61 protein-coding genes and 1 pseudogene are annotated in these 55347 nt (G+C 71.6%); 46 read left to right on the top strand and 16 right to left on the bottom strand.

Going from position 1 to position 55347, the window contains the following annotated elements:
* Window positions 1–981: 981 nt before the first annotated feature.
* Entirely contained in the window at window positions 982–1629 is a 648-nt protein-coding gene (locus tag ACODT5_RS00240) for a helix-turn-helix domain-containing protein (RefSeq protein WP_422517087.1), read from the top strand.
* On the top strand, window positions 1626–2114 hold the full coding sequence (locus ACODT5_RS00245; RefSeq protein WP_422517088.1) for a hypothetical protein: 489 nt from the start codon (window positions 1626–1628) through the stop codon (window positions 2112–2114). The genes ACODT5_RS00240 and ACODT5_RS00245 overlap by 4 nt, the downstream gene beginning before the upstream one ends.
* A gap of 745 nt (window positions 2115–2859) precedes the next feature.
* Here the strand turns inward: ACODT5_RS00245 and ACODT5_RS00250 are convergent.
* Window positions 2860–3645, bottom strand: a complete 786-nt coding sequence (locus ACODT5_RS00250; protein ID WP_422517089.1) for a hypothetical protein — start codon at window positions 3643–3645, stop codon at window positions 2860–2862.
* 256 nt (window positions 3646–3901) lie between these two features.
* On the opposite strand from ACODT5_RS00250, the gene ACODT5_RS00255 reads away from it, so the two are divergent.
* Both ACODT5_RS00255 and ACODT5_RS00260 read left to right on the top strand, forming a co-directional pair.
* Window positions 3902–4198: a hypothetical protein gene (locus tag ACODT5_RS00255; protein WP_422517090.1), complete on the top strand. Its 297-nt coding sequence runs from the start codon at window positions 3902–3904 to the stop codon at window positions 4196–4198.
* A gap of 142 nt (window positions 4199–4340) precedes the next feature.
* A complete protein-coding gene (locus tag ACODT5_RS00260) occupies window positions 4341–4844 on the top strand; it encodes a hypothetical protein (protein ID WP_422517091.1) in 504 nt (167 codons plus the stop codon).
* Window positions 4845–4966: 122 nt separating this feature from the next.
* Here the strand turns inward: ACODT5_RS00260 and ACODT5_RS00265 are convergent, their stop codons facing one another.
* The 4 genes from ACODT5_RS00265 to tap all read right to left on the bottom strand — a co-directional run bounded on the left by ACODT5_RS00265 (window position 4967) and on the right by tap (window position 8486).
* Window positions 4967–5227 (bottom strand): hypothetical protein, encoded by a 261-nt coding sequence (locus ACODT5_RS00265; RefSeq protein WP_422517092.1) that lies wholly within the window; start codon window positions 5225–5227, stop codon window positions 4967–4969.
* Window positions 5224–5529: a DUF6247 family protein gene (locus ACODT5_RS00270; RefSeq protein ID WP_422517155.1), complete on the bottom strand. Its 306-nt coding sequence runs from the start codon at window positions 5527–5529 to the stop codon at window positions 5224–5226. The genes ACODT5_RS00265 and ACODT5_RS00270 overlap by 4 nt, the downstream gene beginning before the upstream one ends.
* A 290-nt stretch (window positions 5530–5819) precedes the next feature.
* Window positions 5820–6374, bottom strand: coding sequence for a telomere-protecting terminal protein Tpg (gene tpg, locus ACODT5_RS00275; RefSeq protein ID WP_422517093.1), 555 nt, complete (start codon window positions 6372–6374; stop codon window positions 5820–5822).
* A gap of 3 nt (window positions 6375–6377) precedes the next feature.
* Window positions 6378–8486, bottom strand: a complete 2109-nt coding sequence (gene tap, locus ACODT5_RS00280) for a telomere-associated protein Tap (RefSeq protein ID WP_422517094.1) — start codon at window positions 8484–8486, stop codon at window positions 6378–6380.
* 252 nt (window positions 8487–8738) lie between these two features.
* Between tap and ACODT5_RS00285 the strand changes: the two genes are divergently transcribed.
* The 3 genes from ACODT5_RS00285 to ACODT5_RS00295 all read left to right on the top strand — a co-directional run bounded on the left by ACODT5_RS00285 (window position 8739) and on the right by ACODT5_RS00295 (window position 11601).
* Window positions 8739–9041, top strand: coding sequence for a hypothetical protein (locus tag ACODT5_RS00285; RefSeq protein WP_422517095.1), 303 nt, complete (start codon window positions 8739–8741; stop codon window positions 9039–9041).
* A gap of 96 nt (window positions 9042–9137) precedes the next feature.
* The gene (locus tag ACODT5_RS00290) at window positions 9138–9593 is read left to right on the top strand and encodes a hypothetical protein (protein ID WP_422517096.1); all 456 of its coding nucleotides are present in this window, start codon (window positions 9138–9140) and stop codon (window positions 9591–9593) included.
* Between the two features lie 199 nt (window positions 9594–9792).
* Window positions 9793–11601, top strand: coding sequence for a hypothetical protein (locus ACODT5_RS00295; protein ID WP_422517097.1), 1809 nt, complete (start codon window positions 9793–9795; stop codon window positions 11599–11601).
* Between the two features lie 128 nt (window positions 11602–11729).
* Here the strand turns inward: ACODT5_RS00295 and ACODT5_RS00300 are convergent, their stop codons facing one another.
* From ACODT5_RS00300 to ACODT5_RS00325, 6 genes are all read right to left on the bottom strand, one after another.
* The gene (locus ACODT5_RS00300; RefSeq protein ID WP_422517098.1) at window positions 11730–12545 is read right to left on the bottom strand and encodes a DUF721 domain-containing protein; all 816 of its coding nucleotides are present in this window, start codon (window positions 12543–12545) and stop codon (window positions 11730–11732) included.
* On the bottom strand, window positions 12542–15172 hold the full coding sequence (locus ACODT5_RS00305) for a hypothetical protein (RefSeq protein WP_422517099.1): 2631 nt from the start codon (window positions 15170–15172) through the stop codon (window positions 12542–12544). The genes ACODT5_RS00300 and ACODT5_RS00305 overlap by 4 nt, the downstream gene beginning before the upstream one ends.
* Before the next feature lie 1349 nt (window positions 15173–16521).
* Window positions 16522–17754 (bottom strand): NsdA family TPR-like regulatory protein, encoded by a 1233-nt coding sequence (locus ACODT5_RS00310; protein ID WP_422517100.1) that lies wholly within the window; start codon window positions 17752–17754, stop codon window positions 16522–16524.
* A gap of 359 nt (window positions 17755–18113) precedes the next feature.
* On the bottom strand, window positions 18114–18440 hold the full coding sequence (locus tag ACODT5_RS00315) for a hypothetical protein (RefSeq protein WP_422517101.1): 327 nt from the start codon (window positions 18438–18440) through the stop codon (window positions 18114–18116).
* Between the two features lie 79 nt (window positions 18441–18519).
* Window positions 18520–19080, bottom strand: a complete 561-nt coding sequence (locus ACODT5_RS00320) for a UTRA domain-containing protein (RefSeq protein ID WP_422517102.1) — start codon at window positions 19078–19080, stop codon at window positions 18520–18522.
* 54 nt (window positions 19081–19134) lie between these two features.
* Window positions 19135–19944: a GntR family transcriptional regulator gene (locus ACODT5_RS00325; RefSeq protein ID WP_422517103.1), complete on the bottom strand. Its 810-nt coding sequence runs from the start codon at window positions 19942–19944 to the stop codon at window positions 19135–19137.
* A 478-nt stretch (window positions 19945–20422) separates the two neighbouring features.
* On the opposite strand from ACODT5_RS00325, the gene ACODT5_RS00330 reads away from it, so the two are divergent.
* The 12 genes and pseudogenes from ACODT5_RS00330 to ACODT5_RS00385 all read left to right on the top strand — a co-directional run bounded on the left by ACODT5_RS00330 (window position 20423) and on the right by ACODT5_RS00385 (window position 32185).
* On the top strand, window positions 20423–21190 hold the full coding sequence (locus ACODT5_RS00330; RefSeq protein ID WP_422517104.1) for a hypothetical protein: 768 nt from the start codon (window positions 20423–20425) through the stop codon (window positions 21188–21190).
* A gap of 176 nt (window positions 21191–21366) precedes the next feature.
* Window positions 21367–21645 (top strand): hypothetical protein, encoded by a 279-nt coding sequence (locus ACODT5_RS00335; protein WP_389710780.1) that lies wholly within the window; start codon window positions 21367–21369, stop codon window positions 21643–21645.
* A gap of 5 nt (window positions 21646–21650) precedes the next feature.
* The gene (locus ACODT5_RS00340; RefSeq protein WP_422517105.1) at window positions 21651–21923 is read left to right on the top strand and encodes a WhiB family transcriptional regulator; all 273 of its coding nucleotides are present in this window, start codon (window positions 21651–21653) and stop codon (window positions 21921–21923) included.
* A gap of 285 nt (window positions 21924–22208) precedes the next feature.
* Window positions 22209–22391 (top strand): annotated as a pseudogene (locus tag ACODT5_RS00345) (DUF5999 family protein); the annotation flags it as partial.
* A 244-nt stretch (window positions 22392–22635) separates the two neighbouring features.
* Window positions 22636–23214, top strand: a complete 579-nt coding sequence (locus ACODT5_RS00350; protein WP_422517106.1) for a DUF6197 family protein — start codon at window positions 22636–22638, stop codon at window positions 23212–23214.
* A 158-nt stretch (window positions 23215–23372) separates the two neighbouring features.
* Complete coding sequence (locus tag ACODT5_RS00355) at window positions 23373–25943, top strand: hypothetical protein (protein ID WP_422517107.1); 2571 nt, start codon at window positions 23373–23375, stop codon at window positions 25941–25943.
* Window positions 25944–26159: 216 nt separating this feature from the next.
* On the top strand, window positions 26160–26636 hold the full coding sequence (locus ACODT5_RS00360) for a hypothetical protein (RefSeq protein ID WP_362910318.1): 477 nt from the start codon (window positions 26160–26162) through the stop codon (window positions 26634–26636).
* Window positions 26633–26941: a hypothetical protein gene (locus ACODT5_RS00365; protein ID WP_138894301.1), complete on the top strand. Its 309-nt coding sequence runs from the start codon at window positions 26633–26635 to the stop codon at window positions 26939–26941. The genes ACODT5_RS00360 and ACODT5_RS00365 overlap by 4 nt, the downstream gene beginning before the upstream one ends.
* A 130-nt stretch (window positions 26942–27071) precedes the next feature.
* Window positions 27072–29261: an ATP/GTP-binding protein gene (locus ACODT5_RS00370; protein ID WP_422517108.1), complete on the top strand. Its 2190-nt coding sequence runs from the start codon at window positions 27072–27074 to the stop codon at window positions 29259–29261.
* Window positions 29262–29282: 21 nt separating this feature from the next.
* Entirely contained in the window at window positions 29283–29702 is a 420-nt protein-coding gene (locus tag ACODT5_RS00375) for a conjugal transfer protein TraB (protein ID WP_138894302.1), read from the top strand.
* 81 nt (window positions 29703–29783) lie between these two features.
* A complete protein-coding gene (locus tag ACODT5_RS00380) occupies window positions 29784–31916 on the top strand; it encodes a chromosome segregation protein ParM (protein WP_422517109.1) in 2133 nt (710 codons plus the stop codon).
* Between the two features lie 80 nt (window positions 31917–31996).
* On the top strand, window positions 31997–32185 hold the full coding sequence (locus ACODT5_RS00385) for a hypothetical protein (RefSeq protein ID WP_138899411.1): 189 nt from the start codon (window positions 31997–31999) through the stop codon (window positions 32183–32185).
* Here ACODT5_RS00385 and ACODT5_RS00390 read toward each other — a convergent pair whose 3' ends face one another.
* Window positions 32186–32347 (bottom strand): hypothetical protein, encoded by a 162-nt coding sequence (locus tag ACODT5_RS00390; protein ID WP_327379000.1) that lies wholly within the window; start codon window positions 32345–32347, stop codon window positions 32186–32188.
* Between the two features lie 220 nt (window positions 32348–32567).
* Here ACODT5_RS00390 and ACODT5_RS00395 point away from each other — a divergent pair, with 220 nt between their 5' ends.
* From ACODT5_RS00395 to ACODT5_RS00495, 21 genes are all read left to right on the top strand, one after another.
* Window positions 32568–33059 carry a hypothetical protein gene (locus tag ACODT5_RS00395; protein ID WP_138899410.1) on the top strand — a complete coding sequence of 164 codons (492 nt, stop codon included), beginning with the start codon at window positions 32568–32570 and terminating at the stop codon, window positions 33057–33059.
* A 58-nt stretch (window positions 33060–33117) separates the two neighbouring features.
* Window positions 33118–33903, top strand: a complete 786-nt coding sequence (locus ACODT5_RS00400) for a hypothetical protein (RefSeq protein WP_422517110.1) — start codon at window positions 33118–33120, stop codon at window positions 33901–33903.
* A 45-nt stretch (window positions 33904–33948) separates the two neighbouring features.
* Window positions 33949–34209 carry a hypothetical protein gene (locus tag ACODT5_RS00405; protein WP_422517111.1) on the top strand — a complete coding sequence of 87 codons (261 nt, stop codon included), beginning with the start codon at window positions 33949–33951 and terminating at the stop codon, window positions 34207–34209.
* A gap of 114 nt (window positions 34210–34323) precedes the next feature.
* Entirely contained in the window at window positions 34324–34527 is a 204-nt protein-coding gene (locus tag ACODT5_RS00410) for a hypothetical protein (protein ID WP_422517112.1), read from the top strand.
* A gap of 234 nt (window positions 34528–34761) precedes the next feature.
* Window positions 34762–35226 carry an RRQRL motif-containing zinc-binding protein gene (locus tag ACODT5_RS00415; RefSeq protein WP_422517113.1) on the top strand — a complete coding sequence of 155 codons (465 nt, stop codon included), beginning with the start codon at window positions 34762–34764 and terminating at the stop codon, window positions 35224–35226.
* Window positions 35227–35341: 115 nt separating this feature from the next.
* Window positions 35342–35851 (top strand): hypothetical protein, encoded by a 510-nt coding sequence (locus ACODT5_RS00420; RefSeq protein WP_422517114.1) that lies wholly within the window; start codon window positions 35342–35344, stop codon window positions 35849–35851.
* Complete coding sequence (locus ACODT5_RS00425; protein ID WP_422517115.1) at window positions 35848–36195, top strand: hypothetical protein; 348 nt, start codon at window positions 35848–35850, stop codon at window positions 36193–36195. Before ACODT5_RS00420 ends, ACODT5_RS00425 begins: the two co-directional genes overlap by 4 nt.
* The gene (locus ACODT5_RS00430; protein ID WP_422517116.1) at window positions 36192–37196 is read left to right on the top strand and encodes an AAA family ATPase; all 1005 of its coding nucleotides are present in this window, start codon (window positions 36192–36194) and stop codon (window positions 37194–37196) included. Before ACODT5_RS00425 ends, ACODT5_RS00430 begins: the two co-directional genes overlap by 4 nt.
* Before the next feature lie 92 nt (window positions 37197–37288).
* Window positions 37289–38134, top strand: coding sequence for a hypothetical protein (locus tag ACODT5_RS00435; RefSeq protein ID WP_422517117.1), 846 nt, complete (start codon window positions 37289–37291; stop codon window positions 38132–38134).
* Between the two features lie 86 nt (window positions 38135–38220).
* Window positions 38221–38496, top strand: a complete 276-nt coding sequence (locus tag ACODT5_RS00440; protein WP_422517118.1) for a hypothetical protein — start codon at window positions 38221–38223, stop codon at window positions 38494–38496.
* 91 nt (window positions 38497–38587) lie between these two features.
* The gene (locus ACODT5_RS00445; RefSeq protein WP_422517119.1) at window positions 38588–39265 is read left to right on the top strand and encodes a GGDEF domain-containing protein; all 678 of its coding nucleotides are present in this window, start codon (window positions 38588–38590) and stop codon (window positions 39263–39265) included.
* Window positions 39262–39702 (top strand): ASCH domain-containing protein, encoded by a 441-nt coding sequence (locus ACODT5_RS00450; protein WP_422517120.1) that lies wholly within the window; start codon window positions 39262–39264, stop codon window positions 39700–39702. The genes ACODT5_RS00445 and ACODT5_RS00450 overlap by 4 nt, the downstream gene beginning before the upstream one ends.
* The gene (locus ACODT5_RS00455) at window positions 39699–39980 is read left to right on the top strand and encodes a hypothetical protein (RefSeq protein ID WP_385322500.1); all 282 of its coding nucleotides are present in this window, start codon (window positions 39699–39701) and stop codon (window positions 39978–39980) included. Before ACODT5_RS00450 ends, ACODT5_RS00455 begins: the two co-directional genes overlap by 4 nt.
* A gap of 22 nt (window positions 39981–40002) precedes the next feature.
* Window positions 40003–40209, top strand: a complete 207-nt coding sequence (locus ACODT5_RS00460) for a hypothetical protein (RefSeq protein ID WP_073920992.1) — start codon at window positions 40003–40005, stop codon at window positions 40207–40209.
* Entirely contained in the window at window positions 40209–40694 is a 486-nt protein-coding gene (locus tag ACODT5_RS00465) for a hypothetical protein (protein WP_422517121.1), read from the top strand. Before ACODT5_RS00460 ends, ACODT5_RS00465 begins: the two co-directional genes overlap by 1 nt.
* Window positions 40691–40864 (top strand): hypothetical protein, encoded by a 174-nt coding sequence (locus ACODT5_RS00470; RefSeq protein ID WP_422517122.1) that lies wholly within the window; start codon window positions 40691–40693, stop codon window positions 40862–40864. The genes ACODT5_RS00465 and ACODT5_RS00470 overlap by 4 nt, the downstream gene beginning before the upstream one ends.
* A gap of 137 nt (window positions 40865–41001) precedes the next feature.
* Window positions 41002–41604, top strand: coding sequence for a hypothetical protein (locus ACODT5_RS00475; RefSeq protein WP_422517123.1), 603 nt, complete (start codon window positions 41002–41004; stop codon window positions 41602–41604).
* A complete protein-coding gene (locus ACODT5_RS00480; RefSeq protein WP_422517124.1) occupies window positions 41586–42005 on the top strand; it encodes a RapZ C-terminal domain-containing protein in 420 nt (139 codons plus the stop codon). Before ACODT5_RS00475 ends, ACODT5_RS00480 begins: the two co-directional genes overlap by 19 nt.
* Window positions 42002–42532: a hypothetical protein gene (locus ACODT5_RS00485; RefSeq protein ID WP_422517125.1), complete on the top strand. Its 531-nt coding sequence runs from the start codon at window positions 42002–42004 to the stop codon at window positions 42530–42532. Before ACODT5_RS00480 ends, ACODT5_RS00485 begins: the two co-directional genes overlap by 4 nt.
* Before the next feature lie 358 nt (window positions 42533–42890).
* Window positions 42891–44075 (top strand): ParB/RepB/Spo0J family partition protein, encoded by a 1185-nt coding sequence (locus ACODT5_RS00490; protein ID WP_422517126.1) that lies wholly within the window; start codon window positions 42891–42893, stop codon window positions 44073–44075.
* A 12-nt stretch (window positions 44076–44087) separates the two neighbouring features.
* Window positions 44088–44939 (top strand): ParA family protein, encoded by an 852-nt coding sequence (locus ACODT5_RS00495; protein WP_422517127.1) that lies wholly within the window; start codon window positions 44088–44090, stop codon window positions 44937–44939.
* A gap of 139 nt (window positions 44940–45078) precedes the next feature.
* Here the strand turns inward: ACODT5_RS00495 and ACODT5_RS00500 are convergent, their stop codons facing one another.
* Together ACODT5_RS00500 and ACODT5_RS00505 are read right to left on the bottom strand one after the other, a co-directional pair.
* The gene (locus ACODT5_RS00500) at window positions 45079–45789 is read right to left on the bottom strand and encodes a hypothetical protein (RefSeq protein ID WP_422517128.1); all 711 of its coding nucleotides are present in this window, start codon (window positions 45787–45789) and stop codon (window positions 45079–45081) included.
* A 103-nt stretch (window positions 45790–45892) separates the two neighbouring features.
* On the bottom strand, window positions 45893–46198 hold the full coding sequence (locus ACODT5_RS00505; protein WP_422517129.1) for a hypothetical protein: 306 nt from the start codon (window positions 46196–46198) through the stop codon (window positions 45893–45895).
* A 336-nt stretch (window positions 46199–46534) separates the two neighbouring features.
* Between ACODT5_RS00505 and mobF the strand changes: the two genes are divergently transcribed.
* From mobF to ACODT5_RS00525, 4 genes are all read left to right on the top strand, one after another.
* Window positions 46535–48439, top strand: a complete 1905-nt coding sequence (gene mobF / locus ACODT5_RS00510) for a MobF family relaxase (protein WP_422517130.1) — start codon at window positions 46535–46537, stop codon at window positions 48437–48439.
* A gap of 103 nt (window positions 48440–48542) precedes the next feature.
* Window positions 48543–49127 (top strand): hypothetical protein, encoded by a 585-nt coding sequence (locus ACODT5_RS00515; RefSeq protein WP_422517131.1) that lies wholly within the window; start codon window positions 48543–48545, stop codon window positions 49125–49127.
* Between the two features lie 33 nt (window positions 49128–49160).
* On the top strand, window positions 49161–49892 hold the full coding sequence (locus ACODT5_RS00520) for a hypothetical protein (RefSeq protein ID WP_422517132.1): 732 nt from the start codon (window positions 49161–49163) through the stop codon (window positions 49890–49892).
* Window positions 49893–50107: 215 nt separating this feature from the next.
* Window positions 50108–50305: a hypothetical protein gene (locus tag ACODT5_RS00525; RefSeq protein ID WP_422517133.1), complete on the top strand. Its 198-nt coding sequence runs from the start codon at window positions 50108–50110 to the stop codon at window positions 50303–50305.
* A gap of 981 nt (window positions 50306–51286) precedes the next feature.
* Here ACODT5_RS00525 and ACODT5_RS00530 read toward each other — a convergent pair.
* Window positions 51287–51712 (bottom strand): hypothetical protein, encoded by a 426-nt coding sequence (locus tag ACODT5_RS00530; RefSeq protein ID WP_422517134.1) that lies wholly within the window; start codon window positions 51710–51712, stop codon window positions 51287–51289.
* A 552-nt stretch (window positions 51713–52264) separates the two neighbouring features.
* Here ACODT5_RS00530 and ACODT5_RS00535 point away from each other — a divergent pair.
* Window positions 52265–53497, top strand: coding sequence for a replication-relaxation family protein (locus ACODT5_RS00535; protein WP_422517135.1), 1233 nt, complete (start codon window positions 52265–52267; stop codon window positions 53495–53497).
* A gap of 69 nt (window positions 53498–53566) precedes the next feature.
* On the opposite strand, the gene ACODT5_RS00540 is transcribed toward ACODT5_RS00535, so the two are convergent.
* Complete coding sequence (locus tag ACODT5_RS00540) at window positions 53567–54085, bottom strand: hypothetical protein (RefSeq protein WP_422517136.1); 519 nt, start codon at window positions 54083–54085, stop codon at window positions 53567–53569.
* A gap of 449 nt (window positions 54086–54534) precedes the next feature.
* Between ACODT5_RS00540 and ACODT5_RS00545 the strand changes: the two genes are divergently transcribed.
* Entirely contained in the window at window positions 54535–55221 is a 687-nt protein-coding gene (locus ACODT5_RS00545) for a ribonuclease FAU-1 family protein (protein WP_422517137.1), read from the top strand.
* The last annotated feature ends 126 nt before the right edge of the window (window positions 55222–55347 follow it).

Here is a 55347-nt window from a genome sequence, read left to right on the forward strand (position 1 = left end):
TGAGGTTACTGCCCACCACCCCAGCAACGGGAGTGACGGACCGTCGGCCCGATCGGGTGCCGGCCCCATTGCAGTGACGGGCTCCGCTGCGCTCCACCCGAACCCCTCCCCCATCCTCAAAACCGGCCGCTCGCGTCCATCAATGCCCCGCCAGCATACACGCAAATCCGCGACCGTGGGGCGGAATAGGTCCACGCATCACCCGAGTGAGCGAACGTGCAGCCAGCATGATGCATCAGGTAGTACGGGTGTGTAGCGTTTGGGTCATCACTGCACCACCCCTAACCCCTTCCTGAAACTCACCCGATGAATTCAGAACCACGTGGCCATGAATAGCTTAGCCACAGAACGGAAGCCCCAGTATGCGAGCGTCGAAATTCGACGTGCGGAGGTACCGGAGCCGAACGGCCCCCCGGGGCCGGGCGGCGGAACCACCCGCCGGCGCCAGCCACGCTTCCGAGTTTTTGATCGTCACAGCTGGCACCACCCGAGACTCAGAGCCGTTGCTGCCGTCCACGACCCGCACCGGGTCGCGGCGCCGCACGCGAAGCCGCGCGCGCCACGACGGGGTCCGTGCGGCGGGTTCTGATACTGCTGCTGAGGGGCGGATCCCACGGCGTGGCGGTACTTGATCACGGTGGGGAGATCCGGTATCACGCGCGCGCACGCTCTAGAGGTAAGAGCTGCACGTTTTCGCAGGTCACGGCGTTGGGCTTGGAGAGATATGTCAGCCCAGGACTGACATATCTCGGTCGGGATGTCAGGCGGTCCTGACCCATCAACATCGTTTCGTGGCAGTACTGCCACGGATCTACGCACGGTGCGTCAGCGGTGCCCTCGGAGTCGCCTCGGACCCGATGGTCAGTCCAGGGCTGACGTACGGGTGACTTTCGTGTTGGCACTGCTGCGTTTTGGTGGCACTACTGCCACGGATCTCCGCTATGGTGCTGACGTCACGACGATCAAGGAGGCAGCAACCCCATGAGCTCAGGGCCCCTGGACGGCAGCGCAGCGCCGAAGCTGCCCGATGCGCCGTCCCGTCGCCGGCGCCGCCCGAAGCCGCCGCCCACCGCGTACAACCGGTCCGTCGGCTCCACCCTTGAGCTGCCCGCCGGACATGCTGCCCAGGTCTTCCCCGTCGGCTCCAGCACGGGGTTCATCGGCGAGGCGTTCTCCATGGACAGCCTGGAGTTCATGCGCTGGGCCGCTGTCCGTTACGACGCCGACCGGTTCGTGCTCGTGGTGCTGTTCCACCTGATGGGCTCCCAGAAGCCCGGCGGGCTGATCGAGGCCACCCACGAGGATGTGTCCGCCGATCTCGGATACAGCCGGCCTCACATCAGCCGCGTCTTCAACGTCCTGGAGGCCGACGGGGCGCTGCGTAAGGTCCAGCGGGGCGTCTACCAGCTCAACCCGGCCGCCTCGCTGCGAGGAGGGCTCAGGGAGCCGCGCAAGGGCGAGAAGAAGCGCGCCAAGGCGGGTATGGGGGACAGGGTGGAGCAGTTGGACCTGCTGCGCGAGATCATGGAGGACCCGGACGCGCCCGACGCGTTCCGGGCGATGGCCGCTCCGGGCGCGAAGCTGGAAGTGCGCAAGGAGTCGGATGGGGAAGGGAAGGCCACGTCATGACGTCCGCTGCCGCAGAGGAATGGATGCCGCGCCGCAACGTGCTGTGGGGCAGCTTCAACGGTCTCGCGTACGTGCCGCGCCTGCCTCCTACCGCCTACACGCTGCTGCTGCACATGATGAGCGAGCAGGAGCCGGGCGGCCTGGTCGTCGCCACCCACGACGAATTGGCCGCCGGCCTCGCGATGGAGCGCGGCGTGATCAGCCGGGCCATGCAGCACCTGGTCGCCGCCCGGCTCGTCACCGTGGTCCGCCGCGGACGCTTCCAGCTCCACCCGATGATCGCCGCCTTCAACGACCCCCGCGAGCAGCAGCGCGCCGTCAAGGCCCTGCCCCGGGACATGCGCCTGGACGTCGGCGACTTCGAGGACGAGTACGAACGCCGCTTCCAGCTCCACCTGGACGAGAAAGCCCGCAAGGCCGAAGCCAGAGCCAAGGGGAACGTCACCCCCATCACCAAGCCGACCCGCCTCAAGCGCGTCCGCTGACCACCGCCGGGCCTCGGCACCACGGCGCTACACCCTCGGGTGTGGCGCCGTACTCATGTCCACGGGCCCGCCCGCGCTTCTTGGGGGCGAGCACGGAGCCGGTGTCGGTATCACCAGGGGAACCGTCTTGTTCTGGTTCTCCAGGACACGCGCTGAGTGGCCCGGCGAGTGCGTACATCGTTCCCCTGGAGGGGAAAGCCCCAGGTGGAAGGGACAGCGAGCAGCACGGACGTCGCGTTGTATGCAGCAGCCGCGCATAGATCTCGCGCATAACATCGCAGATCTGCGATCCACGGTTCCGCCGTCGTGGAGCAGCAGGGCAACCTGCTGCCATCTGGGGCTTGCAGCAAGAGTCTCGGGCAGCGGGCAGCAGCTGGCCGTGCTGCACCGGCCGGGGCCGGTCCTGCTACCCGTGCAGCAGGACCGGAGCAGCAGTCGGCAGCGGGCGGTGCAGCTCCGGTCTGCTGCACCGGCCGGGGCTGGCCTGCTGCCCGAGCAGCAGCCTTGTCCCGCCTGGCCCATGCAAATGCTGCGCTGCACCCAGGAGACCGTGCTGCTGCCCTCCCACCACCACCGTGCTGCACCACCGTGCTGCATCCGATGTCACTGGTGCTGCTGCCCTTCGACAACCACCACCAGGAGCAGCACGTGGACCCTGCTGCAGGCCCTTGCCTCACAGGCTCACACCTTCACAGCACAGTCGCCCACCAGGGGAAACGGGGTGTGTGGCTCATAGGAGCAGCGGTCACAGGACGGTGCCGTGCAGGGCGCGGCGGTCGCCGGACATCGCGTAGCGGCGGGCGGCGAGACCGTGTTCGAGGGGTTTGCCGATCTGCTCGCACAGCAGCGCCAGGACGTCGGCGGCCTCGATGTCGGAGAGGTAGGCCGGCGCGACTTCGAGCATCAGCTCGCCGATCGCGTGGCTGCTGGCTGCGAGGTCGTCGACGACGCGGCGCAGCTCGGCGACGGTCGGGTCCGCCGGCGGTTCGGCGGGCGGCGAGGGTGGCGCGGTGCGGATGTCGCGGACGGCCTGGCGGACCACAGCGCGCACCGTGGCCTGATCAAGGGCGTGGAGGCCGCTGTGGGCGAGCGTGGCGAGGCGGTGGGTGATCAGCTCCGCGACGGCGTCCGTACGGCCGGAGACGGCGATCAGGGCGCGTTGGGACAGGCCGTAGTCGAGCGCGGCTGCGGCGGCCGGGCCGGTGTCTCGCGTGCGAGACGGATCGGCGTGGGCCGCGACGGCGCCGTGGATCGCGTTGAGAGCGCGGGCGACGTCGAGGAGTCGGTACGCCTGGGCGCGGCTGATCCCGAACTCCGCGGCGCAGTACGACTCCCAGCTGCTGTGCCCGAGTGGGAGCCAGATCCGGGCGGCGTGCGCGTCGCGGACCCGGGCGGCGAGGACCGCCACGGAGCGCCGGACGTCGTCCATCGCCTTGCGCAGCCCGGCCGTCATCTCCCGGGCGCGAGCCGCGGTGAGCGGCGGCCGCGCCGGTTCGGCGCCGTGCTCCTGGTCCTCGTTGTGCTCGCCCACGACTCCATCGTCCTCCGCGCCGGCGGGCACCACCAGGGCGCGAGGAAGTGCGGCCGCGAGCCCCCGCCTCACAGACTCACAGGCTCACAGATCACCCCGTCTACCTGGGAAAACGGGGTGTGAGGCATATAGACCTCACAGCTGACACCCGGATTGGCGACAACGGATGTTGTCGCCTTATGGCGGGGTGGGCGGGTCTGGCAGGCTGATCTGCGACGGCGGGCGCGTGTCCTGCCGCACGACGCAGGGGGGCCGGGTGGCTGGGATCGAGCGGGAGCCGGCGGAGGTGCGGATACCCAAGGCCGCGATGGACGCCTTCGCCGCGGCACTGAGCGTGTGCACGGTGGCGATGCGGAAGTGGCCCGACGGCATCGAGTGGATGTACCCGCTGGGCACCTGGGACGACCCGCACCTGGAGGTGGCCCTCATGCCCGGCGGCGAGGAAGTGTGGCTGCGGATGTCCACCGACCGCTCCAGCGCGGCCGTGTGGACCATCGAGCAGTGGTGGGACTTCGCCGGGGAGCTGCCCGGCGCGACGCCGCCGCCAGCCTGAGACGCGAGGCCCACGCGGGTTCGGCCGGCGCACGGACGGCGTAAGTCGGCGTGGCTCCGGCGGGCCCGGGTCGTTGAGCATCAGGCCGCCCTGCGGGCCCTGTGGCGGGTGCTGGCCGCCGGAGCGACGCGAACGAGGACCGATGCCGAAGAAGCCCCACGACCCGACGTACGGCCACGACGCGGAGACGAACACGGTCCGGGTCGATCAGCACGACCTGGCGCGGCTGCTGCTGATGTTCCGCAAGCTGATGCGCGAGCAGCCACCCGGCAAGTGGAAGCACATGAACGACTACGACCTGTCCTTCGAGCGCCTCGCGGACGCGGTCGACGCCAGCTCGGAGCTCCGGTACGGCAAGCGCTGGACGGGGCCTGATGTGCGGATGCGCTGCACCACGACCGAGGCGGTGTACGTCTGGCCGAAGGGCGCCCCGTACGACGGGGAGGCGACGTTCACCTGGCTGGTGCCGGGCTACGGCTCGCACGCCACCAAGGACGAATCCTTCCGGGGCGTCACGCACACGGCGCTGTGCGGGTTCAGCTGGGCGAAGGACGACCGGCCGCGCCGGGTTGAGGGTCTGCCGGAGTGCCCGGAGTGCCGGCGCGAGGTGCAGCTCGGGGCCGACCGCCCCCGCGGCGCCTGGTGACAACTGCGCGCGGATACGCGTTGCCGCCAGGGTGGCTACTGGTGGATACGGGCGTGGCTACGATCGGAAACGGCCTGACCCCGGCAGTTGCGATGCCGGGGTCAGGCCGTTGTCACGGGTGGCTACCCGAGCCAGACGATGTTCAGGACCGTCAGGCTGTGCAGGGGCCGGTTGATCCAGAAGGTGACGGAGAGCTGGCCGACGGCCGCGTAGCGGACGTCCTCGCCCTCCTCGTCGTCGGTGTCGAACTGGCGGAAGCCCCACGGGTCTGCGGCGGCCGCAGCGAGGATGTCCCACACGGTGTCCACCGCGTGCTCGGGCAGCGCGTCGAGGACCTTGGCGGCCGAGGCGGAGACGCGGACCGCGTACGGCGACGGGTTCACCCGCGACGGCGGCGGAGCTCCGCCAGGTCGACGGCGTCGCTGTCGTCGTAGCCGGAGGCGACGAACGCGTCGACGGCCGGGGCGTGCGCAATGCGGCCCTGCCAGTCCTGGACGACCTCGTAGAGCCCGGCCAGGGAGAAGGTGCGCCGGGATTCCTCGAGGGCGGCGGCCCACTCTCGCTCGAAGGCCGGCACCCACTTCTCCGCGCGCCGGTCGGCACGGAGTTGGGCGAGGAGTTCGGCCGGCGCCCCGGGTGCGGGGGCATACGGCGTGACGGGTGCGTGGTCGGGCTGCGCGCTCATCTGGTCCTCCCGGCGGGTCGTCACCTCACCGTACGCGCGCCGGATCGCGGTGGATGCGGTCATGAGCAGATCCCTCCTACGGGGTGAGCGGCGGCACGAGGGCCGGGCCCCGGCAGTTGCGATGCCGGGGCCCGGCCCGTGGTGTACCGACCGGGGTCAGGCGGCGGGGCTGAGGGCCCGGGTGTAGCGGCGGCCGGTGGCCAGGCGTACGGCCTCGTCGTCCACAGCGGTCAGCGAGCTCTTGTAGCGCTGATGGGCGGGAATTGCGTGGTCATGCTTTCCGCTCCGATTCAGTATTCGAGATCGAGGTAGTCGATGTCATTGATGGCGACGTCCGACAGTCCCATAGCGCGGCCGCCATTGTCCTGGAAATAGACTTCCTTAAACCCTTCGGCGATGATCCCACGCATCTCCTGGTCGCTGGCCCCGGTCTCGCGAGCGTCGAACAGGCGCTGCGCGTACGTCGCGGGCAGCTTGACGGTGAGGCGGCGGAAGCGGCCGTCGTCCGTCGATCCTTCCGAGGAGTGGTAGCCGAAGCGGGCCCGGGTCTCCACCTTGATGCCTGTGGCGGCAGCCTTCTTGTGCCGGCGCTTGCGCACCTGGGGCTGCCAGCGGGAGCGGACGGCGTCGTCGATTTTCGAGGCGATGTCCTTGGGCGGGTTCTTGCGGGCGCCGCGCCGGTAGCGGTTGACGGAGTCGGCGGTGATGCCGAGCTCCGCCGCCACCGCCTTCGTGGTCCCCAGCTGCTTGAGCAGGTAGTTGATGCGGCCCTGGAGGGTCTTGGGCGGCTCGCGGGTGAAGCCCTCCCGGTCGGCCCGCTCGATGGCGTCCTGAATCTCCCCCACCGGTTACTCCCCTTCGTCCAGGACGGCGTCGCCGCCCTTGATGTGGCGGGCCGGGTTGAGGCCCTTCTCCATGAGGTCGACCGCCCACGCCATCTCCTGGACGCCCTCCAGCTTCGCCAGGCCCGGCGTGGGCCCGAGGCGGAAGGCGCCGGGCTGCGGCTTGCCGCTGGCGGCGTACGGGAGGAAGTCGAGGGGGCTGGCGCTGGGGGCCGGGTAGACGACGCAGTCGGACAGCACGGCCAGCGGGTACAGGCCGGTCATCCTCGCCATGTTCGCCAGCTTGCGGTGCATGTTGATGCGGGCCTTGCTGATGACGGCGGCGCGGATGTCCGGGCGCCAGGTCGGCCGCATCATGGCCGGCCACGGCTCGCCGTCCTTGTGGCCCTTGCCCTGCGGGTTCTCGAACAGCTTCCCGATGCCGCCCTTGATGGTGCCCTTCACCGCGGCGAGTACGGCGGTGAGCACCGGGTCGACCTGCTTGTGCTGCTCCATTGCCGCCAGGAACTGGGCGTCGGTGAGGTCCTTGGTGACGCCCATGTCGGCGAGGGTGTCGACGTAGGCGTCCTTGAGCCGGTCGTGCCACGGGTCGAGGTACGCGCCGGTCTCGCGGCGCAGGTACGCCTCCAGGATCTCGACGTTGTAGCCGAGCTCCTGGGCGTAGGCGACGGTGTGCGTCTGGTACCAGGCCGGGCCGGTCGGGTGGGTGCCGTCCGGGGTGAACGGCGAGGGCAGGCGCGGGTCGATCTCGACATGGGACAGGTCGACCAGCCAGGACCCGGGGATCTTCGGGTTGAAGGTCGGGCCGACGAAGTGGTCCGGGGCCGACAAACCGACCGTGAGCCGGGCGGCGGCCGCGAGGAAGGCGGTGTTCAGGTCGAGGCCCACCGCGTAGGGGAGGAGGCACTCCTCGTCGGTGAGGGTTTCCACCGACCGCACCCACTGGAACGCCTCCTCCCGGAGGAAGCCGCCCTTCCAGCCGATGTTGAAGACGGCGGGGTGCTCGATCTGGCCCTCCGGCGGGGCGGGGTCCATCGGCTCCGTGCCGAGGCTGCCGGGGTTGTGGCCGGACACCCAGTTGCCGGTCTCCTCGTCGCGCACCGGGCGGGTCGGCGGGCGCAGCGCGGTCATCAGCTCCAGGCCGGAGACGGCGGTGCTGCCGCGCGGGGTACTGACCCGCTGGGCGTAGAGGCCGAGGACCTGGGCGATGTCGGCCGGCTCCATGTCCGCGACGCCGGGCCAGGAGCGGGTGTCGAGCGCGTCCCAGGGCAGGATGGCGAGCTGCACGCACTGGCGCTGGGCGCCGGTGGCCGCGCGATAGATGCGGGCCCACGGGCCGAAACCGCGCTGGGTGAGCTGCCACTTCGCCTTGATGACCTGCTTGACGACCGGGTGGTCCTCCTCCAGGCGCAGCCCGCGGCGGTCCTCCAGGCGCTCGGGCAGCCCGAGCTTCACGGCGGCGGCGGCGGTGAGGACGATCAGGGGGTCGGCGTCCTTGCCGTTGCGGTGCAGCTTCGGCGCGCCGAGGCCGGCCTCGCGCAGCGTCCACTCGACCAGCTCCACGACCGTGGTCGCCGGGCAGTCGAGCACGATGCCGCCCACGCCGTACGCGGAGCCGTCGCCATCGAGGACGGCGAGCGGACCGTTCGGGAACCGCGGGTCCAGCGCGGGCGCGGCTGCCTTCTTCGCGGCCGGTCGGCGCGAGGTGGTCGCGGGGCGGGCGGCCGGGCGCTCCGGGGCTGCCGGGGCGGCGGGCGCCTCCACCGGCGCGGCGGTCTTCGCCTCCGGCTCGGTGGGGGCGGGACCGGTGAACGTCTCCGGCACCGCCACCGGCTGCGGCGCGGCGGCCGGAGCGGCGACGGCGTGCGCGGGGTACTTCGCGGCCCACCCGTTCAGCAGTCGCTGGTACGCCTCCAGGCGCGGCGACTTCGGCTCGGAGCGGCCGTTCTCGTAGTTCTTCACCGTCTGCACGGTCGACTTCAACGCGGTCGCGAGGCGGGCCTGGGTGATGCCGGCGGCCTCACGCAGCCGGGCGCGCTCCGCCGGGGGCGGGAGCTGCGGCTCTTCCTCCAGCAGCGCGTCGATGTTCGCGAACAGCTCTTCCTCGGATGCCATGTGGATCTCCTTTCGTGCCCCCACCCTAGCACTGTTTACCCTAGCGTTTAACCCATTTTTTTAACCCATCCGGATTCTTTGGCGGGTGGAAAATGGACGGTTCGAAGGGGTGCCGGAGTCCCTGGCTCACACCTGACAGGCTCATCGCGCACCCCCTCCACCTGCGGAAACGCCGTGTGAGACTTATAGATGGCGGGTCGAGTTGCCGAGAGACCGCCCCGTCGGCCGGGCGCGCTCGCTACGGTGGCGACCATGGCGGATCAGAGCGAGGCACAGACGTGGTCGACACGGGCGCGGCTGGGCGCTGTCGAGCTCCCGCCGGGCGCACCGGCCGGGACGGTGCGGATGGTCACCGGCACCCGGGCCCGGCAGGTGAACGACCAGGAGGCCTGCGACTTCGGGATCTCCACCGACCGGGCCTGCCTGGAGATCGAGCAGATCTTCTACGACGCCGACGATGACGTCCTGCGGCACACGATCACCGTCGACTACAGCGGCCAGCCGCACGTCACCCGGCACGTGCCCGCGCCCGAGGAGCTCGCGCGCCGCGAGTAGCCGGCCCCGCCCTCCTGGCCCTTCCTGCCGATCGGCGAATCCGGCGGCACGCGGCCGGTACGGTGCCGGGTGAGACGTAGACAGCAGGGGGACAGCGTGGCGAAGATCAACCGTGGCGACGTGCTGGGCTTCGGGGTGCCGGTCGCGCTCTTCCTGCCCGGGGTCGCCTACCTCGGGATCACCAACGGCCACCAGTTCATCGCCAACGACTTCTTCGCCCTCATGTACTGCCTGGCCAGCGTCGGCTTCGCGGCGGTCCCGCTGCTCGCGTGGCGCCGGGGCGGCGGCCGGTACGCCGACCCGGGCTTCGTACGCTCCGCGTGGTTCCCGTGGCTGTTCACCACCATGCAGGGCGTCGCCTACAGCTCCCCGCGCAGCGACGCGAACGTCTTCATGCTGATCTTCGGATGGGGGATGTTCATCTACGCCGGGATGGTCGGCCTGTACTTCCTCGGACGCGCCCTGTGGTCCACCGAGGACGACCAGGCCGTGCCCGTCCCCGGCGAGGACACCGCGCAGCCGGAGCTCCGCGAGACGGACACCGCCATCTGAACCGCGCCGCCGCACTGGTTTGGAGACTGCGGGCTTTCATCGGGGCCGGCCGCGGCCCACGGGATCGCCCTGCACCGCGAACGAGTAGCCGAGTTGACTTCGTGGATCCTGCCCGCTCAGACCCGGGCGCGCCGTACGGTCGTTTCACGGATGGCGACCGGGCAATGACGCCGGGTCAGGTGTGGGAGGGGATCCGAGGATGGTCAACGCCCGTACGTACCCGCTGTGGCGGAATCTCGCGATGAGCCAGGACCTTCCCAAGGAGGCCCTCAAGACGGTGATCGAGGCCCTGAGCACTCCGGCGATGGGTCCGGACGGCTTCGACGCCCGGGGCGACCAGTGGCGGGAGGAAGCCCTCAAGGCGGCGCTGCCCGCGCTGCTGGCCCGGACCTCCGCCAAGCGGCTGCGCGGCCGACTCCTGGTCCACGGTGACGAGAAGCTGCTCGCCGCCCTGGCCGTCGAGGGCACGGTGACCGCCGACGACGTGCCCGCCATCCTGCGACACCGCCGCCTGTGGCCTGGCCTGGTCGCTGGCCTGGCCCGACACCCCGGGCAGGTCGAGGCCGCGATCGGGCTCCTGCCACGCCTCGCCGACCACGAGGTGGAGCGGGTCGTGGCGGACTGGGACCCCGACCGGTACACCCGCAAGGAAGGCACCGTGCCGCCCCCGCCGGTGCCGCAGGCCCTGTTCGACGCCGTCCTCGAGGCGTCCCTCACCCCGCTGGCCGCGTACCTGCTCCACCCGGAACCCGAAGAGGGCTGGGAGGCCATGTCCTCGTACGGGAAGGACTGGTCGATGGAAATGGGAGGCCGCAGCGCCTGGGCGATGCTCGCCCGGTGCCCCGAACGGTGGGCGCAGCTGGTCACGCATCCCACGCTCGGGGCGGCCGTCCAGCACCTGCTCCTGGACCAGGCCGAGATCCAGGCCGCGGAAGACGCCCGCACCCGCGCCGCCGGCTACCTGCCCGGCGAGGACCCCGAAGAAGAACTCCCCGCCGCCGATCCGGCCCCCGCGCTCAGCGAGGAGCTGCTGCTGGCCTGCCTGCCGGCGCTGTGCCTGCCCGAGCTGGCCGACCTGCCCAATCCGAAGGTGACCGCCCGCAGGACCCTGCACCACATCGCCCGCCGCGTGGACACCAATCCGCGCCTGGCCCACCTCGCCGCCGAGCAGCTGGCCGAGGCCGCCGACAAGGCGGTGGTCCGCGGCCAGCTGCTGACCCTGCCCGAGAAGAAGGACACGGACTACGAGTTCGAGGGGCGGGTGCGGGACCTCGCCGAGGACCTGGCCCTCCTCAGCACCAACCCCGACCACCTCGCGGGCGCCTGCGCCCAGCTCGCCACCCTGGACCAGCCGGCCGTCGTCTCCCACCCACCGAGCCGGACCCTGATCCGCGTCTACGACGGCAACCTCCCCGCCGACCACGACCACCCGGCCCGGCTGCTGGAACGCCACAACGAGCAACGCCGTGCCGAGATCCTGGCCGCGCTCGCCGCCAACCCGCACACCCCGCACGCCGCCGTCACCGACACCCTGAACATGCTGCACCCCGCCGAACTGGCCTGGATCGCCGAGAAGATCGAAGGCCCGGCCTGGCTCGTGGAGGCGGCGGCCGCCGTCCCGGCCCCCGAGGACGAAGACGACGGCGTACTGCGGCTGCTGGGCGACGACGAACTGGACAAGCACCCCGATCCCGCAGCCGTCCTGCAGTCCTGGCTCGACTCCCCCGCCACCGACGACATCCTCGCCCGCTCCGAGGTCTACCGGGCCCTGCTCAAGTCCCGGCACCACACGCTGGAGCACCTGCGCCAGATCCCCGCCGACGAGATCCTCTCCCGCAACGAACCCGCGGTCGCGCTGACGATCCTGCTGGAGCACTGCGGCCGCAGCACCGGCCGGTGGGAGGCGCTGGCTGCTGGCATGACCTTCGAGTACGGCGACCCCAAGATGACCTTCGGTGAACTCCTGGACTCCCTGGACGGCGCACCCGCCACCACGCAGAGCCCCTGACCCCGCACGAACTCCTCGCCCAGTGCAGGCCCCGTACGGCCGCCCCCAGAAGCGGCACCGGCCCCCCGGGCCGAGCTCGTTGTTTCCCGCGTGAAACCACGAACCCACGCGCCGTCCGGACAGGCCGTTCACGCCGTTGTGCGCAGTGCCACGGCCTGCGGAACGAGGGTGCCCGCACGCTCCTGCCGCGCCCGGCGCAGCGCGGCCGCCTCGGTCGCCGCGGCCTGGCGGCGGCGCTGGACGCGGGCCTGGTCGATCGGGGCCGGCGCATCGTCCGGCACGGTGGGCGGCTCGGGGAACGCCCGGCGGGACAGCTCCCGCATCGCGGCGGACTGCCGTTCCACCGCCTCCGCGATGGCCGGGTCCACCAGGGACGGCCGGGCGGCCTGCCGGTGGGCCTCGATCGCACGGCGATACCCCTCGGGCGGCGTCCGGCGCTCCACCGGCACGGCAGGCACAGTCGCCTCCGGGGCCGGGGCGTCGGCCGCCACGGCAAAACCGGCCTTCGCGGGCGCCAGGACGTGAACGGTGCGGACGTTCGCGCCGGACACCTTCTCGTTGGCCGCCGCGATCAGCTTCGGCGCGCTCCAGCGCAGCTGCGTGCCGACGGCCGGAGCGTCGGGGGCGACGTCCAGGCGGCCGCTCTCCACGTCGAACGCCGTCGCCTTCACGCGTCCGGTGAGCTCGGGCGCGGCCGTGGCGAGGATGGCGTCGAACTGGGCGAGGACGCTGCCGCCGGCGGCCGGGACGACCATGCCGCGCTCGGTCATCATCCGGCTGATCGCGCTGCCGAGCCCGAGCGGCTCGCGCCCGTCACGGGGAACGGCGGTACCGGTGCGCCGCTTCGGCTTCTTCGACTGGGCGGCACCGTTCTTCTTCGCCGCCTCCCGGGCCGCGGCCAGAGCCTGGCGCGCGAGATCCACGCCGCTCAGCTCGGCACTCACGCGATCACCGGCCCGGACGTACCGCCGTCCAACGGACGTGCGGCGAGCTCCGGCAACCGGTCCGTCCACGGCGCGACCGCGACCGTCTCTGTGCGCGCCGCCTGCTGCTCGCGCAGCTGCTCCAGCCGCGCCGCGAGCAGGTGCTCGGCCACGCGCTCCCGGGCCTCGTCGGCGGCCTTCGCCGCTGCCGCACGGGCATCCGCACCGTTCGGGTTGTGCTTGAACCAGTGGCGGCCCTGTTCGGTCCTGTACGCCCGCCGGGCCTCGGCTTCGGCCTCCTCCGTCCGGCCCAGCATCACCAGGGCGTTGTCCTGGTACTCGCCGACGGCCTGCTGCGCGGCCTGCACCGCGAGGAACGCGTACGCGTCCGCAGCGGCCTGCGGATCGGCCTCCAGCGTGGCCATGTCGGTGATCTCCAGGAACTCCTGCCACGCGGCGGCGGTGCTGTCACCGATGGCCGTACGCGCCCCGGCCACGGCGGCCGCGACGCTGCCCAGGTCGCTCAGGTCGGCGGACCCGGCCGCCGCGAGGAAACCGGCCTCACCGATCAGGGCCTCGGTCTGACGGCGGAGGTCGCACGCCTCGCACAGCCCGGCCGCCTGGCCGCGCCCGCAGTCCTCGCACGCCAGCGCCTGGCGGACCGTGTCGGCAGCGGCCGCGGCCTGGCGGTCGCGTTCCGCCTGCTCGGATGCCGCCGCACGGGCGGCATCGCGCCGGGCCCGCTCCGCGCGGGCCTGCTCCTGGCGCCAGGCGAGGTCCTCCGCGTCGAGGGCGGCCTGATCGCGCAGCCGCTCCTCGAGGACGCGGCGGCGCTCGCCGTCGGCCAGGCCGGGCAGCTCTCGGTCGATGTCCGCGCCGATCCGGGCGCGGCGGGCCCGGCGAAGGTGGAGGACGTTGCCGCAGTTCTCGCAGTCCTCCCCAGTGTCGAGCCGGATCCCGTCGTCGCACTTGCGGTGCGAGCAGGCCGGCCGCTGGGGCAGGCCCCGGCGGATCAGCCACCCGTACGGGCCGGTGACCAGAGCCTCGCCACCGGTCTCCTCCAGGCGGTCGGTGAGCCGGTCGGCCAGCAGCCGGGGCGCACCCTCCGGCGCCACGCCCAGGCCCGCCAGGTGCGCCAGCTCCGCCTTCGCGGCGGCCTCCACCTGGTCCTGCTGCCACCCGGACAGCCGCTCCCACAGCCACGAGACCGGCCCCAGGGCTACCCGCAGACGAAGATCAGCCGGAAGGGCCACCCGCTTCTGCTGCTGCGCCTTTTCCCACCCCGCGGCCTTCGGCCGGCCACCGGCGCCAGCCCCGGCAGTGCGCTGCCCCACCTGCTCATCGACCGGGGACTCCTTCGGCTTTTCCCCGCGCAGCGGGCCGTCCTCCGCCACCGGCGACCCGGTCCGGGCGACGTCGGCCTGGCCGTCGACGGCCTGGTCCTCGCCCGCGCACACGCGCTCCGGCCGACGGCCTTCAGCCCCACGGCCTTCGCCGGAAAAACCACAATCAAGCTGCGGGGGAACTACGGCAGTAACCCCAGAAGCGTGGTCTGCGTGGAGCTGTGCACCATCGGGACGCTCCTGATCCGCCGCCTTTCCGGGGCCCCCAGCACCGCCGATCCCAGACGTACCAAGGGCACCGTCCGTACCGGCCGGAGCATGATCTCCGAACGCACCATCAGGACGCGCCGAAAACACCGACCCGGACCCCGAAACAGCCTCCACAGAGGCCACGGAGCGGCCGTACGCGCGAGCGACCGGCAGCAGCATGACCCGGGCCCGGCCGCGCATCCGCGTCGACGTCTCCCGGTGCTGCCGTGCCACGACACCGGCCTCCGTCAGCCGGGCCAGAACCTTCCGGGCCCCCGAGGGCGAGCAGCCCAGGAGCCGGGCCAGCGTCGCCGCCCCGCGTCCCTCACGCTTCTTCACCGAGCCGCCGACCAGCTGCAGCCAGCCCGACGCCCTCGTGTTCAGCACCATCAGCAGCAGCCCGAGCCGGTCGGTCGCCGCGCCCTTGCCCGTACGGCCGGCCAGCAGCCCCGGGGGCGTCGGCTCCCCCTTCTTCGGCGTCCAGCCGTGCCCGAACAACGCCTCCAGGAGGCGCAGCAGCGTCGCCAGCTCCGCCTTCGTCAGCGCCAGCGGGTGCCCCGCTCCCCCACCGTGATGAGCGCGCCACAGCGGCATGACCAGGCAGTCCAGCCCGGTCGGGTGCCCCTTCCCGTCCCGCACCACCTGCGTGTGCACCGCGTCCGAGCCGCGGAGCACCGGCAGCACCTTGTGGTGGACCGTCGACTCCTTCACGCCCATCCACCGACCGAGCTCCGCGCCCCAGATCGAGGTCTGGAGGTCGTCCTCCTCCCCCTTCGGCGCCCGCGACTTCGCGTACAGCACCACCGCGGCCAGCTTCGGCGTGTCCTTCAGCCCGGCGATCGCCGGGTCCGCCAGCAGCGCCTGGACCGCGGCGAGGAGCCGCAGCCGCATCGTCCGGCCAAGACGCAGCGGGTCGTCCAGGCCGCCGCCGCCCGGCTTCCCGGAGGCCGGCACCGACCGGAGCGCGCTCCGCTGCCCGGGAATCGCAAGGGCCCCGTCGACGCAGTCGTCGAAGAGGTGGTCCAGCTCGGCGGCCGGTGCTGCCAGGGCGATCATCGGCCCACCGTCCCGACCGGAGAAGTGAGGGCTTCAAGGGCCGTAGCCGTCTGTGTAGTCGTCATCGGGCCGGTGTACACGCCAAAGCGGACACCTCCCTGAGCAGCCAAAACGCGCGATCCGTCATCCACTCGCTGACCCTGCACCAGACGGCCTGTGGACAGAGCCCGGCGAGCGCCAATACCCCCCGCCCCTCCCGCACGGCGGGAAGAAATCTTGGAACCCGTCCCGCCACACGGGACGGCTCCCTCGCGGACGTCGCCGTCGGAGTTGTCGACGACGCCGTCGACGCGGTGGTCCAGCGAGGCGGCCGACGCCGCTTCCTCGCTCATCCCCGAGGTCAGGAGGTCCGCCGACTCAGCGGCATCTGCGTGACAATCAAGGAGTGTGATGTACGTCACACTCCCAATGGAGGGGACACCACAACCTGCGGTAATCACCCCACAGGGGGTACTGACCTGGTCGTGGTCGACCTGACAAGACGACCCGAGCTCGTGCACTATGGCGTTAACCGCCTTCCATATAGATCAACAAGGGCCGACCCCCTGACGGGGACCGGTTCGGACTGGCGGGGCGCCCCCTCCGTGAGGAGCGGGCACCGGACGAAGAACCAGAGGCGAGTCCTCTCTCCTTTGCGTGATTCGAACGGATGTTCCAAAGGCCCTTGCCGGGGCCGGCGGAACGGTGGCGGTACTTCGGTACTGCTTGTGGTGCAGCAGCCCCCTTGCAGAGGGGCCACTGCGGTACTGCGATGCAGCAGCCCCCTTGCAGGGGGGCCACTGCGTGCGTTGTGTTGCTGCTTGGTCCTCGCGGACCGGGCGGTGCTGTGATGTGAAGACCCAGCTCGATGAGCTGGAGCCCAGAACCGGCTGGAACCGGGGACTGGGCGGCCGACCTAGATGTTGATCTGGTCGGCACGAAGGGCCGCGCGAGGCCGAAGTGGATTGCAGTCCACTCATTTGGCGCGCGCGGCCGGTGGCGCTACGTCACCCCGACCCCCTTGATCCCAAGGCCGGCGTCGGCATACGCGAAGGCGCACCCGATGGCGTGATCATCGCGATGATGAAACGGCGTAGCTGCGCGTGTAGTTCCACGCAGGCGGGTAACCTTCATCCCGCGAGCACCTCCCATCAAGGTGTGTCGCCCAACGAGGCTTAGCCCCGTTCGAGAAGCCCCAGCAGACCATGCCCGGTCGCTGGGGTTCTCGTCGTTATGGATCACTTCTGGGCACAGCCTAACCGCACGACCGGACAGAACTGTGGGACGAATTCGCGAAGCGTCCGAGGTGCCCGGAATGCCGCGCCCGCCAGACAGGAAGCGCGACGTAATTTGCCCGCCACATGGGAAGCTCATTGGCCACCCCGCAGTTCGCGGAGATGGGTGACGAACTCCTGGGCCTCGGACGCGTGTCCGTAGTGCGTCTGGAGGGCCTGCCCGAGGTCGGCGGCCACCATCGCGAGGCTGGGCAGCGACTTCCGTTCCCCCGTCAGGGCCCGCTCCCCGTAGGCGAGAGCGGTGTCCAGGTCACCCTCACGCGCGGCGACCACCCCGAGCGTGACGCGAGCCTCCGCAATCCGCATGGGCGACCGCTCCGTCCCGTCGAAATCCGTACCCGCCCGGATGACCTCGTTGGCCAACTGCTCCGCAAGCCGGTTCTCGCCGGACTTCCTGTATGCGTCCATGCGGTAGAAGTCGTATTTCGCGGGGTCGACCACAAAATGGTTCTCGATGTTCTCGGGGTACGGCAGGAGTTCGAGGATCTGGCGTCCCTTGTCGAGCGCGACTTCGGTCTGCGACCGGTCGCCCAGCCGGGCCCATGCCTTGGCCTTCTGCGCGTACAACTGCGCGGCGACGCTCTCGGTCGGCGCCACAGCGATGCCGGCCTCCGCGGCCGCGATGACGCCGCGGTAGTCGCCCCGGGTCAGCGCGAACCATGCCCTCATCTCGTGCGCCCAGCCCTGCACGCTCAGCTCCCCGGCCTCCTGGCCGAGCATCAGTGCGGCCTGCCGGGTGGCCTCCGCGTCGCGGGGCCGACCGGAGTCGTACTCGACACAGCCCACCAGGAGCGACAGCTTTCCCGCGAGTGCGATGATCTCGCGGTGCTGCCCCAGGCTGACCCGCTGGTGCTGGAGGCCGACGACGCGGGCCAGCCACGCTTTGCCCTCCAGGAGCAGCTGGTCGGCGGGCAGGTACGCGTACTCGCAGCACAGCCGGTCCGCCGTGATCCGCAGCGCGTCCAGCGTCGCGACGTCCACGTCCGAGGCGCGCAGCCGGGCGATGATGTCGACGGTGTCCATTCCGCTGACCTGCAAGATTTCCGCGCGTCCGTCCCGGCGTGACTTCTCGGGGAAGAACGCGCCGGTGGTCGTGCCGAAGGTCTGAGCGATGACCGACCTGTACTTCACCGGCTGGGCGGCGCCTGCCTCCCAGCGCTTCCACTGCCGCAGCAGATCCTGCTCGCTCACGACCTGGTCGTCGGGGAGGCGGACCATCAGCGCTCGCACCGCGTCGGTCTGAGACCAGTCACGCGCTGCGCGCTCCTCCACCATCCGGCGAGCCCAGTCAGGACGCTCGTCAGTCATCGCCGATCCCCTTCCCCGTACGGACCTGCGGCGCAGCCTTCCCGACAGGGTGATGCCCGAGCGGAGGCCGGCCCTTCTGCGGCCGAGCATGGCACGGCCCCTTGATCGCGCGGAGGTGACAAGTGCCGGTGACATTCCGGATGTCACCGGTGGTCGTCACTTTGCGCAGCGTCTCAAGGGGCGCACGGTGTGTGCCGTTCACACGAGTCGATCCACGTCCCAGGGGGAGGCGAGCGGCGGATGCCGAGTTCCGTCCGGCGATGGCGAATCGGAGAAGCGCCGAGTGCAGCAGATGGTGCTCCACGGCTCCTCCTTCGCTGCAGTCATGGGGATCGGAATCAGCGGATCTTCCTTGCGTTCTACGGCGTGATCTCCGAGGCAGCACGTCGGGCCTGGAGCACGTACGCGTACGCCGTCCCAAGGTGCCCGTACGTGTTGCTGTCGTTCCCCGCGAGGGCCGACGCTGCCGATTCGGCGGCGCGCTTCAACTGGCGAGCGACGGAGGCCGGGATGTCTGCGGTGGCGAAGTCCCGCAGCGCTTCCGCTACCTCGGTGAGGCTGGCGCCTGCGGAAAGGCCGTTCGGTCCGTCGGTGCCCGAGAGCGCAGGAATCCACCCCGTGTTCGTATCCAGGGAGCTGCGGAGTTCGTCCACCAGCTCGGGGGCGGTGAGGCGCTGCTCGTTCATGCGGGGGTCCGTTCCCAGGAGTCCAGAGGGGCCGGCTGCGGCGCCCCGGCGGAACCGGGACGCCGCTTGCGGGGGTGTATCAGGCAAGAGGAGCGGCGTAGCGCAACTTCCAGCCCTTCCCCAGCACGTGCTGGGTTACCTCGACGACGCGGCCATCAGCCGTCGCGCCGATGTGGTTGATGGTCAGGACCTCAGCTCCCTCGGGCAGACCGAGGCGCGTGGCCTCCTGCGGGGTCGCCTCGCGGAGCTCGATGTCCTCGATGGCGGTGTCACCCTGGTCGTAGCCGGATTCCTTCATGCGGCTGATGATGCCGCCGACGCCGGTTTCCACCTGCTCGATGCCGGCGGCCTCCGCGACGTCGGCCGGGATGTACGTGGTGACGAGCTGGATGACGCGCTCACCGTCGAACATCTCCCGAGCCCTCACGACGACTTCGCCGTCGACGCCCAGGAGCTCCGCGACATCCGCCGGCGCGGCGACGCGGCTGACGGTCACCTCCGTACGAGGGCTGCGGCCGGACCGACGCAGCTCAGCGTCGAACGCGCCGCGGGCGCCGTTCTCCTCGCGCTGGTCGGTGGTGTACCGGGTGCGTGCGTCCCGCAGGATCACGCCGCTGTCGTCGATTCGGTTGCTAGCCATGTGCTGAATGCTCCCTGCTGTTGTCTTGACGGACGTTTGGGTGTTTTTCGCTGGTCAGCCGGTACCCGGAGTGTCTATGGCCCACTCGTAGGCCAGTCGCCACTTGGCGCGTGGCAGCACGTGCAGACAGATCTCCACGACCCGGCCTTCGGCTGTCAGCCCCTTGTGAGTGATCTCCATAACGGCCTGTTCGGCCGCGATTCCGAGAGCTGCCGCTTCTTCAGGAGTGGGAGACCGTACTTCGATCTCCTCCCGGAGGCGCACCTGCGCGAATCCGGCCTCTGCCATGCGGCTCTTGCTGCCGCCTACGCCGGGCTTCATCTCAGTGAGTGCCGGACAGGCGTCGACGACGTCTGGGGGGAACCAGGAAGTCGCCACCTGGACGACCTCCAGCGCCTCGGTGTTGCCGGGCAGGAACACGGACATGATCCGCTCGCGCTTGAGGGTCTTCGCCCGGTGGTGCATCTCGAAGATGCCGGTGACCTTCTTCGGCGGCACGTCCTTGGCGATGGTCACGACGTTCTTGAAGTCGAAACCCTTCGCCCGCATCTCGGCCTCGAAGGCACCGACGGCGCCGCCGGCCTCACGGAAGCCAGGCAGGTACCGACTGGTCCGGTCCGACACGATTTTGTCGATCACCAGCGAGACGTAGGTCCCCTTGCCGCGCCGAGAGAAGACCAGGCCCTCGTCTTCAAGCAGGCCGTAGATGTCGCGCGCGGTCTGGTAGGCGATGCCGTGTTCCTGCTGGAGCTGAGGCACGCCAGGCAGGCGCGACCCAGGTGCGAGTGCGCCCCGCTCGATCCGGTCCCGGATCTCGGATGCGATCCGTTCGACCTTCCCGGGCTCCTTCTGCTTGGTGGCCACTGCTCCCCCTCTCATGCGCATCGTGCGGTCAGCGGATCTCGCTGCCCGGTTCGCACAGCATCGCATGTCTAGTTGTTTCTCGAAAGCCGAGACTCGCGGTCGTTTAACGTGGGCCATAAAACAGCAGGTCAGAGCTGGTCTGGAAAACAAGTTAGCTAGACAGGTTGACCGAGGGGGGTTAGCAAGGTTCAATCGAAGTACGCCAGCAAGCGGTGAGTAGCCGAATGCAGGGCGTAACTGGCGCTGTACCTGCACTTTTGGGCACGCCGCCAGCCTCAAGACCGTAGGAAGTTGTCCGCCTCGCAAGAGGGGGCCGGGTTGATGGCAAGAGCAAATCCCCGGGTTCTCGACTTCCTAGTGCACGTCGCAGCGCTTGCGCTGTCCGTCCGTCAGGACGCCGGGACCTTCCCGTGCAGCCTGGCGGGCGGAGAGAGCACCGCGACGCATCCCAACCCCTTCGCACATGAGGAGATCCCGCATGTCCATCACCGCCGCGGTGCCCACCGCCAAGGAACGTCTCCGCCGGACCCGCACGAAGCGGGTCAGCGCCCTCCCCGCCATCAAGATTTCCCAGATCCTGCCGTCGCACATCGACCTCCGCGACCCGCTCAAGGCCGTTCTGGTCTGCGAGGACTGCGGGACCTGGGTGCCGATCACCGGCATGCAGAGCAAGGTTCAGAAGCTCGTCCCTCATCACACCGGCAAGGCCGACGTCGCCGCCGCACTCCACTGCCGGAGCAGCAACCGCCGGATCGAGTTCGACATGACGATCCCCGAGTGGCGCCAGGCCCTGACCGACGCCGCCACGGAAGCCTCCAGTCGCCAAGCCACCACGGTGCTGGCCAAGGCATTCAGTCCGCAGACCGATCGGACCCTGCGGGCTCGTGCCGAGCGCACCCCAGCCGGCCGTGTGGCCGACTGGAAGGCGGTTCAGGTGCAGGTCGGCGACACCGACGCCGCACGGAAGAAGCTTCCGGACGGGGAGCGCCCGGCTGATGGCCCCCAGCTCCCGCTGAAGCCGGAGCACCTGGAACGCCACGACCGGCGGCAGGCCGAGCTGGGCAGGCACGCCTGTAACGGTCGTCCGGCGGAAGGGGCTCCTGTGCAGCCCGAGTGCGTGAACTGCGGGACCACCGAGCTGAACTTCGTCCGCGCCGCCGCTGCCGGATGGCGCCAGGTCCTCCGCCGGACCCACTGCGGTCGGTGCGCCGGCCGCTTCCCGGCCTGGATGCGCATCCAGTTCTGACTCGGACAGCGAGACGAACGCCCACGGCCCCGGCCGCCCCCTCTACTGCGGGGCGGCCGGGGCCGTGGCTGCTCGTACAGCAGTCAACTCCCCCACGGGGGGAGCGATCGCGACAAGCCCCGGGGGCCTAATCCCGGCGCTGTCTTGCCGGTCACCTTCTGGAGAGGACGACCCACATGCAGATCAGCATGGCACGCTCCCTGATGCCGCCCGCACCGCGAGCCGGAAAGTTCGACGACATGGAGCGCGAGGACACCGACCTCGGCCCCGAGCGCGACGAGACCGACTCCTTCCACTCGCTCGTGCGGCACCTCGTCGCCGACGGCGACCGCCGCGCCCTCCAGGCCGGCCGCCGTGCGCGCCGGGTCCTCACCGACATGGTGGCGACCGGATACACCCGTCCCTCGCTCCTCACCCGCACGGCCGAGACGGCCTCCAGCGGACAGGGGCGGTGACCGGCATGGACTGGCGACACCACGCGATCTGCCGCGAAGAGGCAGACCCCGAGCTGTTCTTCCCCATCGGCAACACCGGCCCGGCACTCCTGCAGATCGAGGAAGCCAAGGCCGTCTGTCGCCGCTGCCCGGTCATGGAGCACTGCCTCCAGTGGGCGCTGGAGTCCGGCGAGGACTCCGGCGTCTGGGGCGGCCTGTCCGAGGACGAGAGGCGGGCGATGAAGCGCCGCGCCGCCCGCAACCGGGCCCGGAACGCGAAGGCCGGGTCGGCGGCGTGAGCGACGCCGACCAGAAGCGCCTGGAGGACGACGTCCGCAGGACCAACGAGAACCACGACTTCGGCCGGCGCACCCGCGGCTGAGCAGCCCGCCCCGCAGGACGGAAACCCAACTCCTGTCCCGCACCACGCCGCTCCACCAGGTCGGCCGCCCGCACCACGGGCGGCCGGCCTTTCGCACGCCTCCAGCCCGGGAGAGTCTCGGGCCCGCACCCCCGCAGGAGAGCCCATGCGTACCAGCACCCCGCTCGACACCGCGCCGACCGGCACCACGCTGCCGGACTCGCTGTGCACGCACACCCCGAAGTGCCCGTCGGCCGCCAGCCCGGACCGCGAGGCCGCACAGGTCGTGGCGGCCCACCCAGAGCAGGGCTGGAGCCTGCTGTGCAACGCCCTGGTGCTGTTCGACGACACCGGTGAGCTGCTCCCCGACGGCCGGATCGTCCCCCCGCACCGGCCCACCGGCGCCGTGGACACCGCGCTGCCGCTCCGGCTGACGAACGCACACGCGCTCATCGGCGGCACGGCCCGCGGCGGGAAGACCAACGCCGCCGTGCTCCTCCAGGGGGCGGACCTGGCTAGTTCCCCCAGTACCGCGCGTTCGGCCTGACGGCTGCCTGAACCGCCCGCTCCGGCGCCGAACCTCGGCGGCCGGGCCGGGCGGTGAAGGGGAGCCGGACAGCCCGGACCCACCGAACCGAGATGAGGCTCGCATGCCCACGACGACGAACGCCCCGACCACCGCCGCTGCCGTGTTCACCGACCCCACGCTGAGCAGGGCCGACGAGCTCGCCGCCGACTCCTACCGGCCGTTGTGGACCGGCCCGTCCGGTGAGGAGTCCTCCGGCGAGGCCGTGGCCCGCCACCTGGAGGCCACCATCGGCCTCCTCGACAAGGACGGCTGGAAGCGCACCTACGACCACGGCAAGGACTGGTCGAACGGTGCGGACCTCGCCGACGACGACTCCATGACGGTGAAGGCCATGGTCAGGGCTCTCCTGCGCGTGGTCCGCGACGAGATCGGCCAGGACCCGCAGCGGACCCTGTCCACCGCCCTGCGCCACATCGGGGAGGCCGGCGGAGACGGCGACACGGACACCGCCTCCATCGGGTCCGACGTTCTGGACCTGGTCATCCGGGCCCACACCGGATCGGACACCGCCCGCGCCACGCCGTGGTCGGAGCGACAGCACCGTACCCACGCGGACGTCACGGCCCTGCTGGCCGCGGGCGCCCGGTTCGCCCGCACCTACGGCCCCGGCACTGCCCGTGCGCAGGAGCCGGCGGTCTGACCCTGGGCTGCTCCGCGCTGACCGTCTCAGCACAACGGCCCTCCGGGTCCCCGGCATTCAAGCTGCCGGGGACCCGGAGGGCCTGGTGACGACCTTACCCATCGCCGTAGATCCACGGTGCCCCTTCTCGGAGGCGCCCGGAAGAGAGAGGACATTCCGTGGCCACCAAGCCCGCCGCCCGCCGCCGGCGCCCCGCGGCGAACCCGAAGCCCCGCAACGGGCGCGCCAAGGCACCGGCGACGCCGGCCTCCGTTCCCGCCCAGGCCGCCGCCCCCGAGGAGACGGTGCCGCTGGTCTTCCCGGAGGCCGACCCGGTCCTGGCCGACGCCGCTGACCGCGCCGCCGACCTCCGGGACCAGGCCGCCGACGACGTCGCGCGCATCCTCGCCGACGGCCAGGTGCTCGCCACCGAGCTGCTGGACGGCGCCCGCACCGAGGCGGCCTCGATCACCGAGGCCGCCAACGCGGAGCAGGCCCGCCTCCTGGCCGCCGCCGCGACGGACGCCGACCGGGTCCGCACGGAGGCCGCCACCACCGCGGCCGCCGACGCCGACCAGGTCCGCGCCGCCGCCGAAGCGACGGCGGAGCAGCTGCTCGCCAACGCGCGCACGGAAGCCGACGCCGTCACGGCGACGGCGGCCGGGGAGGCCGACCAGGTCCTCGCCGGTGCCAACGCGGCTGCCGAGCAGCTGCTCGCCGACGCCCACCGCCAGGCGCAGGAGGTCGCCACCACGGCGACCGCCCAGGCGGAGCAGGTCCGCACCGAGGCCGCGCAGAGTGCCGCGAAGGCCCTCGCCGACGCGGAGACGGTGCGCACCGAGCTGCTGGCGGCTGCGGAGCGCACCGCGGTGGAGACCCGCACCCGCGCCGCGACCGACGCCGACGAGCTCCTGGAGCAGGCGCGGGGCGAGGCCGAGCGGCTGCGCGAGAGCGCGGGAGCCCAGGCCGCGCAGGTGAAGGCCGGGGCTGAGAAGGCGGCTGCCGAGCTGCGTGAGGACGCTGCCCGCGAGCGGGAGGCGTCCCGTGCGGATGCGGCGCGTACGCGGATGCTGGCCAAAGAGGACATCGGCCGGCTGCGGGCGACGGCGGCCGAGGACGCCGAGCGGTTGGCCCGCACCGCCCGCGAGGAGGCCGAGCGCATCCTGGCCGCTGCCCGCACCAAGCGGGACGCGGATCTCAAGGAGGCCGAGCAGGCGCTGGCGCAGGCCCGGCTGCGGGAAGCGGACGCGCAGGTCACGCTGAAGGCCGCCGACGACATGGTGGCCGAGGCTGGCGCTCGCATGGCGCGCGCCACCAACCGCACGGAGCAGGCGTTGGAGCGCAAGCGCCTCAAGCTTGAGGCGAAAGGGGAGCGCCGGGACGCGAAGGAGGCCCGCAAGGCGAAGCTCCGGGAGCTGCGGGCCGCGGACCGCGCCGGGAAGCCGGCCGTGTCCGACCGCGTGAAGCAGTTCGTGAAGGTCAACGCGGAGCGGTTGATGGTGATCGGTCCGATCACCGCCCCGATGGCCGTCGCGTGGACGGGCCAGGCCGGGTTCGCCGAGGACATCCTCGGCTGGGTCGTCCCCTTCACGATCCTGTTCGCCGCCGCCTGGGAACTCAGCACAGCGTTCGTGGGCTGGATGTACCACCAGGCCCGCCAGGGCGGCGACGCCGGAACCCTCTACCGCGTCAGCACCTGGATCTTCGCCCTCGGGGCGGCGGTCATGAACTTCTGGCACGCCTCCGGGATGCCGAAGGAGGGCAGCCGGGTCTGGGACGCGAAGGCGGGGATCTGGACGGAGCAGATCACCTACTGGCACTTCACCCCGAAGGCGGTGGCGTTCGCCGCGATGAGCATCGTGGGGATGGTGCTGTGGGAGCTGTACGCCTCCCTGATCCACCGCCGCAAGCTCCGTGAGGACGGCAAGGTCGCCAAGGCCCGCCCGTCGATCGGGGCGGTCCGCTGGTTCCGCTACCCGGTCCACAGCTGGACCGCATGGTCGCTCGCGATCACGGACCCGTGCCTGACCACGCTGGACCGGGCCTGGACCGCAGCCGCCGCCGAGCTCGCGGACCGCAAGGCGGACCGGACCGGTCTGGCCCGGCACCGGGTCGTCGTCCCCCGCCTTGCGGCAGACGACCACGGACCGGCCGCCATCCCCACCGTCCTCACCCTGACCCGCACGGACCGGCCCGGACCGCTGGACAGCCTGGTTCCGGTCCGCCCGGTCCAGCACGGCGGGTATCCGGTCCGGTCTGGTCCGGGTGACCGAAACGCGGTCCACGGTCCGGTCCGGACCGTAGGAGCCACGGACCGGACCGGCGGACCGGCGCTCGCCCTGGAGGCCGGTCCGGCCGGACCGCAGGGCGCTGACCTGCGGACCGGACCCGGTCCGGACCGTGGGTCCCGGACCGTGCCCGCCACCCAGGGCCCGGCAGCCAGCCGGGGGGTGACGGTCCGGACCGCCGATGCCGGTCCCGGACCGCAGGAGCCGGACCGCACCGGACCGGGCGACCAGGAGGACCCGGAAGGCGTTGCCGGTCCGGACCGGGGCGAGGACAGCGGTCCGGACCTCACGGTCATCACGCTCACGGACCAGGAGCGGACCGCGTTGGACCGGCTCCGGACCGAGGGCGAGCCGCTGAACCGGTCCAACATCGCCAAGGCGGTCCGGACCGAGGGCGGCACCATCGCCACGGACCGCGCCGGACAGATCGCCGTCGCCCTCAAGCAGCACACGGTCCGCTGACCGGACCGCCCGCACAACCGTCCTGCCGCACATGGTCGCCCCCGGTCCGCGCTCGCACCCTGAGCGCGGACCGGTGACGGCCACGGCCGGCAGGCCGCTCGCCCGCACCCCGCCCCGAGCGGGGCGCGGACGAAATCGCTCCGATCACCACCCCGCGCAACAGCCTCGGGGACGGACTCCCCCTCCCCAACCCCCGAGACCTGGAGGTCTTCTCGCATGAACGGCAACGACCCGAACTACTCCCCCCTGCGCGACGTGGCGCAGAGCCCGGAGGCAACCGCCCGGTACCTGGCCGACGTTCAGCGGGTCCTGCTGGACATCGGCAAGAACCTGGAGACCCTCGCGCTCGAGACCCGCGTGCACCTGCGCGGCACGAACGTGGAGGGCGACCGCTGGTACCACGCCCGGCTGCGCGCGATGCCCGTCGAAAAGGCCCTCGGTAACGTGCTCAAGAACCTCAACAACCTGACCGAGGGCCTGGAAAAGAGCGCCTACAAGCGCCGCGCCCACGACGAATCCGTCGTGAATACGGCGAAGGACAGGAAGGAAAAGGAGATCGAAAGGCAGCGGAAGAAGAACCCGCCGACCCTCCAGGCCGCACCCCCGCCGCCCCAACAGGGTGCGCAGAACCAGAATTCCGGCTATGGTGGTCCCACGTCGATTTACGACCTCGGTAAGAGGGAGTCGGCGTGACGCGCCCCCTCAGCAGTACCGAACGCTCGATCCAAGGGCGGAACGGCTGGCTGCAGGAAGAAGAGCGCAAGGCGATCGAAAGTCGCGGGGAAATCGGCCGGATGGAATTCTGGCTCCGCGTTACTCGAACCGAAATCAGCCGGGACGTAAAAGCGGGACGCGGTGATGTCGTCACCGCATTCACGCTGGTCTGCCGCCTCTTCAAGCTGGTCCTGGAGAAGCGGCAGGCGGGCGACCCGCGGTTGTTCGACCACCTCATGCAGTACGCGGACACCGTCCTGAAGCAGCACGGCCCGCGTAGCTGAGCGTCACCCCATGAAGGCCCCGCCGGGCTCCGGCGGGGCCTCGCGCGCGTAAAGCGTGCACACGTGCACGTGCACGCGCGTGCACACGAGACCCCACTGTCTGTCAAGTCCCCAGGAGGGGAGGTGCCCCGTGTCCGACGAGTCCGACGACACCGGCGGCGGGACCCTGGTCCACGGTCCGTGGAGCGGCGATTCCACCTACACGCTGCCGTCGATCCCGGATTTCATCGACACCATTCCGCCGCCGGAAGACATTCCGGCGGCTCCCCCGGAGAGTCCGGAGGAGACCACGATGGAGCTTCCCGCGATTCCGGCTGCTCCCAATCCGGCGGCGGCGCTGCGTTCCGAGGGAATTGCCGCGCCGGAAGTCGATGAATATGAAGGCGAATACGAGGAAGGCGAATACGAGCAGCCCCGTTCTCTCGCCGACCGTCTCGGTGACTGGTTGGAATTTCGCCTGGAAATGGCGCGGTACAACCAGGAAAGCGAAGCGCCTTTCCGTGAGGCTGAAATAGCACGGAAGGCGGCGCTGCTGGAGGGCCGCACCGCGCAGGAAGTCGCGATGATGGAGCAGAACGGAAAGCTCCACGCCGCGATGATGAAAGCGAAGGGCGACAAGGCGGCGGCGCGCGGAAAGGCGGATGCCGACCGTACGAAGTCGTCTTCCTCCGGCCTGGGTGCGGACAAGGGCCGCTCGAAGGCCGGCGGCGGGGGCGGGTCCTCGCGCGGCGGTGGCGGCAGCGGGCCGTCCCGCAATAACTCGGGTGCCGGGCCGAAGGGGTCTGGCGGCTCGCGCGGTTCCAACTCCGGCGGCCCCGGCGGCCGTTCGGGGTCCGGGAGCGGCGGCGGCAAGGGCGGCACGAAGGGCCCTCAGTCGGGCTCTGGCGGCCGTTCAGCCGGTTCCGGGCGCAGCGGTTCGTCCGGGGGCTCGAAGGGCTCTCAGACGGGCTCTGGCGGCTCCGGGCGGGGCAACTCGAAGGACGACAGGGCAAGTCAGTCGTCCGGCGCCCGTATCGAGCGGGCCCGCGGCCGCCAGGAGCGCGCCGGGGTCCGCCAGGCCGGGCGGCAGGAGCGGCGCAGCGCCGGGCACGCCGCCGGTGTCGCGGACCGGTCCAAGGACCGCGACCAGGGCCGCGCGCAGCGGCAGCAGGCGTGGGAGGACCGCCGGGCCAAGAAGGCGCAGCGGGCTGAGGCGCGGAAGGCGAAGCGGGAAGCCGCGGCGTCGGCCGACCCGGGCCGCACCACGCTGGGCAAGGCCGTCGGCGAGGAAGCCCAGCGCCGCTTCGACAAGCGGCGTGCCGACGCGAAGGCCGCGCAGGAGGCGAAGGACGCCAAGGCGGCCGGCACCGAGAAGGTGAACCTGACCAAGGACAAGGACTCCAAGGCCAAGGGCACCGACGGCAAGGACGCCAAGACCGCCAAGGACGCTCCTGACGGGGCCTCCGGCGCCGCGAAGGACGGCACGGCGGGTGATACGCCGGGGACGGATTCCACGGCCGGTGACGGGGCGTCTGACGGCGGGAAGAAGCGGCGTTGGTTCCGGCGCCGGCGTACCGGCGCCAGCAGCGGCACCGGTCGGCGCGGACGTTCCCGCCGCGCCGGGCGCACAGGTCGGACGGGGCGCGGTCGTACGGGGCGCGCCGGTCGGCGTGGCCGTCCGGCGGACAGCCCGTTCGGTGAGGAGGACTCCACCCCGACGGTGGAGTGGCCCGACCATCCCACCAGCCCGCCGCGCACCGGCGCCACGGGCGGCGACGACATCGTCGACGCGGACATCGTCCCCGACGCTCCTGGGGCCCTGACGGCCGGCGTGCGGGGCCTGCCGCCCGCGCCGGAGCAGCACACCGCACGGCCCGGCACCAGTCGGCCGACAGCCACGGAAGGGAGCAGCGTGAGCAGCTCGCAGGTCAGCAGGCCGTCCGGCGGGGGCGGCCTCGGCGCCCAGCACCGTACGGACATCACGTTCGACGACTACCTGGTGGAGATGGCGAACATCGCCATCCAGGCCGCCTCCGACCAGGAGCGGGCCGAAGCCCTCGCGGAGGCCCTGGACAAGGTGGCCGACGCCCTGCGGGACATGGCCACCGACCTGGTCGGCGACCACAACGTCACCACCGAGGTCACCGAGCTGATCTCGGACCTGGCCGACTCCGCGGCCCGCATGAAGCAGCAGGCGGAGCGGTGCGCGACCGAGTGCGGGCTGGCCCTTGAGGCCGCCAAGCTCGCGGCCGCGATGGTCGCCCGCGTGTACGGCGAGGACATGGCCGCGAAGGAAGACGCGGGCCTGAACTACGTGTCCGCCGCCGCCCACCACGACTAAGCAGAGGGAGGAAACCCGCTGATGAGCAGCGATCTCGCACCCCGCCCCAGCGGCGCGGCACCCGCCGTGGCCGACGGCGACAACCGCTATAAGGCCGTCCAGGCCAAGCTCGACGCCCTCGGGCGCGCGCTGGATGACGCCGGGCTCGGCCTGGAGGAGCTCGTGCGCAGCGTCCGCAGGAACGCCAAGCGTGCCGAGGACGCGGCCCGCGACGTCGACAACGCCGAACTCGACCCGAAGTTCGTGGAGCTGACCAGCAACGTCGGTGTCGCCCTCGGGGGCGCCGGGGTGCAGGTCAAGAAGCTGTACGAGACGGCGCAGGAGACCGCCGACCTCACCCACGAGACCAAGCGCACCCACTCCAAGCTCTACGGCGCGCTGGACGACATCCGTTCCAACCGGCGGGAGAAGACGCCCCGACCCGGGTTCTTCAACCGCTGACCCCCTCCCCCACCCACCCCGCCACGGGCGGCCCCGCACACCTCGCGGGGCCGCCCGCGGCTGTTCTGCGAAGGAGAAGCCATGACCACGCCGCGCAGCGTCGCGCTCGAACGCCTCGCCTACACCCTCGCCGCGCCCGTGCTGGCCGTGGCCCCGAACATCTACCCCGACAGCCCCGTCAACCAGGTCGTGCAGCTGGCTGGCGCGGCCGGGATCGGCGGCTGGTTCCTCGCCGCCAAGAGCGATGAGCCCGGCGCCGGACGCAAGATCCTGCGCTGGTCCCCGCTGGTCCTGGCCGCCGCCATCGACGTCACCGCCGGGCACACCGGCGGCTTCGGCCCGTACTGGCTGGACGGGCTGCTCGCGGCCACATGGGCGGCGGCCGGCTACCTGGTGATGCCCTTCTCCCGGCACGCCCGTCGCCGTCACCGCCCCGCGCTGGCCGCGCCCGTCCCGCAGTCGGCGCCCGTCGAAGTCCTCGAGGAGCCGGTCGTCCAGGACGACGGAGCCGACCTGCTCACCCGCGACGCGCGGATGCTGTGGGAGCAGGCCGGGATGCCCGGCCGTACGCACATCGTCAAGGCCACCCGGCACCCCGGCCAGCAGCACGACATGACGATCCTGCTGCGCGCCTCGGAGACCGGACGGCCGATCACCGGCCTCACCGAGGCCGCCGTCGCCGCACCGTTCGCCGTGCACTCCGGCGACGTCGTCCTGGCGGAGGTCGCCATCCAGCCCGGCCGCCAGGGCGGCCCCGGCTGGCTGGAGGCCCACATCACCCCCGACGCCAACCAGCGGCGCCGCAAGGCCCCCACCGACCAGGAGCGCTGGACGGACAAGGTCGGCTCGCCCAAGGGCGGCGCCCCCGGCTCCGAGCTGGTCCACAAGACCCGCGACGGCGTCCGGGGGGTCACCTTCTACCGGGCGAAGATGGCCGACGCCACCACGTCCCCGCGTATCGACCTGGCGAAGGTCTGCCGCGGCCTGGGCCTGCCCGAGGACGACAGTTGCGTGTTCGTCCTCATCGACGGCATCGAGTTCCTCATCAGCGCGTTCGACAAGCCCCCGCTGTCCGCGATCTTCCCCGCCACCCGGGAGCTGCTCACCCCGGACGCGAAGGGCATGTACGTGTGCGGGTACACCATCACCGGCCAGCCGGTGAAGAACATGGTGTTCCAGCACGACAAGAACGCCGCCCGGCACGGGCTGATCCTCGGTGTGAGTCGGTCGGGGAAGACGCAGTTCTTCGCGATCGACATGGCCGCCATGTCCCTCGCCGGGCAGGTCGTGTGGCTCTCCACCGTCCGCAAGGACGAGAAGACCACCGTGCTCGGGAAGTACATCGACCGGCAGGGCTCCAACGCCCTGTGGATGGCCCGCTCGCTGCGCGCGGCGAAGGCGCTGTGCGAGATCCGCGCGGAGATGCCCTGGCCGCACGACGGCGAGGCGCACGACTACAAGCCGGGCGATGCCCGCTGCCCCTACCGGCAGCTGAACGTGTTCGCGGACGAGTTCATGACCGCGGCGCAGGACGGGGACTTCGGGGAGTTCATCCAGAAGGACGGCGATGACCTCACGGTCACCGGCCTGAAGTACGGGATCGGCTTCAACCCGGCCGGGCAGTCGCCGTTCGCGCACAACGGGTTCTCCACCGAGATGAAGGACAACCTGCGGCAGAACAGCCGGCCGTCCATCTTCAACATGGGTTCGCCCGGTGCCACCCGCAAGGCTGCGGAGGGCACGATGGAGAACGCCTACGACGTGCCGACCATCCCGGCCCGCTACGCCCAGCAGGAAGGGTCCGCGATCGAGCGGGCCATGCGCGGCGAGGCCGACCCGGAGAACGGGGTCAGCACCGGCGGCGTCGCCATCATGGTCCTAGACAACGGGCGCGCGGTGTTGATGCGGTCGCTGTACGCGGACTTCGACACCGACCTCGCCGAACTGTTCCCCGACGACGTCAACCACCTCACCGACCACGAGGTCAGTGAGCTGGAGAAGCGCGGCCTGTGGTTCGACTGGAACGAGCCCGTGCGGCCCGGCGAGTTCTGGCCCGAACCCAAGGAAGACGACGGCGACGACGGCGGCTCCCGCCGCCGTGGCGGCGGAGGCGGCAAGGGCGGCGGCGGCCGCGGCTCCAAGGACGGCAGTCGCCAGGAGGTCGTCTCTGCCCGCAAGGCGCTGGAGGCCATCAAGAGCCTCACCGACGCCTGATCACACCCACCCACTCCCGGGGCCGGCCTGCCCGAGCACGGCCGGCCCCACCCGATCCCTTGTGAAGGAGCACCACCACCGTGGCCCTCTCCATCTCCGCCGCCGTGCTGATGGGCATCATCGTCTTCGTCCTGATCAAGGGCGGCAACGTCCGCGTCGGCTCCGCCCTGGCCTGCACGCTGTTCGGCTTCACCCTCGCCGCGACCGGCCTGGCCCCGGCCATCAACAGCGGCCTCGCCTCGTTCGCCGGACTGATCTCCAGCTTCTGACTACGCCTCTTCCCAGGGCGGGTCCGGCGTGTAGTTGAGCCCTTCGCAGAAGCGGCAGTCCCACTCCGAGGGCACCTCCCACTTGTCGACCCAGAAGCCGACCTGCCTGCCCACGAAGAAGTTGTCTCCGTCGCACCACCCGCACTGGAAGACGAACTCCACCCCAACCCCTTCCCGACGCCTGTTGGTCCGAGGATGCCCGCAGCGCGTAGGCGGTGCCTACCCACCCGCGAGCCTCAACTCCCCTGCTACGCAACGCCGAAGGGCGCCGCCGGACACGCTCCGGCGACGCCCTTCGACGTCGCGCGCCCCTCCCCCACGCGCCCTCCCGGCCACCACGGCCAGGAGGGCGCTCCCCTTCCGCGTGATCGGAGAACACCCCATGGACCCCCTGCACACCCAGCACGGCATGCCCGAGTCCGAGGCCGCGGCCGAAGCCCGCCGCCTGATCGACGCCTGGGCGGCCAAGCCCGTACTCCACCACCCCACCTCGTTCCGCGACGAGACCGAGCCGCCGGCCTTCGGCACCACCCCGCCCGTGAAGCAGGAAGACCACCGGATCGTCCCGGCCTGGGCGGCCGGGATCGCGGTGGCCTCCATCGGCGTCGGCGCAGGGATCACCGGCATCGGCTGCGGGGCCTGGCTCGTGCTCCAGGGCCTGGCCTCCGTCACGTTGAACAGCGTCCTCATGGTCACCCTGCCGTTCGCGGGCCTGGCCATGGCCGCCACCGCCATCGGCGGCGCGATCAGCAAGGCCCGCGCGGCCGTCACCAAGAACGTCTTCGAGGGTCCGGTCACCCACCACACCGAGATCCACAACAACAGCACCACGCGCGGCGCGTTCTTCGCCCGCACCCGCAACGAGATCCGCTGACCGGCTCCGGCCAGCCCGCACCGCTCACCGATTTCTTCGCAGAAGGAGCAGCTACGCCATGACCCACAACGACAAGCCCGTCAACGGCCAGGACAACCCGTCCTTCCTCGACCTCCTCAACCAGCTGCCGCCCGTGCCTCCGGCCCCCGAGCACACCGCCGGGCGGCTCGCGTGGCTGCGCGCCGCGTGGAAGGAGTCGTGGGAGGAGGGTGGCTTCCTCTACCAGCGGTGGGAGGAGGTCTTCGAGGTCCGGCACAGCAGCTGGCACGAGGTCGCCAACTGGATCAAGGCGGCGGCACTGTTCGGCGGACTCAGCCTCATCGTGCTGATGCTGGACGCGGCTGGCGACCTCGCCTCCGCCGCGCTCAAGGGCCTGGCCGCCGTCCCGGCCACCAGCGGCGGCGACGGCAGCGGCCTGTGGGGCACGGTCGACCACCCCGTCCGCGTGTTCCTCGCCGCCCAGGCCGCGCACCTGGCCGTCGCCCCGGCCGCCCTGTACGCGTTCTGGCAGCTCACCGGCCTGCTCGGCCTGGTCGGCGGGTTCCTCGGCAACGCCGGAGCCCGCATCGCCTGGCTGCTGTTCGGCATCGGAACCCTCGCCATGATCTGGTCCACCGCCCCAGCCGGAGGGCGCGCCGCCGCCACCGGGCTCGCCGCCCTCATGTGGGCCCTGGCCAGCATCTTCGCCCTGCGCGGCCTGAGCCTGCGGCCCATCGTCCACAACCACCCGCCGCAGTACCAGTTCAGCCCCGCGCTCCACCTGCACGCCACGCTCCCCGCCCCCACCCCGGCGGGCGACGACTTCGACGACGAACCCGACAACGTCCACCCGCTCCAGCGCTGACCGCACTACCCCGTCCACCACCACCGCGCACCGAAAGGAATCCGCATGAAGCCGCAGATGCCGAAGACCGAGTTCTGGACCGGCACCTTCCACGGGAGCCACGACGGCCTCACCGTCAAGGTCACCGCGACCCGCGACGACACCCGCCCCGAGCCGTACGCCTGGACGTGCAGCTGCGGCGAGTCCCGGTCCTTCCCGACCAGCGACGACGTGTTCGACACCGCCTGGCGGCACACCCACCCCGGCCCCGTCGACCGGCTGCGGCAGTGGGCCACCCGCCGCCGGCGCACTCGCCGCTCCCGCTGACCCGACGCCCTGCCTGGTCCTCGCCCGCCCTGCACCCCGGGGTCCGGCGAGGGCCGGACAGGCCGCCTGGCCGCACGCACCGCCCCCGTCCGCGAATGAGAAGGAGACCCCGTCTTGGCGAAAGCCCCGACCGTCATAGGCGTGCTCACCGAGCCCCCGGCCCCGACCTGGTGGAAGGTCAACCGCCACAAGGTCTTCGGTATCGGCGGGCTGGTGATCGGCTACCTGATCGGCACCCACCTGGCAGGCACCCCCGGGCAGGAGCCGGCCACCCCCCGGCCGGGCCATACCGCGCCCGCACCGGCAACCTCCGGCTGAGCAACCCGCGCGCACGGCCCACGGCATCGCCGCACCACCCAGCCGCACCACCGCTACGCCCCGCCGACACCAGCACGACGTCGGCGGGGCGCAGCGCTGCCCGCTCGATGACTGGAGGAGATCGCTCGTGCTCATCCCCCGCCCGCGCCGCCGGATCGGCCGGCCCCGCCCGCAGCGTCCCGGACCCCGCTACCCGTATCGCCCCGACCGGCTGCCCGGCACCTGGAGCCGGTGATGCCGCGCCGCCGAACGAGGCGCCGCCGCCGCGAGGTGACCAGGGTGCCGCGCAGTGACGCGGCGCTGCCGGAGTTCGACCGCGGCACAGTGCCCGAAGGGCTCGTGACCAGACGGAAGTTACGGGACATGCAGCTGAGTCCCGGCAGCAATCAGGGCCCGGTCGCGATCCTGCGGTGCAGGCTGTGCGCGACCCGCCCGCAGTGGTCCTGCCGTCACCCGACCCGCGGCTTCCTGCTCCGCGTCGACCTGGCGGTGCCCAAGCGCACGCCGACGCTCGCCCAGGAATGGGCCCTGGACAAGGCGATGGCAGCACGCCAGACCTGCGGCGACTGCGGGCGGCGGTTCTACTTCTGCCTCTCCAAGAAGCTCGGCTGTTGCATCGAGTGCTTCGACGGCACCCCGGTGGACCCGAGCAGCTACTTCGCGCCCTCGGCACCCGCCGCTCACCGGCTGGCCGCGTAGCGCGAGCCCCGTCCCGGCCGCACAGGCCGGGACGGGGGTACCACCGGGCGGCCGCAGCATCGGCAAAGAGCCGGCCGCCCGCTCCCTCACCCATCGAGATCAGGAGAAATCCAGCATGACGCATCGCCCCGCAGTCTTCGCGGCCCTGCTCGGACTGACCCGCGCCGGGAGCGCGATCGGTGATTTTTGGGTCCAGAACGACTTCTGCGCCCGGGTGAAGGGCGCCTCCGACGAGCACCCGGTCACCTTCAAGGACCCGGCCACCGGCCAGGAGACCACCCACGGCACGGCCGGCGGCCGTTCCGCGTGCCTGCACCACTGCCTGACCTATACGGCCACGCAGGCGATCGTGGCCGGGGCCGGTGCCCGCGCGCTCGGCATCCGGGTTCACCCGGCCGCCGCCGCGGCCGCGCTCGCCATCTCCTTCGGCACCCACTACGCCGCGGACCGCCGCGTCCCGGGCAAGGGCCTGCTGGAGAAGATCGCCACCAAGACCGGCAAGGGCGGCTTCTACAAGCTCGCCGACTTCGGCATCAACGGGGCCTTCCACCTGGACGGCGCCTGGCACCACGGCTGGGAAACCGTCGCCGCCCTGGTCGCCACCACCAAGGCCACCAGCCGATGACCGGCCGCACCCGCACCCGCCTGGACCGGGTACGCGCTTCCGCCGGGATCGTCCAGCTCGCCCTCCAGCAGATCCAGGACGAACTCACCGGCGAGGTCGGCGCCCAGGAGCTCGCGCAGATCCTGCGCGAGCTCCACCACGAGGACCACCGCCAGGACGGCGTCTTCGGCTCCCTCGCGCAGCTGCTCACCGTCGCCGCGCAGGCCGCCGGACGGATCGAGCCGGACCGCGACGGCGAGATGTCGTGCCCGCTGCACGAGGCCGCCGCCCTCATCACCGAGAACGCCGGCCTGCAGACCCACTACGCCACCCGTGCTCTTGACCCGCAGGGAGAAGCCGAATGACCACCTTCCGCCTGGAGAACGCGCTGCCCGTCGACACGACGATCCCGGAGCCCTCGTTGGTGTGCCTGATCGGCGCGGCCGGTTCGGGCAAGTCGACGTGGGCCTCCACCTGGCCCGCCACGCAGGTCCTGGAGCTCGACCGGTTCAGGGCCCTGGTCAGCGACGACGCCGGGTGCCAGGAATCGACCGGCGACGCCGTGTTCGCGCTCCAGGCCGTCCTCGAGGCGCGCCTCGCCCGCCGCAAGATGACGGTCGTCGACGCGACGAATTGCGAGCTCGCCGTGCGCGCCGACCTGATCGCCACCGCCCGCCGACACGGCGTGCCGACGGTCGCCCTGGTCGTCCCGACTCCGCTCTCCGTGTGCCTGGAGCGTCAGGAAGGCCGGCCCGCGAACCGTCGCGTGCCCGAGCACGTCGTACGGGCGCAGCACGCCGCCATGGTCGACGCGTTCCCCGGCCTGCCCGCCGAAGGGTTCGACCACGTCGTCGTCGCGGAGAACGTCTACCGCCTCCAGGCGCTGCTGAAGCCGCTGAGCGATGCCCGGCGCGCGGATCTCGGCTGGGACGACGGCGAGGGCCTGGGCGACCTGCTCCTGGTCCGGCGCACCTTCGGCCCCGAGATCCTGCCGATGTGGCGCTGGCGCGACAACTCGCCGCTCGCCGGCGGCGACCGCGTCGCGGAGATCCGGCTCGGAGCCGACCGCATCGTCCTCGCCCAGCGCAACGACATCGACGGCGAGGGCGACGTCGGCTTCGACATCCTGGTCGGCTGCGCGGCCGACGCCGAATGCGAGGGCCAGGCGTGGGCGCCGGCCTACAACGTCACCGACCTTCTGCGCGCGCTGACCGGCGAGCTGATGACCGACCCGGATGTGCGCTGCACCGTCCACGGCGGGCCCGACGACGTCGACCAGGAGGCCGACGACCACGCCCTCCAGGACGACGACCCCGAGGGCCGCGCGGACCTGGAGGCGCAGTACGCGGACGCGGTCCGCGGGTGAGCCGCACCGCCGGTGCTTCACCGAACAGCCCGAACCCGCCACGCCCCGGCCACGCCGGGCGCCCGCTGTTACCCCGGGAAGGACACCCAGCCATGAGCATCACGATCACGAACACGTACGGCACCGCGCACCACGTCAGCGAGACCAACCCGGCCCACGTCACCAGCTGCGACCGGTACCGGCTGCCGCTCGTCGCCACTATCACCCCCGGGAACCCCGGCTACGGGGACATGGTGGAGATGCTGAAGGACAACGGCCACGACACCCGCCCCGAGGGATACGGGCTGATCTTCCTGGAGTCCGAGGAGTTCTCCGCGACCTACTTCGGGTCGATCGCCCAGATCGAGCAGTACCAGCGCGACAACGTCGACGGCACCGCGACCTTCGACGCCTCGCAGGGCGTCATGTACGCCCAGTGGCCCCACGGCAAGGGCTGGGACGACCTTCTTCCCCGCGTCTTCTGGAACTGGGCTGGGCGCGGCGGGATCGCGGACGGCGTCGGCCTCGTCACCGCCTTCGCGCACACCGAGATCCCGGGTGCGGAGGTCATCGTCTTCGAGTTCGAAGGCAAGTGGCTTCCCGACAGCGAGCCTCAGCAGCTGGTCACCCACCACTGCACCGGCTGCCACCTGGACACCTTCCACGACAGCGGGCATGTCCACGAGAACACCGGCCCCAGCAGCCGACGCTGGGCCGCCCGCCAGGCCCGCCAGCACCTCATCAGCGCCGCCCGGCACGGCGTCGGCGACAAAAACAGCGCCTGCCGCCCCCACAACGGCGAGATGCTGCGCGCCGTGAACGCGGCCGCCCGCGACATGTGGGGCACCACCGGCAACGCACTCCCGGACACCGACGACGCGTACTGCGCCACCAAGGGCCCCTGCTCGCTCATCCGCGAACTCCGTGCCGGAGTCCGCCCGCCCACCTACCGCGCCTGACGGACGCTCCGTGCCGCCCCGGCCTCCCGCACGACGGAGGCCGGGGCGGTCGCGGTGGTCCCTCAACACGGAAGGAGCTGGACGTCATGCGCCGATACGAGGTCGACGTCCCGATACACCACACAACGGACCAGGAACGGCGAGGTCTTCACGTCTTCACCGGCCGCGCGGCCGGTGAGAGCGAGGCCCTGGCCGCCGCGCACAGCGCCTACGACCGGGCCGTGCAGCACGTGTCCGCCGGCCTCCCGGCCCCCGACGACTCCAGCGACGGATGGGCCGCGCGCGGCCTACGTCCCGACTGGGTCCTGGACTGGCACAAGGCCACGACCAAGGCGTGGGTCAACCCCAACAGCCTGATGTGAATTCGCCCCGGGACGGCCGCCAAAGGCCGGAAAACCAGTCGGCCGCCCCGGGGTTTCCCCATCCCGTACGAGACGAGAGGGAGACCTCAGTATGGACTTCGTCCTGCACACGACGGGCCGGTTCGGCCCGCACACCCTTATGATCACCACCGCCGCCGTGCCGCTGACCGGCTGGGTGGTCCACGCCGTCGCGCTGCACAAGAAGCTCGCCGCGACGAAGCGCGACCCGCTGACGGGCCTGCTGCGCCGCGACTCCTACACCGCCCGCGCCCGCCGGCTCCTGGCTCGCCACGGCGACAAGGTGACTGTGGTCATGGTCGACGCCGACCGGTTCAAGCAGATCAACGACGGCCTCGGACATGCGGCCGGGGACACGGTCCTCGCGTCGATCGGCGCACGGCTGACCGCGTGGGCGGGCCCGCGCGCCGCGATCGGCAGGCTCGGGGGTGATGAGTTCGCCGTGGTCCTGGAGCTGACTTCCGACCGCCGTGAACAGCGCCTCGCACAGCTGGTCCGGATGCTGCACACGCCGGTCACCCTGGACGACGGCCGCACCGTCGACGTCGCCGCCTCGGTCGGCGCCGCGGCCCCGGCCTCGGTCGGCTCCCGCGACCTCACCGCGTTGCAGAGGGCCGCCGATGCCGCCCTCTACGACGGCAAGCACTCCGGCCGCGCGGTCCTCGCGACGGCGCAGCACGTCACGGTGCCGTCCATCAACGGCCGCCGGGCCGGCCGTCCGGGCACGGCGGTGTGGGGGCGGGCCGCATGAGCATCGCGACCCTGCCCGAGGGCGACTGGATCCGCGGCATCAGCATCCGGCAGCCGTACGCGGCCTGCATCCTCGCCGGTGCCAAGGACGTGGAGAACCGGCCCGGCCGGTGGCGGACCGGCTGGGTGCTGCTGCACACGAGCCAGACCGTGGAGCGGCCCGCCCTGCGCGTCCCGCTGGTCGGCCGCACGATCCGCGACCGCCAGCTGGTCACCGGCGCGGTCGTCGGCGTCGCCCGGATCACCGACTGCCACCAGGACCTCGAGGGAGCGCCGCTCTGCTCGCCGTGGGCACACCCCGGGGCCTGGCACCTCGTGCTCCAGGACGTCCAGGAGCTCCCCCTGCCTGTCCCCGCGCGCGGACAGGTCGTCCCGTGGAAGCCGAAGCCGGACCTGCTGGAGCGCGTCTTCCAGCAGCTGCCCGGCTTCCGGCCGTGACCACCCGAGCCAAGAAGAAGCCGCCGTTCGAGCCGGGCCTGGTCCCGGCTCCCGGCGCGCTCCTCGAATGGCGCGACAGCCAGCACTACGACCGCTGGCAGGACCGCCCCTGCGTGCTGTGCGAGAAGCCCACGCCGATGCGCTCCCACGCAGGGGAGCCCGTCCACAAGGCGTGCGCTGAGGACTGGATCGCCGCGAACCCCGTTGAGGCCCGCCGCGAGGGCCGCTTCGCCTCCGACACCCAGCCCAAGAGCACCAAGCGCGCCACCCACGCCTGAACCCCTCCCCTCGGAGGCCCCCATGAGCAGCACCGACCGCGACGTCGACCACGCTCTCGCCTACCCCGAGCCGCCGGCCTCTCCGCTCTGGCACCGCCACGGCGCGGCGAAGGCCCGGCCCCTCACGCCCGCTGAGCAGAAGCGCAACGCCGAGCTCCTGGTGCTCGCGCAGCGCACCCCCCGACCCCGCTCCCCTCGCCCCACCGAGACCCTGGCGGAGGCCAGCTGATGGACACCAAGAACTGCACCGTCGACGGCTGGGTCGACGCGATCCCCGCCCCCGGCCCGCACGGCACCGCGATGTTCGACCTGACCGTGTGCCCCGTCGACGTGGACACCCTCCCCGAGGACGCCCCCGACACGGTCGTCTCCTGCACCAGCACGGCCGCCGGGATCGTCCATGAGCTGCTGACCCGCATACAGCCCGGCGACCTGCTGCGCGTCACCGGCGACCTGGTCCAGCCTCAGCACCCCGGTACGCCCGCCCGGCTCACCGTGGAAGTCCTGGAGGTCCTGGACACCGCGCCGATGCTGGTCCTGAGCGACATGGTCATCGACCGGTACGGCGACTACTGCGTGATCTTTAACGCCGACATCGACACCGTGCCTGTCTTCACCACGCGCGGCACGTGGGTTGGCCTCGCCGACAACCCCGACGCCATCACCACCCTGATCGACACCCACGAGCGCGTGCACGGCGGCGACGACCGATGACCACCGCCGCGCCCCGAACCGTCCTGGAGCGTTTCCCCGCTGGCCACCCCCGCGGCTGCTGGCCCGCCGACGAGTACGCCGCCGCCCAGCGCGCCCAGGGCATCGACGCCCACGTCGTGATGGACCTGACCACCGACCAGTTCCTCGTCGTCACCGACACCAGCAGCTGACCGTCGCTGCGATCAACACCGCCCGCGAAGCGGCCCGCCCCAGTGCCGGGCTGCTTCACCCATGTCCGGCCCGGGGCGGCCGCTGGCCACGAGCCCGGCCGCCCCGGACGCCACCCCCCTCAACTCAAGGAGATCCCGTGACCGCCTTCACCGACGCCGCCGCTGGCGAGCCGTTCGTTCTGTCCGGCGCCGAGCCGGGCTTCGACCACCTGCACGGCATCCCGGCCGCCGCACTGGGCGAGGAGAGCGACCGCCTCCTGGCCCTGGGCCACCTCACCGACCGCACGGTCCTGGCCGTCACCGGCGCCTACCACCGGCGGGTGCTCGGGGAGCTCATCGTCCCCACCAGTGAACTCACCGACCTGCTCAGCTTCGGCACCAAGCGCACCCACATCCAGGCCGTCAGGGCGAGGGCTGATGACGACTGCGCCTGGTACGTCGAGGACGCCGTCCCCGAGGCCCCCACCGCGCAGCCCGCCACCTTCATCGCCATCGAGTGGCTGGAGCGGGAGGACATAGCGATCCCGTCCCGATGCCCGGCCTGCACCCGCATCAGCCGCTCGACACGGTTCACCCAGCGGCCCGACCACAGCGGATGGAGCCACTACCACCGCTGCCGCCACTGCGCCCACCTGTGGCTGCCGCCGGTCACCGCCCTACACCCCGAGCCAGAAGCACTCCGTCAGCCCTACCCCCTCCCCCGCGACCTGGAGGTCCCCTCGTGTACCCGATCCGCCTGATCTCGTTCGGCTACCTGCACCTGCCTACCGGCCCGGACGGCTCCCCTGTCCCGCCCGCCGCCGACCGCATCGAAGACGTCCGCGACCGGCTCCGCGACCCGGCCGCCGCCCGGGACATCCTCGACCTCGACGGCTTCCACCCCCGCGTCCAGGATGTCGTCCTCAACACCCCCGGCGCCCGCGAGCTCCTCGCCAACCTCGCCGACTACGCCGACCTGCCCGCCGGCCCCCGCCGGATCGCGATCGGCTGTGCAGGAGGTAGGCACAGGGCATCCGGTCTCACCGAACTGCTTGCCCGCGAACTCCGCGCCCGCGGCCGCCAGGTCGACGTCGAACACCTCCACGTCCATCTGCCGCGCGTCCTGAAGGCGGCCGACACCAGCACCGGAGCGAGCGCATGACCACCACGGCCCCCTACGAGATCGAGACCAGCGAGGGCGACGACGGCACCCCGCACCCCGTCGAACAGCTCTGGACGCCGTGCGCCGACGACGCACCCGACAGCGGCTTCATCGCCCATCGCGACCTGTACGTCACCGGGATCGACGACGCCACCGAAGACCACCTCTACCCGGTGGCCTTCATCGTCCTCGGGCACCAGCGGTGGGCCGACGTCATCGAGGCCGCCGCCGCGTACATGGCCAGGGTCCACGGCTGGCGGAACCTGCATCTCTACCCCGGCGACGACCCCTCCGTGCTCATCCCCCGCATTCCACGTGCCGTTCTCACCTGGGGTGTGTTCTTACGGCATCCGCACCCGGACCACGGCTGCGGATGCGAGTGGGACGACACCTGGCGCATGGTCTGGGCTTCGGCCGCCGAGCCCGGCGCCATCCCGATCACCGTCCTGCGGCACCCTGCCGCCCTGGTGACCGCAGCCGGCATCCCCAACCCCGACGAAGATGCGCCCGCAACCTGGGCGTGCTGACAGCCGAACCGCCGAAGGCCCGGCCTCCCGCAATCGCGCGGGAGGCCGGGCCTTTTCGCGTTTCAGGGGTCCTGTGGCGAGGCCAGGTCGCCGCCCGACTCTTCTTTACGGCGTAAAGAAGACGCCGTCTCGGGCTGCCTGGGATGTTCCCCGCCGCGGCGCCTGTACGGCGGGTTGATGTGCGGACACATCCGCCAGTCCCGCGGCGTGTTCGCGCCTTCGACGGAGTGGCTGGGGGCCGCCGAGCCCGGCATGTCTTCGCTCTTTACGGCGTAAAGACCGCGCTATGTCACGGGCCCACCCCTGGTGGTCGCTAAGCTCCAGGCCGAGACAGCAGCAAGACCTATCTGGAGTACGAATGGCCGGCGCACAGAACGACGGGCTCTCCCTGGCGGAGCGGCGGAAGCAGCTCGCGGCCCAGCGGGCGCAGGAGGAAGCTGCGGCGAACCCGCAAGGAGCGTCGGCCGACGGTGCGAACGCCACCCCGGAGTTGCCCCTCAGCTCTCTTGTGCACAACCCGCGCAACGCCCGCCGGAACATGGAAGGCGTCGAAGGTCTCGCGGACACCTACGAGACGACGGGAGTGCTGCAACCGTGCCTCGTCATCCCTGTGGAGACGTTCCGGGCTGCCTTCCCAGAGGATGCGGCCGAGCTCCCGGATGGGGCGTACGTGGTCATCGGCGGCAACCGCCGTCTGGCTGCCGCACATCAGGCGGGGCTGGCGGCTTTGCCTGTTCACGTGGGCATCAAGCTGAAGACGCGGGAGGACATCCTCGTCGCGGCCGCCACCGAGAACATCGCCCGTGAGGAGCTCAAGCCCTTCGAAGAGCTCGCCACGATCGAGGAGCTCAAGGCGGAGCTCGGCACCTACGACGCCGTCGCCAAGAAGCTGGGCAAGACCGCTGGGTGGGTCTCCCAGCGCCGTCGCCTCCACCACCTTCAGCCTGAGGTCCGCCAGGCGCTCGAGACGCGGGCCCCCGGCATGACCATCGAGCTCGCCCGCGACCTCGGCAAGATCAAGGACCGCGACCAGCAGCTCAAGGCGTGGCAAGTCGCGGAGCGCGCCGCGGACCGCGCCGCCGATCCGGCGACTGGGAAGCAGGTCAAGCCGAAGAAGGCCAGCAAGGTGCCCGCCCAGGGAGGATCCGGTGACGGGCTCCGCGCCCCGCTGGAGGACATCGAGGTGAAGGCCAGGCGCGAAGCCTGCCTTCTCGCCGTTGCCACAGGCGCCGGCGACCTCGCCCGCCTCTCCATCGTCGCCGCCCAAGTTCCGGCCGATCCCGACGAAGCTGTTGCGCTCGCCGGGCAGTGGCTCACCGAAGCCGGCGTGGGATCCTCCACGCTGGACTTGGCAACCCTGTCTGGCGAGGAGGGCACCGACCGCCAGAAGCAGGGTGCCCTCGCGCTGGCGCTCGCCCACTGCGAACTCCACCTGACGCGCGCCAGCGGCACCGACTCCACCCACGCCCGCGCGTACGCGGACTGGCTGGAGACGCACACCGACTACCACCCCACCGACGCCGAGCCCGCTCCGACGGCGTAGAGCGGAGGACACATGAGCACCGACACCCTGGTCCCACCCCCCGACACGGGCCGCACCACCCGCGTCCTCACGCTCGCCAGTGGCTCCGCCGGCTCCGGCAAGAGCACCCTGGCCGCAGCCCTCGCCGAGCAGGCCGCCGCGCACGGCCGTACAGTCTGCGTGATCGGACTGGACCGGCAGCGGGATGTCTCTCGCCTCCTTGGTTATGACAACCCGGATGCCGACGAGAACCTGGCCACCCTCATCGACGTCATCGACGAGCTCTGCACCCTTGAGGAAGCGCTCGTACCCGGTCGGCACAGCAAGACCGGCAAGCCCATCCCGGGCCTCTGGCTCATCCTGGAATCCGCCAAGCTCGACACCCTCAGCGTCAAGCTCGCGGGAGTCACCGCACGGGAGATGTGGCTCCAACGACTACTCCCGCAGCTGCTCGGACGGTTCGACGTCATCCTGCTCGACTGCCCCGGCAACCTGGATCTGGGCACCCAGGGCGCACTCATCGCCGGTACCGAGATCGTCGGTTGCACCAAGAGCCAGGAGAAGGAAGCGCGCGGACTGACGGCGCTCGAAGACAAGATCGCCCATCTGCACAAGTCCTTCGGCTTCATGGGCATGCGCAAGGGGCTCGACTGGATCGTCATAGGAGAGGGCGTCACAGGCATCTCCCAGGGCAAGGTCTACTACGACATCGAGCGGCAGGTACGAGAGGCGTACGGCGACCTCGTTGTCCAGCCCACCATCCGCGACGACGTGAAGGTCCCCGAGTCGTACTCAGCCTCCCTCCCGGTCACGCTCTACAACCCCAAGACCGAGGCCGCCACCGCCTACGTCAAGGTCGGCCGGGCGATGAAGCTCTACGACTGACCCATCTTTACGCCGTAAAGAACCCGGCCCGCGCCGCGCGCGGTCCGGGTTCTCGCGTTCAGGCCCCACGCCGTTGCGGGTCCCGCAGTCGCGCTGGATGGCCAGGGCCGGTGAGGATGTCGTGCTGCTGCTGCCGAGGTCAACGCCCTGCGTCGATGCCCTTCCATCCGTGCCCGAGCCCGCGACGTCGGGCTCGTGATGGCGGGGCGGTGGAGACCGGGCGGGTGTTCAACGCGTCGGTCACCTGCTGGGCCGCTGTCGGGGTAAGCCCTGCGGTGACCTGGCCGGAGGCGAGGACCCGGGCGTACGTCCCGGACCCGTAGGAGGCCAGGGCTACCGCGAGCGATGCCGCAGCCGTCTCGGCCGGACCCGCGCCCCACCGGAGCTCGTCCTCGGCAGCCGCCGCCTGGCGGGGGAGCTCACGCCGGGCGGCGAGGAGTACGGCGAGGGCCTGGGCGTGGGCCGCGTCCAGGGTGATGGTCAGCAGGGCGGGGCCGAGCTGGTGGACCCGGTGCCCGGTGAGGCTGTGCCCGGCGAGAGCCCGGCGCAGTCTTGTGCTCAGCACCGCCGGGTCCTCGACGCAGTCGGCCGGACCGGATGGCGCGGCCGCGGCCGGTGCGCGCTCCACGCGTTCACGCAGCGCGGCGACGGCGGCCGGGACGACCTCCAGGAGCTCGGCGGCCTCCGGGCTGAGATCGGCCAGCGCCCCGGCGAGGACCTCCAGCGCGGTGGCCGCGTCCTCGACGGCTCCGCTGCTCCACCGGTCGGGTCCGGCGGCGTCGGCGAGAGCGCACACGGCGATCACCGCGCTTTCGGCCAGCGGGTCCAGGAGGGGGTTGGAGTGCTTCATGTCCCGCCCAACGATTACGGCCAGTCCATGTGGTGCTGGCACTTCATGATCGCTGCTGTGCCGGTGCGGTTTCACGCGTGAAAGTAGCTGCGAGCCCCTCGAGTCAGGGGCCGGTGAGGATGTCGTGGGTGCCGATGCGGCGCCAGATCACGTGGGGTGTGCCGGGACGGAGCGCAGCTCCGTACTGCCAGGTGGCGCGTCCTGCGGGGCCGGTGCCCGCAGACCAGGTGAGCTCGTAGACGCCGGGGAATCCGCTGACCTGCTTGATGCGGAGGCCGGCGCGGAAGCGTCCGTCGGCGCGCAGGTCGTGGACGAAGGCGTGGACGGCCCGGCGGAAGCGGCGGCGCTGTTCTGGGGTGAGGCGGCGTAGGTCGTTGTTGAAGCGGGTCATGGTCTCGTAGGTGGGCACGTCGGTCCTCCAGGCAGCAAGAAGCCCCCGGCGTTGCCGGGGGCGGAGAGTGGGTGACGTGGTGCAGGGGTGGCGTCTTTGGCCGTTGGGTGGGGGAGCAGTGCGTAGATGTGCGCTCGTTGACGGTGGGGTCGTCTACTTGCGGTTTTCGTGGCGCATGAGGTGTGTGTGGCTGGGGACCGCGCAGCATTTGCATGGCCCTGGTGGTGTCCGCCGGGCGGGCACGGCGCCGCCGCGAACGCCCGCCAGGCGGGATCGGCCGTGAAGTTCCGGTGAACTGTCCCGCTCCACGGGATCGGGCTTTTCCGCAGGTCAGAGCCGGTGTCCCCTGTGGGGATGCTGAGTGTCGCGAAGATCCAGAGACGGAACGCCTGGCGGTACTACGTGCGCGGAGTCGCGTTCGGGGACGGCCGCCGTCCGGTCGGCCAGTCGCTGGAGGACGCCCAGGAGCAAGCCGGCCTCCCGCCCGGAAGGTGGAGGGGCCGCGGCCTGGCCGCGCTGGGGCTCACCGTCGGGCAGACGGTGACCGAGCGGCAGATGGAGCTTCTGTTCGGGGAGGGCCGGCACCCGGACGCCGACCGCATGGAGCGCGAGCTCCTGGACGACGGCGCCGACCCGGAGACGGCACGGCGGGCCACCGTCCTCGGTCAGCCGATCGAGGAGATCGAGCAACGGGGTCAGACGCCGCTGCTCGCCCTGGACTTCGTGTTCCGGCCGCAGGCGTCCCTCGTTGTGCTGTGGGCGCTGGGGGACGAGAGGACGCGCCGGGTCATCGAGCGGGCGCACGAGCGGGCCGTCGCCGCGACCCTGGAGTGGCTGGAGGATGAGGTCGCCGAGACGCGGTGGGCGTCCGGGCGCCAGCGCGCGAAGGCCCCGGCCCTGGTCGTCGCGGCGTTCCGCCACTTCGACAACAGGAACGGCTTCCCCCTCCTGCATGAGCACTGCCTGATCGCCAACCGGGTGCAGCGTCCGGACGGCTCCTGGTACGCGCTCGACACCGTCCGTGCCTATCAGCACGTCGTGGCCGCCGGGACGCTTTACACCCTTCAGATGACGACCGAGGTGTGCGAGGAGCTCGGGCTGGCGACCGTGCCCCGGGAGGTGACGCCGGGGCTTCGCCCTGTGATGGAGATAGCCGGGATTGACCAGGAGCTCATCGACTGGTCGGCCACCCGCCGCCGCCGGATCGAGGACGTCCTGGAGGGCATCACGGACGACTACATCCAGAAGCACGGGCGGCTGCCCGGTGAGCGCGCCCGCCACGGTCTGGGATGGTGGGCGGCGCAAGAGACCCGGCCGGAGAAGAAGACACCGCGCCCGCTGGATCTGCTGCTCGCGTGGTGGCGGGTCTCTGCGCTCCTGAAGTTCGGGCAGCGGATGGTCGACGGGCTGCTTCAGCGGTGCCAGGCGGCTGGGAAGTTGATCCGGGCACGGGTGGGGCCGCGCGTGGACACCGCGCTCGCCATCGTCGACGTCGCCGCGGTCGTCTTCACCGTGCGCAACTTCTACGCCCGCCGCCACGTCCTGGCCGAAGCGCGCCGCCACCTGCTGGAGACCCTGCGCGGCCGCGCCTACGTGCCCGGCATCGACAGCTACATCGCCGACGGCGCTCTCCAGCGCTACAGCCGTCAGCTCACCGTGCCCCAGAAGGGCCGGCGGACCCCGGACCCGGACCAGCTCTCCTACACCGCCGACTTCGCCTGGCCCGCCCGCTGGTGGATCGCGGGCACCGACGGGAAACCGCCCCGGGAGTCGACCCGGTACGAGCGGGCCCGGGTCGCCAGCCTCACCCTGCAGAACGCGATCCGCGCCGCCCTCACCGCGCCGCCCGCCGCACGGGACGAAGCGCCGACCGCGACCGCGTCGGCTGTGCCCCCCGACCCCGACCCCGACCACGACCAGGCCGCGCCGCACGCCGTCGACCACACCGGCCGGGACGCCGCCCTGACCCCGGCGCAGCGGGCCGCCGCCATCCACGCCCACCAGCAGGCCGCGATGCCGCAGGAGTACTTGGAAGGCCGCACGACAGACCCCGCGACGTGGATGACCACACCGCAGAACCTCGCCCTGATCGCCGCGCTCACCCGCGCGTCCGAAGCCCGCAGCCGCACCGTCGAAGAGCAGGCCGACCAGACCAAGCAGGCGACTCAGCAGGCACCGGCCACCGACCCGGGCGGCCAGCAGCAGCGGCACCCCACGGCGCAGCCGGACCAAGGCAGGGGGCCGAACCGCGCGGGCTGAACAACGCCAACCGGCCAGCGCATGGCCGATCTGCGACTTCACCCGCGAGCCCCGGCAGACCGGATCGAGAATCGGGAACGTTGGCACCGGCACGGGAGGAACCTTGACCGACCTGCACGAACCGCTGGAACCGCTGGAGAACTACCCCGACGAACTGCCCCCGCCCCGCCAGCCCCGAGACGTGAACCTGGTGGGCCTGCTCAGCATCGCCGACGACCTCGCCCGCAACCTGAGGGCGCTGAAAATCCGGGTGCAGCCCCGCGAACCGGAGAACCCGTGGGTCAGCCCCGAGCAGGCACGGGAGAACACGGAGAAGGAGGTCGACCGGCTCCTGGGCACCGCCGTCTATTTCCAGCGCCACGCCCACGCCGCGATGCTCGGGCGCTGCGTCCTGGGCGCGGACTCCAAGGAGGACTGCTCCGCCGAGGGCGCCAACCTCCAGCTGAACGTCTGGGACGACAAGACGCGCCGGGACATCGTCGAAGACGGCACCACCGGCTGCGTCGCCCACACCGTCGAAGCCGCCCGCCGGACCATGGCCGACCCTGCCAGCCGCAAGATCCTGCTCGCCTTCGACCGCGACGACGAAGGCACCGCCGTCTCCCGCGCCCTCGGACTCGAGCCCGAGGACACCGCCCGGTTCCTCGACCGCGGCCTCACGCTGCGCCCCGAACACCGTGTCTCCTGAACCGCCCCGGCACAGCCCGCATTGGAGCGCCACGTGACCTATGAGGCCCGCGACCTGAACCTGACCGACCCGACCAAGAGCTACCTGCACTTCGTCCTCTACACCCAGGCCCACAACGGGACCGCCTCGTCGACGCTGAACGCCGAGCTGAAGATCGAGGCGCAGCAGACCGTGACGCCGCACTTCCAGGAGTGGCTGGGCAGGCTGGTGCGCTGCGAGCCGAACGCGATGCACTGCACGCTCGTCGAGCCGACGAAGATCCCGGCCCTGTTCCACCCGTGCGTCACGGAGGACAAGAACAGCCCGTCGGCCATCAACGGATCGGGCTGCGTCTGCCGCCGCACCTTCTACGACCCCGAGTTCGGGCTGCCCGTCGTGGGCGAGCACTTCAAGCACACGGGCACCGGCGGTATCGACCAGTGGATCTACAGGACGTACGCCCCACTCGAACTGCGACCGGACGACATCTTCAGCCGCTTCCACACCGGCCGCGGCCTGTTCTGGGCCCGTACGGACAAGGGCGATCTGTCGATCCTTCCGCAGCACCACGGCGTGGGCTACGAGATCGGGTACAACGGCGGCGGCCCGCACGCCCTGGCCGCCTACCTCACCCAGATCGCCCGCAACGACGGAGGCACCACGCCCGCCGGCACCCGGTACGAGGAGGCGCACCCGGCGATCCTGGCCTGGACGCAGAGCAAGGCAGCGGAGCGCGGCACGAACGAGCTGTCGCTGGGCGACCTCCAGGCCATGATGGCGAGCTGACCGCCGGCCTACGCCGACGCCCACGGACCCCGTGTCCGTGGGCGCCGTCGTGTACGCCTTCGGTTCCCCGGCCGGGCCGCAGGGCCGGGGCCGTCCTGCGGAACGGACAGCGAAGTCGCCGTACCAGCAGCCGGGACGCGGCCGCGGCGTACGACCTGGACGCGGCCGGGACGGGCGAGGGTGCGGGGGATGACCGCCGAACCATGGAGGCCCCGATGGCCAACCCGATCCCGACGTACATCTCACCGGAACGGCTGGAGCGCCTGGCCGAGCTCGCCGACGCGGCCCGGCTGCGCGCGGCGCTGTACCCGGCACCGAAGCCGCCGCCTCTTCGACACCGCTCCCGCTCACGGCAGTACCCCGGTGGCCGGCCTTCCGCATGGGGCCCCGCGCGGTCGCGTCGCCGGGGATGAGCGGGCACGGTGGACTCCACCGCATCCGAGTCCGGGCGGGCCGATCCACCGGGTGGAGAGTGGAGCCCACCGCGATGTCCATCGGGTGGGAGAGAACTCCACTCCGGTGAGCATCGGCCGGTGGGGGAGTGCCGGGCATCCGGTGCGCACCGGATGGCGACGATGCGCGGCATCGTGCGCACCGGTGCGCGCACCGCGATGTCGTCCACCCCCGGCCGCCGCACCGGTGCGCATCGAGGTGCGCCGCACCCGCCGGCCACCGCACCGTGGTGCGCGCGCGGAAGGGCGATGGTGCGCGCACCGGCGAGCCCTGGTGCGCGCACCCGCGCACCACCTGGCCGAGCAGGTGCGCACCACTTGGGCTGCACATCGAAGCGCACCCACCGGACCCACCCTCACGCCCGCATCGTGTGATCTGCCACACATAACGAGGTCGCATAACGTGCATATGGGATTTCGAAAGGACCTCGGTCAAGGGGGTCTGTGATATAGGAACTCCGCTCGATCCGGGCCCTCGTCGCAGGAGCTCCGCGCGCCGCCCGGAACGCGCCGCGCGCGCCACGACGCGCACCGCCAGGCGATGGTGCGCGCACCAGCTGGGCCCGCCCGCACGGTGGTGCGCGCACCGACCGCACCACGGTGCGCACCGTGCGCGTCGGTGGTGCGCACCACCGGTGCGGGAGTGCGCGACATCGTGCGGAGTGGACCGCACCCGGTGGACTCCACCGCACCCGCCACTCCCGATGCCCCGGCGATGCACGGCATCCGATGCACAGCATCGCGGCGGGAGTGGACGACATCGTCCAGGCGATGCACTGCATCCGGTGGCCGCCACCGCGCACCGGGTGGATGTCCGCCGCGGCCGGGTGCCCGCATCCTTCCTTGACCGGGTTCGCTACCTCTGGCATCCCACCTAAACGGGGCAGCGCCCGGGGGAGGAGAAATCTCCGCCCCCGGGCGCCGCCCCGGCCTCCGGCCGACTCAGGCCGCGGCCGCCGGCCACCGGGCGGCGTCGCCGCGGACATCAGCGAGATACTGACTGACCTGATCAACCTCCTGCATCACTTCGATCAGGAACCCAGCCGCGATCCACGCGGTGTGCGCGCCACCGCCCGCGAGGCACCACCGCTTCAGGTAGCGGCTCACCACGGTCACCAGCTGCCCGAGGACGCACGCGGACTCGCAGTCGGCGTGCTCGTCGGGCACGGCGGTGATGTAGTCGGCCAGCAGCAGCGCACCGAACTCACCGATCAGCCGCGCCAGCTCCGGCCCGTCCGCGTGGAACTGTGCGAGCGCGGCCTTGTCCTCCTCGCTGCCCTGCTCCTGCCAGACCAGCTCCACGTAGTCGGCGGCCCGCAGGATCTGCTCCGGGGCGAGCTGGGGCACCTTGGGCGACGTCGTCTCCATGACGGCTCCTTGCTGTTCGCGGGCCGGGAACCTGCTGCTCCCGGCCTGGTGCTCAGATCCTCAGAGCGGGAGCCTGTGGACAGAGTCAGCGCTCCGGGAACGAACCCGTTTCCTGTGGCGTCGATCACGGACAAACCCACACGACAAGGGGCTAGTCCAGGGGAAATCGGACAGCTGCTGTCGCTGACGGTTAGACGGCGGACAAGGGGTGCTTCCTCACGGTGGCCCCGGCCCGTACGCACATCCGCGTACGGGCCGGACGACCGCCGACCCGGCCCGCAGGCCGGAGAAACCGAGGACACCGTGCCCGCCGATCTCATACCCGACCCCGCTCGCGAGCACCACGCCGCCCGTGCCCGCCGGCCTTCCGAGGACGTCGACCAGGTCCCGCAGGTCCCCTCCACGGGCCCCTCCATAGCCCCCTCCACGGCCACTTCGCCCGCCAAGCGCGTTGGCGCAGGTCAGCCCCGGAAGTCAGGGGTCTCCAACACGTTCGACAACCCTTCTAGGTCCAAGGGGACATGGAAGCCGACCCACACCAGGAAGAAGGAAGTGCTGAAGGCTCTGGGGATCTTCCAGAGGGCTACCGCTGAACACCTGTGGCGGATGCTGCGACCCGGCGACCGGCACGACCGGTGCACGAGGGACGCCCTCAACGCCCTCAAGGAGGAGGGGAAGGTCCGGGTGGAGACACGACTGGAGTCGAACCACCAGCTGTGGGTGCTCACTGACCGAGGACACAAGGAAGCCAAGCAGCTGCTCCCGAAGGGCGTGCGGATGTCCGCGCTGCGCAAGCTCGAGTTCGACGAGGACGGAGAGCCGGTCGACGGTGACGGCTTCGACGAACACGCGGCCGCGGTGACGATGACCGCCTCGGTCCTCACCGGGGCCGGGTTCGGCACCCCGCTGTCCTGGCAGACGGAGATCGCTCACAAGCTGCCGTACGGATACACCCAGTACGCCGACCTGACGATGCGTGCCCCGGACGCGGGGCTGCCCGCGATGCTCCTGGAGGTCGACCGCGTCACCGAGCCCGTCGATGACCTGACGGCGAAGCTGCGCCGGTACAGCGACTGGTTCGAGCTCCTCGCGCCGAAGGCCGACACGGACGGGGAGAAGGCGGCGCGGCGGCGGGGTGCGGCGGTGCACGACTTCCGGCTGTGGTCGCGGATCTACCCGGCGACCGGCCGCGAGGGCTACGTGCCGGTGGCGTTCGTGTTCACGGGCAAGACCGCCGCGCAGCGCGAGAGCCGGATGCGGCGTCTGGAGCAGGCCGCGCGCCGCTACTTCGCCGGCACCCCGTACCCGTGGGCCGGGTTCACGGCCGTCGACTACCACCAGGCGGTGCCCGTGGTCGTCACCGAGCTGGAACGGATCACCGCCGACCCGGCCGGCGCCGCGGGCAGGGTGTGGCGGCGGCTCGGGCGCGATGAGTGGCAGACGCTGGGCGAGGCCCTGGACAACCCGGACGGTGAGCGGCTGTACCGGACGGAAGAGGAGCAGTCCCGCCGGCGGCAGGTGGAACGCAAGGCTGCGGAGCGTGAGGCGCAGCGGCCGGTGTGCACGCGGTGCGGGGCGAAGTTCTCCGACGAACGCTGGCAGCAGGTGCGGCAGTCCTCGTGGCCCGGGAACTGGGACGACCTGTGCGGGGCGTGCGCGAAGGAGTCCGTTGCTCGTGCGGAGGCCGAGCGGGTGGCGCGCCGCCAGGCCGAGGACGTCGCGGCGGGAACGGGGGCCGACCCGGAGACATCGAGGGCCCGGGGTCTGTTCAGGCGCCGCGGGTAGCTGCGCGGCCCCGGGGAGCTGGGCAAGCCGGCCTTCGAGGACGGCTTGCCCAGCAGGAGACGTCTGGGCTCAGGTGCCGAGCGCGGGTGGGTTGCTGTGGTGGCGCAGCCGGGGCCACAAGGGGTGTCCGGCGAGGGCATCGAGCAGAATCGCGGCCACCTGCCGGTCCACGGTGCGGGTCCGCCTCGCCTCGTCGATCACGAAGGGCATCTGCCACGCCCAGAGCTCACGTGCGGCCGCATTCAGGCGCCTGCTGACCAGACCCATCGCGGTGATGGCCGGCTTGCCCGTCAGGTGCGGCGACACGTACTCCGCGATGACCAGGCCCCGCAGGCCGGGCGGGCCGGGCTCCGCGCACACCCGCCAGACCAGATCCAGCTCCTCCACGGTGTGCAGCGCCTTCACCCAGATCCGCAGCATCTCCTCCGTCCAAGGGTGCTCGTAGCGGCCAGGCGGCCTCCACACCACGTCCTCCGGCAGGACCACCGGCCGCCCACCGGGCTCGGGCTGTGGCTTCCCGTAGGCCGTGCGCACCGCACGGATCGCGTCCTCGTACGAGTCGGTCTCGGTGTCGATCGTGACCTTCAACGCCCACCCCCAAGCTCAGCGCACTGTGCCCGGAGGCTACCCGGCGCGCACGGCCGCAACGGGGTGTTCCGGGGGAGTGGGCAAGCCCAAGGGGACCCTGGGCAAGCCACCCCCGGACGGCGGCTTGCCCACCCCGGCCGGAGCACGTCGGACGGGGCATCGGTCACGGCCCGGCGAGGAGTCTCCCGGCGAGGCCGCGGCTGACCGATGGCCGGTGACCGGTCAGCGGAGGAGTTGCATGGATCGGTCACGGCGCCTGACGTGCGGTTTGACCGATGGACCGAGGAGATCGGTCACGCCTGCCCTGGTGACCGATCCGTCGGGTGGGCAAGCCGAAGGCTTGGCTGGGCAAGCCGCCCCCGGACGGCGGCTTGCCCAGCCCGGCCGGGATGGGCTGAGGTGGGCAAGCCGGGCCGGACAGCATGGCCCGGACCGGAGAAGGGGACGCGGTGCGCGGATTTGAGACGGGCCAGACGGTCGTACGGCGCGATGTCCACCGCTCCGGCCGGGTGTGGAGCGAGCAGGCGCTGCGGGTCGTCGCCGACACCGGCGAGGCGCTGGTGACCGCCTGCGCGCCCGGAGCGCAGGCCCGCTGGCCCGCCCTGTACGCGCAGGCCCGCGCGGAGGGGGACCGGTCGGTGCGCACGGAGGCGTTCGACGCGATGGCGACGGGGGAGTGGGAGCTCGCGGCCGGGGTGTGGCAGGAGACCGACCTGCTGCTGTGGAAGCCGCCCACGTCGTGGTTCAGCGTCAACGCGTTCTTCGTCCCCGACGGGGACGGGCGCCGGCTGCGGAACTGGTACGTGAACTTCGAGCACCCCACCCGCCGCACCGACACAGGGTTCGACACCCTCGACCTCACCGTGGACCTGGTCGTCGCGCCCGACCTCACCCGCTGGGAGTGGAAGGACGAAGACGAGTACGCGCACGTGCGGCGCCTCGGCATCGTCTCCGACACCGAGCACCAGGCCGTCGAAGACGCCCGCGGCGAGGTCCTGGCGATGCTCGCCGAACGCTCCGGCGTCTTCGCGCAGGCGGAGCGGTGGGCGGCCTGGCGGTGGGAGCCGGCCTGGCCAACCCTGTGCCTTCCCCGGCCCACGGCAGCCGCGGAGAGGGTTGCACCAGAAGGGGGCTGAACAGTTGCCTGGAGGGTTGCTTGCGGCGGGGGACCGAAGGTGTGACCGGCAGTGGGAGCCCGGCAAATCGGACACCGCCCGTTGTCCCTGGTCAGACCCCGTGGGCAAGCCTGTCCGCGCCGACGA

The sequence above is a fragment of the Streptomyces tatrensis genome (genome assembly GCF_049310065.1).
GTDB lineage: Bacteria > Actinomycetota > Actinomycetes > Streptomycetales > Streptomycetaceae > Streptomyces.

Excerpts from the sequence above, each read along its gene's own strand:
- ACODT5_RS00430 (WP_422517116.1), top strand. The coding sequence starts at position 36,192 with ATGACCACCTTCCGCCTGGAGAACGCGCTGCCCGTCGACACGACGATC.
- ACODT5_RS00340 (WP_422517105.1), top strand. The coding sequence starts at position 21,651 with ATGGACTGGCGACACCACGCGATCTGCCGCGAAGAGGCAGACCCCGAG.
- ACODT5_RS00245 (WP_422517088.1), top strand. The coding sequence starts at position 1,626 with ATGACGTCCGCTGCCGCAGAGGAATGGATGCCGCGCCGCAACGTGCTG.
- ACODT5_RS00240 (WP_422517087.1), top strand. The coding sequence starts at position 982 with ATGAGCTCAGGGCCCCTGGACGGCAGCGCAGCGCCGAAGCTGCCCGAT.
- mobF (WP_422517130.1), top strand. The coding sequence starts at position 46,535 with ATGCTGAGTGTCGCGAAGATCCAGAGACGGAACGCCTGGCGGTACTAC.
- ACODT5_RS00470 (WP_422517122.1), top strand. The coding sequence starts at position 40,691 with ATGACCACCGCCGCGCCCCGAACCGTCCTGGAGCGTTTCCCCGCTGGC.
- ACODT5_RS00485 (WP_422517125.1), top strand. The coding sequence starts at position 42,002 with ATGACCACCACGGCCCCCTACGAGATCGAGACCAGCGAGGGCGACGAC.
- ACODT5_RS00380 (WP_422517109.1), top strand. The coding sequence starts at position 29,784 with ATGACCACGCCGCGCAGCGTCGCGCTCGAACGCCTCGCCTACACCCTC.
- ACODT5_RS00315 (WP_422517101.1), bottom strand. The coding sequence starts at position 18,440 with ATGAACGAGCAGCGCCTCACCGCCCCCGAGCTGGTGGACGAACTCCGC.
- ACODT5_RS00465 (WP_422517121.1), top strand. The coding sequence starts at position 40,209 with ATGGACACCAAGAACTGCACCGTCGACGGCTGGGTCGACGCGATCCCC.
- ACODT5_RS00360 (WP_362910318.1), top strand. The coding sequence starts at position 26,160 with ATGAACGGCAACGACCCGAACTACTCCCCCCTGCGCGACGTGGCGCAG.
- ACODT5_RS00335 (WP_389710780.1), top strand. The coding sequence starts at position 21,367 with ATGCAGATCAGCATGGCACGCTCCCTGATGCCGCCCGCACCGCGAGCC.
- ACODT5_RS00285 (WP_422517095.1), top strand. The coding sequence starts at position 8,739 with ATGGCGGATCAGAGCGAGGCACAGACGTGGTCGACACGGGCGCGGCTG.
- ACODT5_RS00450 (WP_422517120.1), top strand. The coding sequence starts at position 39,262 with ATGAGCATCGCGACCCTGCCCGAGGGCGACTGGATCCGCGGCATCAGC.
- ACODT5_RS00490 (WP_422517126.1), top strand. The coding sequence starts at position 42,891 with ATGGCCGGCGCACAGAACGACGGGCTCTCCCTGGCGGAGCGGCGGAAG.
- ACODT5_RS00525 (WP_422517133.1), top strand. The coding sequence starts at position 50,108 with ATGGCCAACCCGATCCCGACGTACATCTCACCGGAACGGCTGGAGCGC.
- ACODT5_RS00500 (WP_422517128.1), bottom strand. The coding sequence starts at position 45,789 with ATGAAGCACTCCAACCCCCTCCTGGACCCGCTGGCCGAAAGCGCGGTG.
- ACODT5_RS00420 (WP_422517114.1), top strand. The coding sequence starts at position 35,342 with ATGACGCATCGCCCCGCAGTCTTCGCGGCCCTGCTCGGACTGACCCGC.
- ACODT5_RS00495 (WP_422517127.1), top strand. The coding sequence starts at position 44,088 with ATGAGCACCGACACCCTGGTCCCACCCCCCGACACGGGCCGCACCACC.
- ACODT5_RS00330 (WP_422517104.1), top strand. The coding sequence starts at position 20,423 with ATGTCCATCACCGCCGCGGTGCCCACCGCCAAGGAACGTCTCCGCCGG.
- ACODT5_RS00425 (WP_422517115.1), top strand. The coding sequence starts at position 35,848 with ATGACCGGCCGCACCCGCACCCGCCTGGACCGGGTACGCGCTTCCGCC.
- ACODT5_RS00375 (WP_138894302.1), top strand. The coding sequence starts at position 29,283 with ATGAGCAGCGATCTCGCACCCCGCCCCAGCGGCGCGGCACCCGCCGTG.
- ACODT5_RS00395 (WP_138899410.1), top strand. The coding sequence starts at position 32,568 with ATGGACCCCCTGCACACCCAGCACGGCATGCCCGAGTCCGAGGCCGCG.
- ACODT5_RS00415 (WP_422517113.1), top strand. The coding sequence starts at position 34,762 with ATGCCGCGCCGCCGAACGAGGCGCCGCCGCCGCGAGGTGACCAGGGTG.
- ACODT5_RS00270 (WP_422517155.1), bottom strand. The coding sequence starts at position 5,529 with ATGAGCGCGCAGCCCGACCACGCACCCGTCACGCCGTATGCCCCCGCA.
- ACODT5_RS00260 (WP_422517091.1), top strand. The coding sequence starts at position 4,341 with ATGCCGAAGAAGCCCCACGACCCGACGTACGGCCACGACGCGGAGACG.
- ACODT5_RS00295 (WP_422517097.1), top strand. The coding sequence starts at position 9,793 with ATGGTCAACGCCCGTACGTACCCGCTGTGGCGGAATCTCGCGATGAGC.
- tap (WP_422517094.1), bottom strand. The coding sequence starts at position 8,486 with ATGGCATCCGAGGAAGAGCTGTTCGCGAACATCGACGCGCTGCTGGAG.
- ACODT5_RS00435 (WP_422517117.1), top strand. The coding sequence starts at position 37,289 with ATGAGCATCACGATCACGAACACGTACGGCACCGCGCACCACGTCAGC.
- ACODT5_RS00305 (WP_422517099.1), bottom strand. The coding sequence starts at position 15,172 with ATGATCGCCCTGGCAGCACCGGCCGCCGAGCTGGACCACCTCTTCGAC.
- ACODT5_RS00320 (WP_422517102.1), bottom strand. The coding sequence starts at position 19,080 with ATGGCTAGCAACCGAATCGACGACAGCGGCGTGATCCTGCGGGACGCA.
- ACODT5_RS00440 (WP_422517118.1), top strand. The coding sequence starts at position 38,221 with ATGCGCCGATACGAGGTCGACGTCCCGATACACCACACAACGGACCAG.
- ACODT5_RS00445 (WP_422517119.1), top strand. The coding sequence starts at position 38,588 with ATGGACTTCGTCCTGCACACGACGGGCCGGTTCGGCCCGCACACCCTT.
- ACODT5_RS00405 (WP_422517111.1), top strand. The coding sequence starts at position 33,949 with ATGAAGCCGCAGATGCCGAAGACCGAGTTCTGGACCGGCACCTTCCAC.
- ACODT5_RS00530 (WP_422517134.1), bottom strand. The coding sequence starts at position 51,712 with ATGGAGACGACGTCGCCCAAGGTGCCCCAGCTCGCCCCGGAGCAGATC.
- ACODT5_RS00400 (WP_422517110.1), top strand. The coding sequence starts at position 33,118 with ATGACCCACAACGACAAGCCCGTCAACGGCCAGGACAACCCGTCCTTC.
- ACODT5_RS00310 (WP_422517100.1), bottom strand. The coding sequence starts at position 17,754 with ATGACTGACGAGCGTCCTGACTGGGCTCGCCGGATGGTGGAGGAGCGC.
- ACODT5_RS00350 (WP_422517106.1), top strand. The coding sequence starts at position 22,636 with ATGCCCACGACGACGAACGCCCCGACCACCGCCGCTGCCGTGTTCACC.
- ACODT5_RS00460 (WP_073920992.1), top strand. The coding sequence starts at position 40,003 with ATGAGCAGCACCGACCGCGACGTCGACCACGCTCTCGCCTACCCCGAG.